General features: G+C 59.1%; 45 protein-coding genes (2 of these 45 only partly in view). 30 read left to right on the forward strand and 15 right to left on the reverse strand.

Annotated elements, in window-relative coordinates; genetic code table 11:
- Nucleotides 1-1,071 carry the 5' portion of a PLP-dependent aminotransferase family protein gene (locus ACIONG_RS04250; protein WP_401296945.1) on the reverse strand. Its footprint begins 363 nt before the window's first position, so only the first 1,071 of its 1,434 coding nucleotides appear in the window; it begins with the start codon at nucleotides 1,069-1,071; the stop codon falls past the left edge of the window.
- 309 nt (nucleotides 1,072-1,380) lie between these two features.
- Here ACIONG_RS04250 and ACIONG_RS04255 point away from each other — a divergent pair, with 309 nt between their 5' ends.
- Nucleotides 1,381-1,821: a carboxymuconolactone decarboxylase family protein gene (locus ACIONG_RS04255; protein ID WP_401296946.1), complete on the forward strand. Its 441-nt coding sequence runs from the start codon at nucleotides 1,381-1,383 to the stop codon at nucleotides 1,819-1,821.
- A gap of 271 nt (nucleotides 1,822-2,092) precedes the next feature.
- On the opposite strand, the gene ACIONG_RS04260 is transcribed toward ACIONG_RS04255, so the two are convergent.
- Nucleotides 2,093-2,407, reverse strand: coding sequence for a hypothetical protein (locus ACIONG_RS04260; RefSeq protein ID WP_401296948.1), 315 nt, complete (start codon nucleotides 2,405-2,407; stop codon nucleotides 2,093-2,095).
- A gap of 207 nt (nucleotides 2,408-2,614) precedes the next feature.
- Here ACIONG_RS04260 and ACIONG_RS04265 point away from each other — a divergent pair, with 207 nt between their 5' ends.
- The 3 genes from ACIONG_RS04265 to ACIONG_RS04275 are packed head-to-tail and all read left to right on the forward strand — an operon-like array spanning nucleotide 2,615 to nucleotide 4,798.
- A complete protein-coding gene (locus ACIONG_RS04265) occupies nucleotides 2,615-3,280 on the forward strand; it encodes a secretin and TonB N-terminal domain-containing protein (protein WP_401296950.1) in 666 nt (221 codons plus the stop codon).
- The gene (locus tag ACIONG_RS04270) at nucleotides 3,277-3,828 is read left to right on the forward strand and encodes an RNA polymerase sigma factor (RefSeq protein WP_401296952.1); all 552 of its coding nucleotides are present in this window, start codon (nucleotides 3,277-3,279) and stop codon (nucleotides 3,826-3,828) included. Before ACIONG_RS04265 ends, ACIONG_RS04270 begins: the two co-directional genes overlap by 4 nt.
- Before the next feature lie 31 nt (nucleotides 3,829-3,859).
- Nucleotides 3,860-4,798, forward strand: coding sequence for a DUF4880 domain-containing protein (locus ACIONG_RS04275; RefSeq protein ID WP_103307403.1), 939 nt, complete (start codon nucleotides 3,860-3,862; stop codon nucleotides 4,796-4,798).
- Between the two features lie 1,088 nt (nucleotides 4,799-5,886).
- Here the strand turns inward: ACIONG_RS04275 and ACIONG_RS04280 are convergent.
- Complete coding sequence (locus ACIONG_RS04280; RefSeq protein WP_007913938.1) at nucleotides 5,887-6,495, reverse strand: prepilin-type N-terminal cleavage/methylation domain-containing protein; 609 nt, start codon at nucleotides 6,493-6,495, stop codon at nucleotides 5,887-5,889.
- Complete coding sequence (gspH, locus tag ACIONG_RS04285) at nucleotides 6,492-6,938, reverse strand: type II secretion system minor pseudopilin GspH (protein WP_401296954.1); 447 nt, start codon at nucleotides 6,936-6,938, stop codon at nucleotides 6,492-6,494. Before gspH ends, ACIONG_RS04280 begins: the two co-directional genes overlap by 4 nt.
- Before the next feature lie 120 nt (nucleotides 6,939-7,058).
- On the opposite strand from gspH, the gene ACIONG_RS04290 reads away from it, so the two are divergent.
- Nucleotides 7,059-7,490, forward strand: coding sequence for a type II secretion system protein N (locus ACIONG_RS04290; RefSeq protein ID WP_401296956.1), 432 nt, complete (start codon nucleotides 7,059-7,061; stop codon nucleotides 7,488-7,490).
- 114 nt (nucleotides 7,491-7,604) lie between these two features.
- Nucleotides 7,605-10,037 (forward strand): DUF4062 domain-containing protein, encoded by a 2,433-nt coding sequence (locus ACIONG_RS04295; RefSeq protein ID WP_401296958.1) that lies wholly within the window; start codon nucleotides 7,605-7,607, stop codon nucleotides 10,035-10,037.
- A gap of 894 nt (nucleotides 10,038-10,931) precedes the next feature.
- Here the strand turns inward: ACIONG_RS04295 and ACIONG_RS04300 are convergent.
- Complete coding sequence (locus tag ACIONG_RS04300; RefSeq protein ID WP_401296960.1) at nucleotides 10,932-11,300, reverse strand: hypothetical protein; 369 nt, start codon at nucleotides 11,298-11,300, stop codon at nucleotides 10,932-10,934.
- Nucleotides 11,301-11,401: 101 nt separating this feature from the next.
- The gene (locus ACIONG_RS04305) at nucleotides 11,402-12,370 is read right to left on the reverse strand and encodes a toll/interleukin-1 receptor domain-containing protein (protein ID WP_401296962.1); all 969 of its coding nucleotides are present in this window, start codon (nucleotides 12,368-12,370) and stop codon (nucleotides 11,402-11,404) included.
- Nucleotides 12,371-12,891: 521 nt separating this feature from the next.
- Here ACIONG_RS04305 and ACIONG_RS04310 point away from each other — a divergent pair.
- Nucleotides 12,892-13,251, forward strand: coding sequence for a DUF6124 family protein (locus ACIONG_RS04310; protein WP_401296964.1), 360 nt, complete (start codon nucleotides 12,892-12,894; stop codon nucleotides 13,249-13,251).
- 160 nt (nucleotides 13,252-13,411) lie between these two features.
- Here the strand turns inward: ACIONG_RS04310 and ACIONG_RS04315 are convergent, their stop codons facing one another.
- From ACIONG_RS04315 to ACIONG_RS04330, 4 genes are all read right to left on the reverse strand, one after another.
- Nucleotides 13,412-13,801 carry a hypothetical protein gene (locus tag ACIONG_RS04315; RefSeq protein ID WP_401296966.1) on the reverse strand — a complete coding sequence of 130 codons (390 nt, stop codon included), beginning with the start codon at nucleotides 13,799-13,801 and terminating at the stop codon, nucleotides 13,412-13,414.
- A gap of 204 nt (nucleotides 13,802-14,005) precedes the next feature.
- The gene (locus ACIONG_RS04320) at nucleotides 14,006-14,479 is read right to left on the reverse strand and encodes a hypothetical protein (protein WP_401296967.1); all 474 of its coding nucleotides are present in this window, start codon (nucleotides 14,477-14,479) and stop codon (nucleotides 14,006-14,008) included.
- 449 nt (nucleotides 14,480-14,928) lie between these two features.
- Nucleotides 14,929-15,411 (reverse strand): GNAT family N-acetyltransferase, encoded by a 483-nt coding sequence (locus ACIONG_RS04325; protein WP_401296969.1) that lies wholly within the window; start codon nucleotides 15,409-15,411, stop codon nucleotides 14,929-14,931.
- 263 nt (nucleotides 15,412-15,674) lie between these two features.
- Nucleotides 15,675-16,016 (reverse strand): hypothetical protein, encoded by a 342-nt coding sequence (locus tag ACIONG_RS04330; protein WP_242487269.1) that lies wholly within the window; start codon nucleotides 16,014-16,016, stop codon nucleotides 15,675-15,677.
- 593 nt (nucleotides 16,017-16,609) lie between these two features.
- On the opposite strand from ACIONG_RS04330, the gene ACIONG_RS04335 reads away from it, so the two are divergent.
- The 3 genes from ACIONG_RS04335 to ACIONG_RS04345 all read left to right on the forward strand — a co-directional run bounded on the left by ACIONG_RS04335 (nucleotide 16,610) and on the right by ACIONG_RS04345 (nucleotide 18,332).
- Complete coding sequence (locus ACIONG_RS04335) at nucleotides 16,610-16,969, forward strand: DUF6124 family protein (protein WP_401296971.1); 360 nt, start codon at nucleotides 16,610-16,612, stop codon at nucleotides 16,967-16,969.
- A gap of 240 nt (nucleotides 16,970-17,209) precedes the next feature.
- Entirely contained in the window at nucleotides 17,210-17,713 is a 504-nt protein-coding gene (locus ACIONG_RS04340) for a hypothetical protein (protein WP_401296973.1), read from the forward strand.
- 100 nt (nucleotides 17,714-17,813) lie between these two features.
- A complete protein-coding gene (locus ACIONG_RS04345; protein WP_401296975.1) occupies nucleotides 17,814-18,332 on the forward strand; it encodes a phospholipase D family protein in 519 nt (172 codons plus the stop codon).
- Between the two features lie 277 nt (nucleotides 18,333-18,609).
- Here ACIONG_RS04345 and gspI read toward each other — a convergent pair whose 3' ends face one another.
- A complete protein-coding gene (gene gspI, locus ACIONG_RS04350; protein WP_401296977.1) occupies nucleotides 18,610-18,984 on the reverse strand; it encodes a type II secretion system minor pseudopilin GspI in 375 nt (124 codons plus the stop codon).
- Between the two features lie 147 nt (nucleotides 18,985-19,131).
- Between gspI and gspG the strand changes: the two genes are divergently transcribed.
- The 9 genes from gspG to ACIONG_RS04395 all read left to right on the forward strand — a co-directional run bounded on the left by gspG (nucleotide 19,132) and on the right by ACIONG_RS04395 (nucleotide 41,762).
- The gene (gene gspG / locus ACIONG_RS04355) at nucleotides 19,132-19,590 is read left to right on the forward strand and encodes a type II secretion system major pseudopilin GspG (protein WP_401296979.1); all 459 of its coding nucleotides are present in this window, start codon (nucleotides 19,132-19,134) and stop codon (nucleotides 19,588-19,590) included.
- An 8-nt stretch (nucleotides 19,591-19,598) separates the two neighbouring features.
- Nucleotides 19,599-20,558, forward strand: coding sequence for a type II secretion system minor pseudopilin GspK (gene gspK / locus ACIONG_RS04360; RefSeq protein ID WP_401296981.1), 960 nt, complete (start codon nucleotides 19,599-19,601; stop codon nucleotides 20,556-20,558).
- Nucleotides 20,555-21,733, forward strand: a complete 1,179-nt coding sequence (gene gspL / locus ACIONG_RS04365; protein ID WP_401296983.1) for a type II secretion system protein GspL — start codon at nucleotides 20,555-20,557, stop codon at nucleotides 21,731-21,733. The genes gspK and gspL overlap by 4 nt, the downstream gene beginning before the upstream one ends.
- Entirely contained in the window at nucleotides 21,726-22,274 is a 549-nt protein-coding gene (gene gspM / locus ACIONG_RS04370; protein WP_401296985.1) for a type II secretion system protein GspM, read from the forward strand. The genes gspL and gspM overlap by 8 nt, the downstream gene beginning before the upstream one ends.
- On the forward strand, nucleotides 22,271-24,652 hold the full coding sequence (gene gspD, locus ACIONG_RS04375; RefSeq protein ID WP_401296986.1) for a type II secretion system secretin GspD: 2,382 nt from the start codon (nucleotides 22,271-22,273) through the stop codon (nucleotides 24,650-24,652). The genes gspM and gspD overlap by 4 nt, the downstream gene beginning before the upstream one ends.
- 229 nt (nucleotides 24,653-24,881) lie before the next feature.
- A complete protein-coding gene (gene gspE / locus ACIONG_RS04380; protein WP_401296988.1) occupies nucleotides 24,882-26,288 on the forward strand; it encodes a type II secretion system ATPase GspE in 1,407 nt (468 codons plus the stop codon).
- Nucleotides 26,288-27,499: a type II secretion system inner membrane protein GspF gene (gene gspF / locus ACIONG_RS04385; protein ID WP_103302419.1), complete on the forward strand. Its 1,212-nt coding sequence runs from the start codon at nucleotides 26,288-26,290 to the stop codon at nucleotides 27,497-27,499. Before gspE ends, gspF begins: the two co-directional genes overlap by 1 nt.
- Nucleotides 27,500-27,995: 496 nt before the next feature.
- Nucleotides 27,996-29,096 (forward strand): substrate-binding domain-containing protein, encoded by a 1,101-nt coding sequence (locus tag ACIONG_RS04390; protein ID WP_315446917.1) that lies wholly within the window; start codon nucleotides 27,996-27,998, stop codon nucleotides 29,094-29,096.
- Between the two features lie 180 nt (nucleotides 29,097-29,276).
- Nucleotides 29,277-41,762, forward strand: a complete 12,486-nt coding sequence (locus ACIONG_RS04395) for a filamentous haemagglutinin family protein (protein ID WP_401296991.1) — start codon at nucleotides 29,277-29,279, stop codon at nucleotides 41,760-41,762.
- A 186-nt stretch (nucleotides 41,763-41,948) separates the two neighbouring features.
- Here ACIONG_RS04395 and ACIONG_RS04400 read toward each other — a convergent pair whose 3' ends face one another.
- Complete coding sequence (locus ACIONG_RS04400; protein ID WP_103302416.1) at nucleotides 41,949-42,896, reverse strand: transporter; 948 nt, start codon at nucleotides 42,894-42,896, stop codon at nucleotides 41,949-41,951.
- Nucleotides 42,897-43,107: 211 nt separating this feature from the next.
- Here ACIONG_RS04400 and ACIONG_RS04405 point away from each other — a divergent pair, with 211 nt between their 5' ends.
- The 11 genes from ACIONG_RS04405 (at nucleotide 43,108) to ACIONG_RS04455 (ending at nucleotide 53,955) form a co-directional block, all read left to right on the forward strand.
- A complete protein-coding gene (locus ACIONG_RS04405) occupies nucleotides 43,108-44,205 on the forward strand; it encodes an AraC family transcriptional regulator (protein WP_401296993.1) in 1,098 nt (365 codons plus the stop codon).
- A 252-nt stretch (nucleotides 44,206-44,457) separates the two neighbouring features.
- Complete coding sequence (locus ACIONG_RS04410) at nucleotides 44,458-45,345, forward strand: Dyp-type peroxidase (RefSeq protein WP_401296995.1); 888 nt, start codon at nucleotides 44,458-44,460, stop codon at nucleotides 45,343-45,345.
- Nucleotides 45,346-45,369: 24 nt separating this feature from the next.
- Entirely contained in the window at nucleotides 45,370-46,338 is a 969-nt protein-coding gene (locus tag ACIONG_RS04415; RefSeq protein WP_401296996.1) for a Gfo/Idh/MocA family protein, read from the forward strand.
- Between the two features lie 222 nt (nucleotides 46,339-46,560).
- Nucleotides 46,561-47,313, forward strand: coding sequence for a GntR family transcriptional regulator (locus ACIONG_RS04420; RefSeq protein WP_401296997.1), 753 nt, complete (start codon nucleotides 46,561-46,563; stop codon nucleotides 47,311-47,313).
- Entirely contained in the window at nucleotides 47,310-49,040 is a 1,731-nt protein-coding gene (locus ACIONG_RS04425; RefSeq protein ID WP_401296999.1) for a fumarate reductase/succinate dehydrogenase flavoprotein subunit, read from the forward strand. The genes ACIONG_RS04420 and ACIONG_RS04425 overlap by 4 nt, the downstream gene beginning before the upstream one ends.
- Before the next feature lie 28 nt (nucleotides 49,041-49,068).
- Nucleotides 49,069-49,314, forward strand: a complete 246-nt coding sequence (locus ACIONG_RS04430) for a ferredoxin family protein (RefSeq protein ID WP_003225615.1) — start codon at nucleotides 49,069-49,071, stop codon at nucleotides 49,312-49,314.
- A gap of 235 nt (nucleotides 49,315-49,549) precedes the next feature.
- Nucleotides 49,550-50,953, forward strand: a complete 1,404-nt coding sequence (locus ACIONG_RS04435) for an ABC transporter substrate-binding protein (RefSeq protein ID WP_401297001.1) — start codon at nucleotides 49,550-49,552, stop codon at nucleotides 50,951-50,953.
- A gap of 137 nt (nucleotides 50,954-51,090) precedes the next feature.
- The gene (locus ACIONG_RS04440) at nucleotides 51,091-51,873 is read left to right on the forward strand and encodes an ABC transporter permease (RefSeq protein ID WP_401297003.1); all 783 of its coding nucleotides are present in this window, start codon (nucleotides 51,091-51,093) and stop codon (nucleotides 51,871-51,873) included.
- Entirely contained in the window at nucleotides 51,873-52,721 is an 849-nt protein-coding gene (locus ACIONG_RS04445; RefSeq protein WP_103302407.1) for an ABC transporter ATP-binding protein, read from the forward strand. The genes ACIONG_RS04440 and ACIONG_RS04445 overlap by 1 nt, the downstream gene beginning before the upstream one ends.
- Nucleotides 52,718-53,680, forward strand: coding sequence for a HEAT repeat domain-containing protein (locus ACIONG_RS04450; protein ID WP_401297006.1), 963 nt, complete (start codon nucleotides 52,718-52,720; stop codon nucleotides 53,678-53,680). The genes ACIONG_RS04445 and ACIONG_RS04450 overlap by 4 nt, the downstream gene beginning before the upstream one ends.
- A complete protein-coding gene (locus ACIONG_RS04455; RefSeq protein WP_212809179.1) occupies nucleotides 53,677-53,955 on the forward strand; it encodes a DUF971 domain-containing protein in 279 nt (92 codons plus the stop codon). The genes ACIONG_RS04450 and ACIONG_RS04455 overlap by 4 nt, the downstream gene beginning before the upstream one ends.
- 125 nt (nucleotides 53,956-54,080) lie before the next feature.
- On the opposite strand, the gene ACIONG_RS04460 is transcribed toward ACIONG_RS04455, so the two are convergent.
- The 3 genes from ACIONG_RS04460 to ACIONG_RS04470 all read right to left on the reverse strand — a co-directional run.
- The gene (locus ACIONG_RS04460; protein WP_401297008.1) at nucleotides 54,081-55,739 is read right to left on the reverse strand and encodes a phosphoethanolamine transferase; all 1,659 of its coding nucleotides are present in this window, start codon (nucleotides 55,737-55,739) and stop codon (nucleotides 54,081-54,083) included.
- Between the two features lie 221 nt (nucleotides 55,740-55,960).
- Nucleotides 55,961-56,698: a TorF family putative porin gene (locus tag ACIONG_RS04465; protein WP_401297010.1), complete on the reverse strand. Its 738-nt coding sequence runs from the start codon at nucleotides 56,696-56,698 to the stop codon at nucleotides 55,961-55,963.
- Nucleotides 56,699-56,883: 185 nt separating this feature from the next.
- Nucleotides 56,884-57,671, reverse strand: the end of a protein-coding gene (locus ACIONG_RS04470) for an amidohydrolase (RefSeq protein ID WP_401297012.1). The gene runs 955 nt beyond the window's last position; only the last 788 of its 1,743 coding nucleotides appear in the window; its start codon lies off the right edge, out of view — the gene reads right to left on this strand; the stop codon is at nucleotides 56,884-56,886.

Genomic DNA, 57,671 nt, shown 5'->3' on the forward strand with positions numbered 1-57,671 from the left:
TTGCGGGAGGGTTGAGGCGTGCAGATCAGTGAGTTGCTTAGCACGGATCACCGCTTCGAGAATGGCCGGCGGCAGAATTGCGTAACCCAGACGCAGCTCTGGCAACAGGGTTTTCGAGAAGGTGCCGACGTAAGCGACGATGCCACGCTGGTCGAGATTGAACAGCGAATCGGTGGGTCGACCCTCGTAGCGAAACTCACTGTCATAGTCGTCCTCGATGATGATTGCGCCCAGTTCATGGGCGCGGACCAGCAAGGCTTCGCGGCGTGCCTGACTCATCGGCATGCCCAGCGGGAACTGGTGCGACGGCGTGACATAAATCAGCCGCGTGCCGTCGGGAATCTGTTCGACGACAATCCCTTCAGCATCCACCGGCACACCGACCACCTCGGCGCCATGGGTACCAAACAACAGGCGTGCCGGCGGATAGCCGGGGTCTTCCATGGCGACCAGACTGCCGGGGCGGATCAACACGCGAGTGATCAAGTCCAGCGCCTGTTGCGCGCCGTTGCACACGACGATGTCTTCATCCTGACAGTTGATCCCACGGGAAAACGCGATGTGCCGGGCAATCGCATTGCGCAGCGCCGGCAGGCCCTCGGCGACACTGTAGAAACCCTTGGACTGGCCCATCTGGCGCATCGCATGGGCGACGCAGCGGCGCCAGTCATCCTGCGGAAACTGGCCTTTGCTGGTGGCGCCACCGATAAAGTCATAGCGCAGCGAACCTTCCAGCGTCGGGTGGCGCAGAAACACCGGCAGATTGCGCCAGCTCTCGATCACGTCGGCACTGGCCAGCTCGGTGTGGCTTTGCTTGCGCTGGACCTGCGCCGGGCGCGCGTTGACGTAGGTGCCTTTGCCGATCACTCCGGTGAGAAAGTTTTCGTAGGTCAGTTGTGCGTAGGTGTCGGAAATGGTCTTGCGCGAGATGCCCAGTTGCTCGGCGAGCAGGCGGCTGGGCGGCAGTTGCGTGCCAGCGGCCAGACGCCCGGACTCGATGGCCCCGCGCAGTTGCTGATACAACTGACCGGCGAGATCCTTGCGGCCGTTGATCACGACGTGAAGTTCCATACCGACGAGGCTCCCCGGGCAATTGAGTGTGCCGGCCAGATTACTCCCGTTTGTTTGCGGGGCAGTAGTTGCGTGGAGTAAAAAACTCGAATTGGTCACGTACCTTGTGGGAGCTGGCTTGCCAGCGATGAGGCCTTCGGATCCAGCATTAGTGTCAGCAGATATACCGCCATCGCTGGCAAGCCAGCTCCCACAGGGTCAGTGTGTGTCCGGGTTCAGTGGTGTAGCGGTTTTCCGTGCAATTGGGGCTGTAATGCATCGCTGTCGGCGGTTACGGTGAAGTCATCATTCCGTCCACCGAGAACCGCCATGTCCCCGCGCCTGGATTACTACAACGCTTCGCCCAAGGCGATGAAAGCGATGATTGCCATGGAGGCGCTGACTGCCAACCTCAGTATCGAACAGCCACTGCTGCAACTGATCCGCATCCGTGCTTCACAGCTCAATGGCTGCGCGTTCTGCACCGACATGCATTCGGTGGATGCACGACGGGCCGGGGAGAGTGATCGGCGTTTGTATGCGATTGCGGTGTGGCGCGATAGCAACTTCTTCAACCCGCGTGAGCGTGCGGCGCTGGCCTGGGCGGAGGCGGTGACGTTGTTGGCGGAAAGTCATGTGCCTGACGATATTTATCAGCAGGCCCGCGAGCAATTCAGCGAAGGGGAACTGGTCGACCTGACCATGGCCGTGACTACCATCAACAGCTGGAATCGTCTGGCCGTCAGCTTCCGCCAAACCCCCAGCGACTAATCAACCCATGATCGTTCCCACGCTCCTGCGTGGTAATGCCTCAACGGACGCTCCGCGTTCGGCTCTGAATGGGACGCGGAGCGTCCCGGGCTGCGTGCCCACGCGGAGCGTGGGAACGATCGGTAAACCCCAAGCGATTGAACACCACATGATCGTTCCCACGCTCTGCGTGGTAATGCCTCAACGGACGCTCCGCGTTCGGCTCTGGATGGTACGCGGAGCGTCCCGGGCTGCGTGCCCACGCGGAGCGTGGGAACGATCAAGATCAAAATCATTGCGGTGGGCGTTGCGGTTTAACCGAGGTGCCGAAGGTGTTGCCCATCCGCGTACTGGTCGCGGCCGGGGTCGCGAGGCCAACCTGATTCGGCGGCCGTTTATTCACCGGCACATTCAGCGCCTCTTGATTCTTTTTCGCCGCCGCAGCGCCTTCCGGGTTGTTGCCCATCTGCTGGCTCAAGCAGTCGTAATTCGGCGCCTTGTAACCGCCGACCGTCACTTCCACACAACCCAACGGCTGCTCGGCATAAGCGCTCGACAGCGCCATCAACAACAGCCCGCCAAGGCTCAATCGCCACAGTGTTTTCATGCTCGCCTCCTGGCCGGCCCGGAAGGGCCGCGCTATGGCTTGAGTCTAGTGCAAGCCATGCGCAATTCCCGTGATGGTTTTTTTGCACCGCCCGTCACACCAGATTCATAAACAGCCCTCAGGATGACGATTTTCAAGGATTCGTCAGCCGTGCAGCGAGGCAGTTCCCGAGACGGTTTTCAGCGTTCAACGAGGCTTGTGCGCCGGATGTGTCTGGGGTGGCTGCTTGGCTGTGCGGCGGGCCACGCGATGGCCGACGCGGTGCCGGCGGACTTGCGCATGACGCTGCATATTCCGGCACAGGATCTGGCCCATGCGCTGGATCAGTACAGCCACGCCACTGGCGTTGCGGTGCTGGTCGACAGTCAGTTGAGTCGCGGTCGTCGCTCGCTCGCGGTGGACGGTGAATACACCGCAGCCGATGCCCTGCGTCGATTGCTCGGCGGCAGTGGTTTGATGGCGCGGTATGCCCGGGACGATGCATTTACCTTGCAAGTGGCGCAGGTCGAAGACGTGCCGGCGCCGCCACAAAAACAGACGCCCGAGAGCGTCGCGGTCAACCGCAGTTACGCCACGGCGGTGCAAGCGGCGATCGAGCGCAACCTGTGCCGCTCGCCGCTGACCCGTCCGGGCAGCTATCGCGCGGTGTTGCAGGTGTGGGTCGGCCGCGACGGCATGGTGCAGCACAACCGGTTGGTCACTTCGACCGGTGATGTAAGGCGCGACAACGCGCTGGTGGAGAGTTTTCGCAATCTCAGGATCGACCGGCCGACGCCCAGCGCCTTGCGTCAGCCGGTCACGTTGCTGTTGTTACCGGAGTCGTCAGGGAAACGCATGGAATGCACCACATGGGAAGGAGTTTCCGGGGGATGAAAGACACCGGAAAAGGTTCGATGGTCCAACTGTTCCTGACGTCCTACGAGGACTTTCGGGTGCGCCTGCGCCGGCGTCTCGGTTCGGAAGATCTGGCCAACGACGTGCTGCACGAAACCTACCTGCGGGTCGACCGCATGGAGACGCCGCCGAACGTCCTGCGACCCAATGCCTACCTCTATCGCATGGCCCTGAACATCGCCGCCGACCGCCGTCAGGCCGATGCGCGGCTGCTCACTGGCGAGGAAGTCGAGGAGCTGCTGCAAATGGGTGACGAAGCGCTGGACCCGGCGCGGGTAGTGGGCGGGCAAAAGGAAATCCAGTCGTTGCTCAGCGCCCTCTACGAACTGCCCGCACGCCGTCGCAAGATCTTCATTGCGGCGCGTCTGGAAGAGGCGCCGCACCTGGAAATTTCCCAGCGTTTCGGCATTTCCACGCGCATGGTCGAGAAGGAAATCAAAGCCGCATTGGGCTTCTGCGCCGCGAAACTGGAAAGAAAAGTGTTTCAGCGGTTCGGTCGCGGGGCCGGAAAACCGTCTTCTGAATAGTGCCCGATCAATTCGTTGAGAATCTGCGCGTTTGAACATCTTTCGACTGACACCTGCCGAGCCATCGGCGGCCGACAATCTGCACAGCGAAGCCCGCGACTGGCTGGTCCTGCTGACCTCCGGCCGCGCCACCGTGGCCGACGCCCGCGCTCTGCGCGAATGGTGCGCGCAGAGCGCCGAGCATGCGCAGGCTTTCGAGCAGGCCAAGGTGTTGTGGCACAACTTGCAACCCGCCGCCGAAGGATTGCAGGCACCGCGTGGGTTTGGCCGCCGCGCCTTTCTCGGCGGCGCGATTGCTGCGTCGGCGGCATTTTTGCTGGTGCGCGGGACGATTCCCGGTGGCTTCGAAGGGCTGGGTGCGGACTTCATCACTGAAGTCGGCCAGCAGCGGCGTTTCGAACCGGCGCAGGGGGTTAGCCTGGAGTTGAACACGCAGACGCGGATCAATCAGCGTGCAGTGTCTGACGGTGTGCAGGGTTTTGAGTTGGTCAGTGGTGAGGTTGAAGTGCAGACGGCGCGGTTGCCGCTGGCGATGCAGGCTGGGGGAGGGTGGTTGCGTGCCAGTCAGGGGCGTTTCAACCTGCGTAATACCGATCAGCAAGTCTGCGTGACTTGCCTCGATGGCGCGGTTGAAGTGGATGTTGAAGGTCGTAGCCTGCGCCTGGAGCCGGGGCAGCAGGTGACTTATGACGCGGGGCAGGTTGGCAGTGTGCAGAGTGTCGATACGGCGGCGGTGATGAACTGGCGGCAGCAAGTGTTGGTGTTTAACGGCGCTACGCTGAGTCAGATGATTGATGAGATCAACCGGTATCGACCGGGGATGTTGTTGCTACTCAACCGTGAGCTTGGGCAGCGGCGGGTGCAGGCGCGGTTCAGCCTTGACCAACTTGCTGGCGTTGCATTGCTGATTCGGGATGCCTACGGGGTCAAATGCACCGAGTTGCCGGGTGGCGTTGTGGTTTTGAGCTAGTGGTTTTGAGCTAGTGGGTTTGACTGGGTACATATCCGTTGCTGCGGTAACGGCTGCTTAGGGTTCCGCCCTTACGGCGGGTCACCTTTTCCAAACGCCGAAAAGGTAACCCAAAAGGCTTGCTCCTACGTGCGGCCCGCTCGCTGAGGCTCGGGGTTCCTTCGCTCCGGGATCCATCCGGGGGCATCGCCTCCGGTTTGCTTCGCTGCACCTCCTCTCGATGTGTTTGGCTGCGCCAAACGGTCGCTGCGCTCCCACCCCCGGATGAATCCCTCCACTCAGCCTTCCGACGTCGCCCGTGGATCAAGATCAAAAGCTGCAGCCGAGCTAACGCTCATCCTTTGAGTGGTGCGGCATTCGCCGCGTGCGGGTGGTACATATCACCCCTGTAGGAGCTGCCGAAGGCTGCGATCTTTTGATCTTGCTGTTGCTTTTGTGTGGGAGCGAGCCTGCTCGCGAAGGCGGCCTGCCAGCCAACCAATCTCTTGCTGATGCACCCGATCCAACTGTAGGAGTGAGCCTGCTCGCGATGACGACCTCACAGCCAACCAATCCCACTGACCTCACCCAATCCCTGTGGGAGCTGGCTTGCCAGCGATGACGGCCCTCCAGCCAACCAATCTCTTGCTGATGTACCCAATCCAACTGTAGGAGCGAGCCTGCTCGCGATGACGACCTCACAGCCAACCAGTCCCCCAACTGACTTCACCCAATCCCTGTGGGAGCTGGCTTGCCAGCGATGACGGCCAGCCAGCCAACCAATCTCTGGCTGATGCACCCGATCCAACTGTAGGAGTGAGCCTGCTCGCGATGAAGACCTCACAGCCAACCAATCCCACTGACCTCACCCAATCCCTGTGGGAGCTGGCTTGCCAGCGATGACGGCCTGCCAGCCAACCAATCTCTTGCTGATGTACCCGATCCAACTGTAGGAGTGAGCCTGCTCGCGATGACGGCCTCACAGCCAACAATCCCCACTGACCTCACCCAATCCCTGTGGGAGCTGGCTCGCCAGCGATGACGGCCTACCAGCCAACCAATCCACAACTGACTCCACCCATTCCCACATTTTATTCATGGCCCGCAAATCACTCCAACGGCCCAATCACCTGCCGATACTTCTCCACCCCCTGCGCCGTCCCCCGACTCAACCGAATCTCCAACCCCAACGGATCCTCCCGCCGATTCCCACTCAACTGCCGCCAGCCCTTATCCACCTCCCAAACCCGCACCTGCACATCACTGACATCACTCAAAACAGCAACCCCATTCCCAGGCGCCGGCAACGGATACCGACTCCGCGCCTCAGCCACCGCCCGATACAACGTGTCGCCCTTGACCCACCACCGCACCCGCTGCAAAGCCCCCGGCTGATCCGCCGCCGTGCGAATAATGTCCAGCCGAAAACCCTTACTGTCGCTACTGCGCACAGTCAGAGCGGGCGGGGCGCTCGGCGGCTCATCATCCACCCCAACCTTCTTCGGCTCAGTCAACTCAATCCCCGCCCGCATCTCCACATCTCGCTGCAACTGATTCAACGCCCGCAACAAACCGTCACTCTGCTCACTGCTCGCCTGCAAATGACTGTCCGCCCGCGTCACACTGTCCAGCCCCCGCCAGGCAATCAAACTCACCACCGCCATCAACAAAATCGCGACCATCACCTCAATCAACGTAAACCCTTGCTGGCGCTTCATTGCAGGCTGATCCTTCCACTGCCATCACGCAGCACACTCAAGCGATTCAAGCCATCCGACAACGTCAATTGCAACGGCGGATTAATCCACTCAGCGTTCAGCACAACCCGCTGTTTCGGCTCCACCCGCACCTCCACCTTCGGACTCTGCCAGGCACGCGGCCGCAACTGCGGATCCTGCGCAAAATGATCAAACCCCTTGCCACTGTCACTGCGCCGACTAAACCGAAACCCCTTGGCATCACTCACCCACACAATCGGCCGGCCATCGGCGCGCGCCTCCGCCTGCGCCACCTGCAGCAACTGCGCCACACGCTCGGCATCCTTGCGCAGCAACTGCAACGGATCGGGCTTGATACTTAGGCTGATCGCCGCGCTGGCGATGCCGATGATCACCAGCACCACCATCAACTCGATCAGGGTAAAGCCCCGTTGCCTGTTCATCGATTGCGCGCTCCTTTGCGTTGAGGATCATCCTGCACGGCCAACATGTAAGGCGTGTGAAATAAAACGGAGAGAATTGCCGCGTAGGCTGGCAGCAGGGATAAAAAGGAGATTCAACCCATGACCTTCACCGCACGCGTTTCCCCACCCCAAATAGTCCAGGCCCTCGCGCTGCTCGCAGCGCTGGTCGGCGTGGCGACATGGTCGTCGCTGCTGCTGACCACCGCCGAATCCCACACCCCGCCGGCAGCCCCGCAATTGCTCGCGGCGCGCAGGGATAGCCCGGCGTTGCAATGGTTTTCCAATCAAACGGCGCCGGTGGATATCAAGGTGAGCGGGGTGATGGCGGGGAGTCGGGGGGCGGTGGCGATACTGAGTCTGAACGATGGGCCGCCGAGGAGTTTTTTGCAGGGGGAGAAGGTTGGGCCTGGGGTGAAGTTGGTGGCCGTGGAGGGGGATGGGGTGGTGATTGAGCAGGGTGGGGAGAGGGTGAGGTTGGGGGTGGAGAGGTTGGGGGAGGGGGTGGAGATGCCTAGGTTGGTTAGGCCGTGATTGTTGACCACTACAGTCAGATGATATGGGCATTGTGATCTGTCGAATAAATCAGAATACTGGAAGCCTTAATTCAGATGGATATGGGGTCGTGCAGTGGCTGGAAATAGGAAGGTGATAAGTTTTTTCTTAGCTTCACCGGGCGATCTATTCCTAGAGCGCAAAGTGGCAAAGCAGGTTGCTGACGAACTGAACTCCATGCTTTCACTAAAGCTAAATGTGCATATCGAATTAGTGGGGTGGGAGGATACGGTCTCAAGTGCGGGTAGGCCGCAGGAAATTATCAACCGTGATTTAGAGCGTTGCGACGTATTTATTGGAATTCTGTGGAAACGCTGGGGGTCGGCCCCTGACAACGAAAGTAAATATGAGTCAGGATTCGAAGAGGAGTTTGCAATCGCGACGACAGGTCACAGGAACTGTAAGAAGCCTCTAATAAGTTTGTTTTTCAAGAAAATTGATACGCTTGCCCTGAGCGATCCCGGTCAGCAGCTTCAGAAAGTTGTAAATTTTAGAAAGAAAATCATCGAGGATAAAGCGTTATTATTTCAAGAGTTTGAAAATGAAAAGGATTTTGAAGGCATAATTAGAAAATGCATTTCTAATTATGTGTTGGAGCATGTTGATTTAATCGATTCTCAACCGCAGGCTGCTCACGCTCCAGATGTCGAGGTCGAATCCAGTAAAAGCGATAAAAATAGAGAAACATTCGACTTCAGTCCTATTCAGGGTGAGAGTGCGAATTTCATTCAGTCTATTCTGCACCGTAGTGGCGATGCCTCCAAAAGAGCGAAATTAGAGCCGTTCGAAGTCGCTAGGTTGAGGCTCATAGCTAATGGATTGGGCGATGGTCAAAATGACAATTCTTATCTAGGTACGCACGATGCTAATCTTATCTATCGAAATAAAGATAGTTGTGAGTTGGACGAGCAGGAATTACTCGGGTTGCTGCATTCAAGTGCCAGAAACCTTAAATATGAGAACATTCCTATATGGTACTGGTTGCAACATCCAATAAACAAGCACTACAGTTTAAGCTTTCTGACTTTAACAATACCGGAGGGAGGGCACTCCATTGTCAGTTCCATCTTGGATTTGATGACAATCACGGGGACGAAATTGACGTCGCATGAGTTTGTCACTAGGAGAGAGTTTGTCGACGCGTGGCTTTCAGATAGGTTTACGTCTTCGGTCAAGAACTCCGCTCTTCGTTATTTGGGTGAAAATGGGGTGGAGGATGATCTTGATGAAATACACAAGGAAATTAACAAAAATGATTCACAGACAATCGCCTCGGCGCAAGAAGCCTACGTGTCTATTAAGCTTCGCGTAGGTTTGAACTCCGGCTTGGAAGCGGTTAATTATCTTCAGCCAGCAGGGCTGGGGGAGGGGTTAATAAATTCAATATTTGAGAATCATAGCCATATCGGAACCGAGATTTTAATTAAAACACTAGAAAACCGGAATAGAGCGGTTCGCACTAAGGCTGCAGAAATATTGATTGTTAGAGATTTGTTCTCCACCAATCTTATTGAAACTATACAACAGGATTCGGAGCCTAGCGTTAGGGCATTGGCCATTCCCGCTTTGTTAAAACAGGGGGCAATCCTGAGCGATGACGAAGCAAAAGCTATTGTGATGAAAGATCCGTCAAAACCGACGTCCGAAGAAACTCTCGCGTGGTCGAAATTCCAGTCGCGAGTTTTGGCCTTAATGGACAGCGCCGAATTAGAGAGGAGAATGCATAGGCTTTTACCGATAAATTCTGATGCTTACATTGAGTTGGCGAGAAGGAGAATTGATGTTCATCGCCCGGAACTCACTAAAAATTTGCTAGATAAATATGAGGGTTTTTATAAAAAGCATATGCGTTTATGGGCTGAAGCAAGAAATGATGATCCAAATACAACTTTGAAACAGTTTGATGATTTAAAGCAATATATAATAAGCAGGTTTATCAGAGAGGCGTTGACGTTGTTGGTAGAAAAGAAGTCAAAAAAAGACTTGGCCGTTATTAGGTTGTCACTAACTGATGCTTCCGTGCTTCCCATCGAAGCCGACTTGGAATACTTTTATTTATTTGGAGAGTGGCAGGACGTTTTGCTGGTTATTGATTTGTTTAAGAGGTTTGGTAAAACTTCTTCAAGCAGTTCATTACTTGGTGGTGGAGAGGTCTCTAAAGCAGTTCAGAGTTTAGCAGTTAGAACGGTTTTGAAACTTGGAAAGAACAGGCTTGCCGATGTTTTGGCGTTGGATTGCCCTAGTGTTATAAGGCGTAATATTATTTCTTCTATTAAAGAAAAAGAGTTTACAAGTCTTGGCGACGATGTGGTTCTGGAAATGCTTAATAATGATGATCCTCAGGTCCGTAAGTATTGTGCGCTTAAATGTGCAAAGGCCTATTCGAGAACTCGACTGGTTGCTATGTTTAATAGATGTAATCGCGCTGATCAAGTGTATTATAATGTGATTCATTGGCTTGATTTTGGACTTTATGGTTCAAAAGAACAAATTAATAATGCTTTTAGAAAAGTGTGTATTTGCTGATGGTGTAAGGGTGAAGTTTTGCATGAAAAGAGAGATAGAGGCTGATTTATCTTCAGGAATAAATCAGTCCCCTTTGAATAATAGCTGTGAAATTATATCGGGCTTTCGAATTGTGAGTGAGAGTTTGCGAGCCGAGGCTGTTCTTGTTTTGGGTTGTATGCTCGAGCTTTCGTATCTATCGAGATGTTACTTCCAAGGATGTCTCGGGCCTCACCTAGCGACCATACCGTTGAAAGGTCGTGAGTCAAATTTCGATAAACGGCGCGAAATCCCCTCGGCTTTCTAAGGTCGTAAATAAAATCTGGAATTTTAACTTTAAAGTTAAAGGCGGGGATTTTGGGCGTCGAGTTAAGCGCTGCTACGGTGTTTTATACGTGTACAAGCTTAGTCACCGGCACCCCTTGCCTTGTCTGAAGCCCATATTTTATCCTTATATCATTAGAAGCTTTCGATATCTCCGAAATCAAGGACGCGACTTTTTTATTTGCAACTGCTAACTCGTCCTCATCAAAAGAACGCCTTGTCTCGCGCATTCTCTCTCAGGCTTCAACGAATATGCGGCCTCTACAATACGACAAGAATCACCAGTTTTTTTTGCCAGCCAAGCCGAAAAAACTGGAAGAGATGTCGCTGTTGCAGTTGCCTTTCCTCGATTTTGTGAGAACGTTTCCTTCGATTCTCTGGGCTGCAGTCAAAGTTGCGTTGTCAATCAATGCGTATGTCAATTCAATCCCTCAAATCGATATTTATAATAATTACGTGTTTCGTTGTTCCGGTTTTGAAAATAAAACTTTCTATTATGTTCGTGAGCCTGATGTGTATAGTGTTTGATATAGTTAAATGAGTAATAGCGCTCATTTCTAATAGCTATACCCCTCATGCGAATTACGTAGCCTACTGAGATGAGACAAACAGTTTGCCACCTCCGATGTCTGCCTCCTGAAGCTCGAAGTACTGCCCGTTGGCTTTCAGCGCATGGATGATGCGACATTGGGCATAAACGGTGCTGTATGAGGTATTCGGGCCTTGGATGTTGAGCACCATTTCCCCTCCGTAGTTTCGCTCGTACCTCAAGTCGTTCAGGACTCCCGCCGCTTCACCATTGGCCTCCGCGATTTCGATCACCAACTCCCGTAAGGCCGATTGATCGGTGTCTGCCACCTCAGCAGAAAATCTAACCTGGCGCTGGCTTCGAAAGCCTCCGCGACCACTGGCTGAGCCTATTCGGTTAAATGTGATGTGGGCAAGCAGGACTACTTCCATGGTCTGAGCCTTCTATGTGGGTCTTATTTCTTGGTAGCAGGGACAGTGTAAACGAGGCGAGTTGCCCCCTGTGCTCTGGTTAAATCGCATCCAGCGATGACTCACCGATTCCGTTGTAGCGGTGCGATGAGAAGGCTCCAAAGCGTCTCGGCCCCGCCTTCTTGGGATAGCTTCTGGTCTTGCCGAGTGTGGAACGCCATCCCAAAAGTCTTCAAGTACAAGGAGTGTTCGTCTATATCTACTGTAAGTGCCTCGTTGAACGAGCCACCGCCAAACGAATCTCCATGTCTGTAATAGATCCCGGCGCCTAGCTGGCCGCCGGTGAACACAGTCGCCTTTGCAACGTCGTGGCCATCCTTGTAGATATTTGCAGAAAAGCGATTGGCATCTATACGTCGAAATACCCCTTCGTACCCTGGGTTGCGTGTCTGCAACTCCGCCAACGAGTTCTCGAAGTAGCGGGCGATGTACTCGAAGCCTTCGAGCAGGAAGCGGTCTTTGTCCAGTTGGGTGAAGCTTTTAGCCATCCGAAGGTTACTCGACCTAGTGCTAGTCGGGGCCGTGGGGGTGGGCACTGAGCCGGCATTGAAATTTTTAAGCTCAGGTCGCGGTGTTGTGCTCGGTTGGCTGCGGCTGCATCGCTCGGCGGCCTTCCGCACCTCTTTCGCGACTTGCAAGAATGCTTCGTCCCGATCAGGCCAAAGTGTCACTGGCTTCCCATCTTGGGGCGTGCCGAGCAGCTTGCCGAACGGTGCGTAGTGCCAATCGCATGGGCGAAGAATCACAGGAATGATGATCGCTTCCCCGGCTGCGTGGCGCTCCATCGCTCGGGCCATCTCGATGTTGTAGCAATAGTCGGAAGCGATGAAGTCAGGACTGACCAGTAACAGGATGATTTCGTCGCTGTTGATGTGATCATCGATTGCTGCATCGATTTCTTGGCCCGCACCAATTCTGCGGTCGTGCCATGTATCAATGACCCCCTGGCGCTTGAGCATAGAAAGCTGCTTTTCCAGCTGGTCGCGCAAGGCTTCGTCCGCATGGCAGTAAGAGAAAAACACGTTCGGCAAAATGGTTACTCCCTCTCAGGTAGATACTGTTCCGATCATATGATCTGCTCGCCGTAGAAGTACAGGTTAGGGGAAAAAGGGAACTGATTTATTTCCAGAAAATAAATCTGAGAATCATCTGGCCGGCCTCCCCACCTCATGGAGGTGCCGCTGTAAGGCTTCGATAAACGCTGACGTTTAAAAAGACATCTCCAGACACTCTCTCAGGCTACACACCCTTGCGCCTTTGCCTACAGCTACGCCAGAATCCGCCGGCTTGTGCGCTTTGTACCTGGTCTTTATCGTCTACGTGTCGCTGGCAACCCAGCGACCGGGTTTAGCGACCTGACCAGGTATAAGTACAACGACGCTCCAGTTTGTCGCAGACGTTTGCGACGACGATATGGTGGCTGTGCGTGGGAGACCTTCGGGTCTGCCGGGTCTTATACCTCTCGGTTCGCTAACCCGCGCACAGCTGCCACCCTTACTTGTTTAGCGACAGGTGTTGGTGGTTCCACCAGGTATAAAAATGGAGCTTCACCATGATCAAACCAACACCCAACCCGCCCGAAACCGACTCGGTTTCCCCCTACGAATCCCTCGACTCAAAAAAACTCCACGAAGCCGCCGACCGTGCGCTCGACCATTACCTCTGTCCACCCGGTTCCACGCCGCCGCCTCGGAAAACCCGTGGGATGTATGCCGTGACTGCGGACAACAAAAACGAAGAATTGCTGATCGATGCCAGTGAAACACTCGCTTCGGCCAAAACCATCGCGCAGGACTGCGCCAGTCTGTTGCCGGCGGCGCAGCGCCGGGCGTTGTTGGGGATTGCGCAGTTGATCATGCTCGGGGAGCTGGCGGTGAATCGGGCGTTGGATAATTTGCAGTTGCCGGGGTGATGCGCGTATCGGGATCACCTGCTGATTGATTGGGTGTCCGTTCTGGCGCCTTCGCGGGCAAGCCCGCTCCCACAGGGTTTTGTGTTGATTGCAGATGTTGTGTACGACGCTGAAAGCTGTGGGAGCGGGTCGGTTACTGTCCTGCGCCGTTTTCGTGTGGTTATTGAGGCGCCTCGGAACATTCACGGGTCCATCGCGTCACCGTCATGTCATCGAATTGCTCACCGATGGTATCGACGCGTAGGCAAGTTCCTGTCTTCGCGTAGTACAAGATGCAGCGCGAGCTATCAAACGAGCAGGTGTCCAGTTCGAAGAACTTGTGTGCAGCCAGCTCTTTCTCCGCGCCACTGTATTCATAGCCGTCGTTGGTATGCATCCGCGTCGGCTTCCAGCCTTGTTTGACTAGCTTGGATCTGGCCGCAGCCAAACGCTCACCGACGATGATGCCTGCTGGCCCGCTCTTGTCGTTTGGCGCCTGTGAGGCATCGGCAAGCGTTGCGCTGATACCCATGCAATAAAGTGCGGCTAGTACGAGGGTCGAAGCCTTCATTTGACAGTTCCTATAGCCGATCTTTAGCTCGACAAAAGCTTCTGACATTCGGTGTGAGGTTGTGGGGGATGGTGGTTCTTTTGCCAAGCCCTTCGGGAAGTGCTGTCTCCCTTGTTGCTGCTTTAGGCCTAGTGCTGAGCCATTGAAAATTGGAAGCTGCTATGAATGCAGCCTAGTAAAAGTGACTTAGGTAATTGCCTGCTTTTATTTAGTCGTTCCTGTGATTTTTCTTCCGGTGCAATGAAGGGCTGCCACCAGAAAATCCTTGAGTGACCACGCCCAAAGACCCAGAAGCATGCAGATCACCAAAAAAGTGAAATATTGATGAAAGTCCGTACGGGGCACTTTTTGGCTGGTTATTCCAACCAGCCCGAGACTTATCACGCTGACGCAAAAAAAACTCAGGCATCGAATAGCGAGATAGCAAAGGTCTCTGAAGTTAATCGTAGATACCCAGTTTTTTGCAGATTCAGAAAATAAAGCCGACCACACCAGATGAAACAGGCTTGCGTACATAAAGCTCAGGCTCAGGCGTTCCGCTACATCAGCGCCGGAACCCAGGAAAATTTGTGAATAGAAATGGTCGAGAAAAACACCTACGGGACGCATGAGGTCAAGGAAAGGAAACAGGGCAACCCCACCTGCGAGGTAAATGGCTAAAAAAGCGATGACTTTCATCTCGCACTCCGTTGCTTTATTTGCCAGGTCGATTTGATATCAGATCGGTGAATTGCATTCTAAATATCAACCTCGACATTGGCGTTGCCTGACTATTTTTTCAGCTAGGTAAGTCAACAGCATAGTCATCCTGACCACTTCCGGTAATTCAGTCGCTGGCTATCAGAAGGGTAGAGGGCCAGACGGCAGAGAAGCACGGTTTACCGGCGAGCGGGGTTTCGATGGGCTGCGAGGTTGAGCATTTCGCTAGGGATAAGTGAACGGATCTATTCAGAGAGGCATTACGGAATTCGTTCCCGATAAGAAGGAAAAGGGTGCGGATTTATTTTTGAAAAATAGATCCGACCCTTTGAATGATCTGCAGGCGAATAAGATTACCGAGCTACTGCCGCACAGGTGGATGCCCATCCAACGGTGCAACCTCTGACGGTGCACCGTATCAAGATTACCTAGTCGCCAAAATCAACGGCATTACTGCTAGCCCGGACATAATAATTATCGAATTCACCGCTTTCGACGAACACGAAGCCATGGCGAGTGTAAAAACGATTTGAAGCGCTTTCCTTGAGAGCACCCACCTTGATGGGACGCCCGATCTCATCAGCCTCTCTGAAAATCCGAGTAAGAACTTCAGAGCCGATTCCTGCTCCTTGCGCACTGGGTATCACATACAAGTGGTCAAGCAGAAGCTCGCTCTGATGGTCTTTGATTACGACAAAACCGACCAGATCACCTGAGACTTCTATGCGGCGTGTGCTGTTAGCGTCGAACCCAGCAATAAATCGTTCGCGCGCACGATCCGGGTTAAATCGTCCAAGCCGTTCAAGGCTCTCGCGCATGGCCTCAATCCTGATGGCTACCAGATCTTCCAGGTCGTTACTGGAAGCTGCGCATAAAACGACAGCGGAGTTTTGATCAGCGGAGGCTGGCATAACAAGCACCCTAAACATGGCCGGTCAGTCATTATGCAGAGAACAGAATCCGCATAACCACTATTGCCTCGGTGCAATGGAGGCGATGGCTCCATGTCAGCTTCAGGGGGATGTGTTCCGCGGACGCTTACGTCTGTTGGGACAAGGGGACGGAGCTGTTGTGGGATCCGAGACGCAATGAGGATTTCAAAAAAAGGGGACTGATTTCTTTCTATAAAATAAATCAGCCCCCTTTGTTATCACTTTGTTGTTGACGTCTGGTTTCAATCCTTTTCCGGGCATTTGAAGTTCCAGGAATAAACTTTCATGTCTTTCACTTCTTCGCCAACAGTTCCTACACCTAAACAATCTCCGTTCTTGATGTAGTTGAAGCTGCAGAAACGGACGCCCTCCGTGCAAGACTCGATTTCAATGAAGCCTTTTCTTTGGATGACGTTTTCGACCCCGAACTCACCTGAGTAGGACGGATTCGGCTTCCAGCCATTTTTGATCAAAGCTTTTCGGGCTTTCGAAAATGGCATTCCCTCTTTGATGGGAACGTCTGCTGCGCTAGAAAATAAACTGACGCTACATAAAAGGCTGATGACTAATATTTTTAGTTTCATTTAACAGTACCGCCAAAAATCTACCGTCCATGTACATTTGCGTCGCACAGAATGCCTGAGGCAAAAGTTGCGTTCAACATTTCTTACAGTCCTTTGATTGACTGTTGGTGAGTGGCTTCTGTCGAGTCGCTCGCAATGCCTTTACGCCCCGACTGGGTTTACGTTTTGTGCGCGGGAAAAATTGCCGGTAATTGGGGCAGATTCGTTTAAGTAGGGGAGGTGCCGCATTAAGGTCTCGATAAACACTAGCGTTTAAAAAGACATCTCCAAACACTCTCCCAGGCTACATATCCTTGCGCCTTTGCCTACAGCTACGCCAGAATCCGCCGGCTTGTGCGCCTTGGGGGCGGGTTCTATTGTGGTGCGGTCGCTGACACATCAGCGATCGGATTTGACCGTCCGCCCAATATCAAGGCGCGCCAGCGTTCTGCACGTGTTCACGCATTGTCTGAGATCATGTCGCGGTGGCTGTGCGTGGGACACCTTCGGGTGTGCCGGATTCCTTGATGTCCGGTCGGTCAACCCGCGTACAGCTGCCACCCTGTTTGTTTGACCGCGAACGGTGGCAGCTCCAGTCATCAAGGAGCTTCACCATGATCAAACCAACACCCAATCCGCCCGAAACCGCCTCGGTTTCCCCCTACGAATCCATCGATTCCAAAAAACTCCACGAAGCCGCCGACCGCGCCCTAGACCATTACCTCTGTCCGCCCGGTTCCACGCCGCCCCGACGTAAAAACCGTGGGATGTACGCCGTGACTGCGGACAACAAAACCGAAGAACTGCTGGTCGATGCCAGTGCAACACTCGCTTCGGCCAAAACCATTGCGCAGGACTGCGCCAGTCTGTTGCCGGCGGCGCAGCGTCGGGCGTTGTTGGGGATTGCGCAGTTGATCATGCTTGGTGAGCTGGCGGTGAATCGGGCGCTGGATAATCTGCAATTGGCGGATTGATGCGGGTGTCGGGTACATCTGGTGATTGATTGGGTGTCCGTTCTGGCGCCTTCGCGAGCAGGCTCACTCCTACAGGGTTTTGGGGTGGTCACGGATAGTGTGTCCGGTGCTGAAACCTGTGGGAGTTGGCTTGAGCGCGATGTCGGCCCGACAGCCTGGATTTTTGTCTGCAGGCGCAGGGAGCGCTTGCCCATGCTAAATTTCGCGAAATCAAATAGTTGAAAATAGAGTTCGAACGCTATGTTGACCCTTCTCAAGGGAGAGAATCAGGGCTTGAAGGTCAAGCCTCGCTGGCCATCCTCTGAAGTACTGATTGAACAAAATGTCTTTCTTAAATTGATTGAAGCCCAGTCGAGGCTTCCCCCGTCAGTTCAACTCCTGCTCGTTCGGGGATATGAAAATAAAACCAGTCAACTTGGGTTATTCAGGGTCCTGTCGAGGTGGCTGGGCATCCGGTTGTTTTGCGCTTGCTACCCAGGCCGAAAAGACGAGGTGAGCGATATATTCGGCTCCAATGGGCATGACGTGGATGGCTCTCATGTGGATGTTTCAATCATTCTGAATGGCAGGAGACTGCGATTTTTGCCGTTGGGCGTATTTACATCGCCGAGCCTTCAACACAGCAGGGCGGCTGAACATCTCAGCGTTCTCAACGAGGTCAAGGCTGCGCTGATGCAGTGCGGTTTCAAGATTCACTGCAACCCGACAGAGAGCATGCAGATACATTGCGACTTCGCAGGATAGTTGGCTGGTGCTGCAGATCTTTTCTGGGAAGAGTTGGCTCAGATGGACTGGCATCGAGCAAGTAAAGCGTCCCGGCTGTTTAAACTGAAGGTCTTCAAGCATGACTAAATTGCAATGCGCGGCGCTGGCGATGTTGTTCAGTATTGCGGCCATAGCCCAGGCCGAACCAAGCGTGCAGGTCGGTTTTTCCCCGGAAGGTTCGGCGCGAAAGCTGGTTTTGCAAACCATTGGGTCTGCGCAGCACAGCATTCAAATGCTCGCCTATGCGTTTCAGGCTCCCGATATCGTGCAGGCTTTGATTGATGCGGAGAAGCGTGGGGTGGAGGTGCGGATAGTGGTCGATAAAAAGCGAAATCTGGGCAAGTCCAGTAAGGCGGCGATGGACCTTGTGGTTTTGAACGGCGTGGAACTGCGTACCAATGAACATTTCCATCTTCATCACGACAAAACCATCATCGTCGACGGTAATACGATCGAAACAGGTTCGTTCAATTTCGCTCCGTCCGCCGAAAAGGCTAACTCGGAAAATGTGGTTGTGATTCGAGATATGGCGGAGGTTTCGCGTCAATACATTGCGCATTGGCAATCACGCTGGGAGCTTGGTGTGCCTTATCCGTAACGCTGACGGGCATATGAATGTCTGGCTGGGATGGCAGGTTAGTCAGTCATCGGGCGGAAGCCGATGTTCGACCGATTGCCGTGTTCGGTTATAGGGAGTGCTGGCGGTGAATCGGGTGTTAGATAATTTGTAATTGACGGGGTGATGCGCGTGTCGGGGTCGGGGTCACCTGGTGATTGATGGGTGTCTGTTCTGGCGCCTTCGCGGGCAAGCCCGCTCCCACAGGGTTCTGTGGTGAGTGCAAAATCTGCAAACACCACAAAACCTGCGGCAGGTCCTACAGGGGGCGGTTTAGTAGGGTTTCGAGTTTTGCTAGCGGCGGCGCATCCTGGTTTCGGTCGAAGACTTGAATGCCGATCTTCAGCAATCGACCATTCTCTGCCGCTGCGATTACCTGTTCACAGCGCAGCATTAGCCGGCCCTGATCGCAATCCTGCGCTTTCATGCCGATCGGCAACTTGCCTTCCAGTCGCAACTCCGCCATCCGACTCTGCGCTGCAATCAGCGCCACCGACCGATCCCTTAAAACCCCACTGCTCTGCGTCATCAACCCCGCCACGCGCACAGCCGCCGACATCGCCACAGCAATAATCGCCAGCGCCACCAGCACCTCAATCAACGTGAAACCTTCTTCCCGCGAACGCGCACGCATAACTGGCCCAAAACCCAAACCCAGCCCTCGACGCTAACCCCCGTCCTTGACGGCTTGACGACGAAAACACCCGAGGATTTTCAACATCACTGACATATCTTCTTGCAACACTGCGCGTCGAATCGAATCAAGCCAGGGAATGTCGAGATGGATATCGCACCTTTCAAATCGCTTCAGCAACCGATGCGCACGCCCCGTGGGCAGCAGGGTTTTACCCTGATCGAGATCATGGTGGTCGTGGTGATTCTGGGTATTCTGGCGGCGATGGTGGTGCCCAAGGTGCTCGACCGGCCGGATCAGGCGCGGGCGACGGCGGCGAAGCAGGATATTAGTGGGTTGATGCAGGCGTTGAAGTTGTATCGCCTCGATCATGGCACTTACCCGAGCATGAACCAGGGGCTGAAGGTGTTGGTGGAGCGGCCGGCGGATGCGAAGAACAGCAATTGGCGCTCGTACCTGGAGCGCTTGCCGAACGATCCGTGGGGGCGTCCTTATCAATACCTCAACCCCGGCGCCAATGGCGAGATCGACATCTTTTCCCTCGGTGCCGACGGTCAGCCGGACGGCGACGGCGTGAATGCCGATATCGGTTCCTGGCAGTTGTAAGGCCGGCCATGAACAGCCGCTCGCCTGAGGGGGCGAAGCAACAGGGCATGGCGATTATCAGCGCGTTGTTGATTGCGGCTGTGGTGGCGGTGATTGCGGCGGGCATGTTGACGCGCCAGAGCGTGTCGACCCGTGCGCTGGAGGCGGATCAGCAGCGTGTGCAGGGGCGTTGGGTGGTGCAGGGCGGGTTGGAGATCAGCCGGCAATTGCTCTGGGATGCACGTCAGCGCGACCCGTTGACCCGGCTCGATCAGCCGTGGGCGCAGCGTCTCTCCGCGCAAGGTTTTGAGGGGCGACTGGAGGATGAGCAGGGCAAGTTCAACCTGCGCAATCTGGTGGCCAACGAGCGGGTCGATGAGGCGCAGGTGGCGGCGTTTCAGCGCTTGTGCGAGTTGATCGGGGTCAGTGCCGGGTTGAGCCAGCGCATCAGTCAGCGGGTGATTGCTTCGTACCCGAGATTGCTGAATCCGCAGATTGCCGAGACGCCGAAAACAGGTTTCGACAGTGGTCGCGCGACCTCGCCAAACGCTTCCCGCAAACCGCAGAATCCGACGTTGCCAATGCTGCGCAGCATCGATGATCTGCGCAGTGTCGACGGCGTTAATGAGGCGCTGATCGGCAAACTGGCGCCGTACCTGACGGTGATTCCCGCGACGACTTGGCTCAATGGCAACACGGCTACTGCGCCGGTGTTAGCCGCTTATGTGCCGGGGCTGTCGTTGGAGCGCGCCAATGCGCTGATCGCCGAGCGCGATGCCGGGCGCTGGTTTATCAATCGTGGCGATTTCGTTAACCGCTTGCGCATGCCGCAACTGGAGCTGACCAGCGTCAAAGTCGGCATCACCAGTGACTGGTTTCGCCTGCGTGGCGAGGCGCGGCGCGATCAGCGGCGGGTCAGTCTTGAGGCGTTGCTGCATCGCAGCCAGGACCGCTTGCCGCAAGTGATCTGGTCGCGGGTGGGCGTATGAGCCAGTTGAAAGTGGCGTTGCCGCCCTTGGTGGAACTGGATCTGCACAGTCAATTGCACTGCGCCTGGCTGGATCGTCAAGGGCAGGTCACGCGGGAAGAGCGCCACAGTCTGAGCCAGTTGAGTCAGCAGGCGAAACTGCCGCCGCTGGTGTGTTTTCTGCACCCGGCTGACAGCCTGTTGGCGAGTCTCGATTTACCGCCGTTGCCTGCCAACAAGATTGACGCGGCGGTGCAGTGTGCGGCGCAGGCGTTGATGCTGGGCGACAGCAGCGAGATGCACATCGCGCACAGTTCGCGGGATGAGGCCGGGCAGGTGCAGATTGCTTGGGCGCCTCGGCAGCACTTGTTGCGTTTTGGCCAGTTGCTCAAAAGCGCTGGGCTGAACCTGCGCGGTCTCTACCCGGCGCCGTACAGTTTGCCGGTGCTGCCCGGCACTGTCGCTTGCGTGCAGGACGGTCATCTGTTGCTGCGCGATAGCGTGCAAGTGGCGCGGGTGCAGCCGTTGTTCGATGACGGCCTCGATAGTGTCGTGTGGGAACCGGGAAGCACGTTGCACTGGGTCGGCGATCAACCGCCGCCGGGTGCCGAATTGCCGATGGCGGATGCGCAGCGCTGGACCGGGCCGCTACCGGGTTGGGAGCTGCATGGCGCAGTCCAGCAACAAAAAACCGAGCATCGCGGCTGGGGCAGGGCGATCGCGATCTCAGCATTAGCCGTGGCGGTTTGGGTGATCGGTTTGAACCTGTATGCCGCTCGCGAAGCCGGGCAGGGTCAGCAGTTGAAAAGCCAGATGAACCTGCGGGTAAAGCAGGCGTTCCCTGAGTTGCCGGTGATCCTCAACCCGTTGCAACAGGCCCGTCAGCAACTGGCGGCGCGGCAGAAGAGCACGGCGGATGATCCGGCGCAGACTTTCAATCGTCTGGTGTTGCAGGCCGGCAGCGGCATGCCGTCGATGGCGGGCAGTGTCGAGCGGCTGACATTTGTCGACGGCACCTTGCAACTGAGTCTGCTCAGTGAAGCCCGTCGTGGCGGCAATGATCAGGACTGGCAAAGCACCTTGGCCCAGGCCGGTATCAGCGTGACGGCAGATGAGGACGGTTGGACCTTGCGTCCGTCCACTGAAGCCACCCCAAGCGAGAGCGATGACAGCGGCGGAGCAGAAGAAGATGAATAAGGCCTCGCTCGCGTTGTACCGCGCCAAGTTGCAGCGCGTTAACGCTCAGGTGCAGGCGCGTTGGCAGCCGTTGGCGCTGCGCGAAAAACGCATGGTCGGCGGGATGGCCGTTGCGCTGATCGGCCTGCTGCTGTGGGTCGCGCTGATCCAGCCGCCGCTGAAGAAAATCGCTTATTGGGAAACCGAAACGCCAAAGCTGCGCGCCCAGACCGAAGCGCTGGAAGTGCTGCTGCGCGAAGTCAGCGTGCGCCCGGACGGGCAAACCGTGGCGCAGTCGCTGGAGCAGACCCTGCAGGCCAGCGGCCTCGCCGGGCACTATCAATTGCAGGCCGGGGAGGCCGGTGCCTGGCTGCTGACCTTCGACGCGGCACCGGCCGACGCCCTGCTCGACTGGCTGTTGAGCAACCCGGCACAACTTTCTCTGCAAGTGGTCGAGGCCCGTTTGCAACGCGCAGACAACCCCTCGACCGAAGTCACTGCCGGCACTTTGTCAGGCACCGTTCGCATGGATCAGGCGCTGGGCGCTAAGGAAGCTTCATGAAGGGGTCAGGATCCAAACCGGCACGTCTGGCGTTGCCGATGCTGCTGATGGCGTTGAGCGCGTGCAGCAACACCACTACACCACAGAATCAGCCGCCGTTGCTGGTCGACAGTGAGCTGGGCCGGCCGCTGGCCAACACCCAACGCAGCGGCGACGCGGTGCTCGACCGCGAGCGCGCACAGGCGCAGGCGCGACCTGTGCCGAAGCAATTGCACAACATCAGCAAGCGTGCGCGCAGCGGCGCGGCGGCGTCGGGTATTGCGTTGCCGAGCAATCCTTTGGGCGATCAACCGGTGACGCTGAATTTTGTCGACGCCGATATTCAAGCGGTTGTGCGGGCGCTGTCGCGTTCGACCGGGCAGCAGTTTCTGGTCGACCCTCGGGTCAAGGGCACGTTGACGCTGGTCTCGGAAGGTCAGGTGCCGGCGCGGCAGGCTTACGACATGCTGCTCGCGGCGTTGCGTATGCAGGGTTTCAGCGTCGTTGATGTCGGCGGCGTGGCGCAGGTGGTGCCGGAGGCGGATGCGAAGTTGTTGGGTGGGCCAATTTACAGCGCTGACAAACCGGCCGGTAACGGCATGCTCACCCGTACGTTTCGTTTGCAATACGAGAACGCGGTGAACCTTATTCCGGTGCTGCGCCCGATTGTTTCGCCGAACAATCCGATCAACGCCTATCCGGGCAATAACACCATCGTCATCACCGATTACGCGGAGAACCTGACCCGCGTGGCGCAGTTGATTGCGAGCATTGATTCGCCGAGTGCGATTGACACGGATGTGGTGCAGATCCAGAACGGTATCGCTGCCGACATTGCGCCGATGGTGGCGGATTTGCTCGATGCGCCAGGCAATGATCCGACGCAGAAAATCGCAGTGATCGGTGATCCGCGCTCCAACACCATCATCATTCGCGCCGGCAGTCCGGAGCGCACGGAGCTGGCGCGTAATCTGATCTACAAACTCGACAACGCGCAGAGCAATCCGAGCAATTTGCATGTGGTTTATTTGCGCAACGCGCAAGCGGCGAAACTGGCGCAGGCATTGCGCGGTTTGCTCACGGGCGAGAGCGACAGCGGCACCAGCGACAGTGCGCGTTCGGTGCTCAGTGCGATGGGTGCGAGCACTGGCGGCAACGCTGGGCAGAACGGCCAGAGTGGTGCGCAAAGCAGCGGCACGACATCGACCAGCAATAGCAGCGGAAGTACCGGTGGCAGTTACGCCCAAGGCAGTGGCGGCACCAGCAGCGGCGCTAATCAGGCCAGCGAGCAGAACGTTGCCTTCAGTGCCGGTGGCGTGACCATTCAGGCCGACGCCACCACCAATACTTTGCTGATTTCTGCGCCGGAACCGCTGTATCGCAACCTGCGCGAAGTCATCGATCTGCTTGACCAACGGCGTGCGCAAGTGGTGATCGAAAGCCTGATTGTCGAAGTCGGCGAGGACGATGCCAGTGAGTTCGGCGTGCAATGGCAGACCGGCAACCTCGGCGGTAATGGCGTGATCGGTGGCGCGAATCTGGGTGGTTCGGGGATCAACCTCAACGGCAAAACCAGCCTCGACGTGCTGCCGCAAGGCTTGAACCTCGGTTACGTCAACGGCACGGTGGACATCCCTGGCATCGGCAAGATTCTTGACCTGAAAGTGCTGGCCCGGGCTTTGAAGAGCAAGGGCGGCACCAACGTGTTGTCGACGCCGAACCTGCTGACGCTGGACAACGAAGCGGCGAGTATTTTTGTGGGCCAGACCATTCCGTTTGTCAGCGGCAGTTATGTTACGGGCGGCGGGGGCACCAGCAATAACCCGTTCCAGACGGTGACCCGTGAAGAGGTTGGCTTGAAGCTTAACGTGCGCCCGCAGATTTCCGAGGGTGGCACGGTCAAGCTCGATATCTATCAGGAGGTGAGCAGCATTGATGAGCGTGCCTCCAGCAGTGCAAAAGCTGCGGGCATCGTCACCAACAAACGCGCAATCGATACCAGCATCCTGCTTGATGACGGCCAGATCATGGTGCTCGGCGGTTTGCTGCAGGACGGTTACAGCCAGAGCAATGACGCGGTGCCATGGTTATCGACGATCCCCGGCCTCGGCGCATTGTTTCGCAATGAACGCCGGGCGATCACCAAGACCAACCTGATGGTGTTCCTGCGCCCGTACATCATTCGTGATAGCGAAGCGGGGCGCAGCATTACGCTGAACCGCTATGACTTCATGCGCCGGGCGCAGGGTGGATTGCAGCCGGAGCGTAGCTGGGCAATGCCGGATATGCAGGCGCCGCAGTTGCCTTCGGCGGCGCAGGGTGTGCCGGCGGTGGCGCCAACCTCAGGCCCACGCGCAACCATTAAAGCGGTGCCGATTGAAGGGAGCACACGCTTTTGAAACCTGCCCTCAATGTGAGTGATGCCTTTGTGGTGAGGGGATTTATCCCCGATGGGTTGCGCAGCAGCCCCAAAGCCAGTCACCCGGATTTTACTGATGAACCGCGTGTGCAGGATTTACGACTGCTGCGCAGCCGATCGGGGATAAATCCCCTCGCCACAGGGGATCCCAGTGCTCCAAGGGATTGCATTGCCACCGGGGAGATCATTCGGGTTGCGGAGGGGCGGCGATGAGTGTGTTGCCTTACGCCTGGGCCAAGGCGCAGCGGGTTTTGTTGTGTGATGGGGTGTTGACGGTGTGCCCGTCGACGCCGGGTTGGTCGATCAGCGAGGCGCGGCGGCAGTTTGGTGCGACCACGATTCAGCGTGTGCGCGATGACGAACTGGATGGCTTGCTTGCCACTGCCTATGCCGACACGGGTAGTGCGGCAGCGGTGGTCGGCGCAGCAGAAAACGAAGTCGACCTCGACCGCTTGATGCAAGACATGCCGGAAATCACCGACCTGCTCGACACCCAGGACGGCGCACCGGTGATTCGCATGATCAACGCTTTGCTCACCCAAGCCGCGCGCGATGAGGCCAGTGACATTCACATTGAGCCGTTTGAAACCCATTCGGTGGTGCGCTATCGCGTCGACGGCACGCTGCGTGACGTGGTCTCGCCGCGCAAGGCGTTGCACGGCGCATTGGTGTCGCGGATCAAGATCATGGCCCAGCTCGACATCGCCGAAAAACGCCTGCCGCAGGACGGTCGCATCGCTTTGCGCGTGGCCGGGCGGCCGATTGATATTCGTGTTTCAACGGTGCCGACCGGGCATGGCGAAAGGGTGGTGATGCGCTTGCTCGACAAACAGGCCGGGCGTCTGCACCTGGAAACCCTCGGCATGGACGCGCAAGTGCTGGCCAAACTCGATCACCTGATCCGCCAGCCCCACGGCATCGTGCTGGTCACCGGGCCGACCGGCAGCGGCAAGACCACCAGTCTTTACGCGGCACTGGCGCGACTCGATGCGAGTACCAGCAATATCCTCACCGTTGAAGACCCGGTGGAATACGACCTGCCGGGCATCAGCCAGATTCAGGTCAACGCCAAGATCGACATGACCTTCGCGCTGGCGCTGCGAGCGATCCTGCGCCAGGACCCGGACATCATCATGATCGGCGAGATCCGCGATCTGGAAACCGCACAAATCGCCGTGCAGGCCTCACTGACCGGGCATTTGGTATTGGCGACATTGCACACCAACGACGCGGTGTCGGCGGTCAACCGCTTGATCGACATGGGCGTCGAGCCGTTTCTGCTGGCCTCGTCGATGCTCGGCGTACTCGCGCAACGCTTGGTGCGACGCTTGTGCAATCAGTGCAAACAGGAAGACCCGGCGACACCGGGGACGTGGCGCCCGGTCGGCTGCGCGGCTTGCAATCAAACCGGCTACAGCGGCCGCACCGGCATTCACGAATTGTTCTGCATCGACGACGACATCCGCACCCTGATTCACCAAGGTGCAGGGGAGCAGGCTCTGCGTGCATCGGCGGCCAAGGCCGGGATGTTCAGCCTGCGCGAGGACGGTGAGCGCTGGATCCGCAGCGGCGCCACCGCCCCTGAAGAAATCCTTCGTGTGACACGGGACGCCTGATGAATCGCTATCGTTTTGAAGCCGCCGATGCGACCGGCAAGATCGAATCCGGGCACCTTGAGGCGGACAGTCAGGGCGCCGCTTTCAGTGTGTTACGCGGGCGCGGGTTGACCGCGTTGTCGGTACACAAGGAAAGCAATGTCGCCAGCCATGGCGGTGGCGGATTGTTCAGCGCCAAGCTCTCGGACAACGATCTGGCCTGGGCCACGCGGCAATTGGCGAGTCTGTTGGGCGCCAGTCTGCCGCTGGAAGCGGCGCTGAGTGCCACGGTCGAGCAGGCCGAGAAAAAACACATCGCCCACACCCTCAGCGCCGTGCGCGCCGATGTGCGTAGCGGCATGCGTCTGGCGGAATCCCTCGCGGCGCGGCCACGGGATTTTCCGGAGATTTATCGCGCGCTGATTGCGGCGGGGGAAGAGTCCGGGGATCTGGCGCAAGTCATGGAGCGCCTGGCGGATTACATCGAGGAGCGCAACAACCTGCGCGGCAAGATTCTCACCGCGTTTATCTATCCGGGCGTGGTCGGGCTGGTGTCGATCGGCATTGTGATTTTCCTGCTCAGTTACGTCGTGCCGCAGGTAGTCAGCGCGTTTTCCCAGGCGCGGCAGGATTTGCCGGGGCTGACCCTGGCGATGCTCAATGCGAGTGATTTCATCCGCAGTTGGGGCTGGCTGTGTGCAGGGATCATGGGCGCAAGCTTCTGGAGTTGGCGCTTGTATCTGCGCAATCCGGCGGCGCGTTTGAGTTGGCATCATCGGGTGTTGAAGTTGCCGCTTTTCGGGCGTTTTATCCTGGGCCTGAACACCGCACGTTTCGCCTCGACCCTGGCGATTCTCGGCGGCGCCGGGGTGCCGTTGTTGCGCGCATTGGAAGCAGCGCGGCAGACACTGTCCAACGATCGCTTGAGCCTAAGTGTCACTGAGGCGACGGCCAAGGTGCGCGAAGGCGTCAACCTCGCCGCAGCATTGCGAGTGGAAAACGTCTTCCCGCCGGTGCTGATTCACCTGATCGCCAGTGGTGAGAAAACCGGTTCGCTGCCGCCTATGCTGGAGCGGGCGGCGCAGACGTTGTCCCGCGATATCGAGCGGCGGGCGATGGGCATGACGGCGTTGCTCGAACCGCTGATGATTGTGGTGATGGGCGGGGTGGTGCTGGTGATTGTGATGGCGGTGTTGTTGCCGATCATTGAGATCAACCAACTGGTCCAGTAGTGGTGTGTCTGAAATATTGATGGTGACTGGGCCGGCCTCATCGCTGGCAAGCCAGCTCCCACAGGGAACAGTGTTGTTAATGCGATTTGCGGCACAACATAAAAAACTGTGGGAGCTGGCTTGCCAGCGATGGGGCCAGTCAGGGCAATAAATAATCCAGATTTTTTCCCAGGACTCCAGCATCACCCGATCCTTGATTCCCCCATCCTCGGGTTCTCCTTTCTGTCATCTGCAACCACCCGCCAACGGCTCCAGCCCGATTCAGCCAAACCCGCGATCCAGACGCTGCGCAGCATCCGACAAACACCCGAGAAAATCCCTTCAGAAACACCCCGCAGCTCCCGAGGTTTTTTCCTTTATCTGTCACCGGAAACTGCGAATTTCTCAGTGCGACTCAACCCAGGCCAGCGCTAGCGAGGGCCCGGTGAGTCCTCCCAGTGTCATGCAAGCCATCCGAAACCCTGTGTTCACAACCCAGTTGAAAAGGAGATTCTTCATGTTCAAGCGCACTCTGATCGCAGCCTCACTGACTGTCGCCGCATTGGCCTCTGCCCAGGCCATGGCCGTAACCGGTGGTGGCGCTTCACTGCCTGCCGCTCTGTACAAAGGCTCTGCCAACAGCATCCTGCCTGCCAACTTCAGCTACGCCGTGACCGGTAGCGGCGTTGGCAAAAGTGCTTTCCTGACCAACAACTCTGCACAGTTCAGCACCACCGGCACTGTGCACTTCGCCGGTAGCGATTCGATTCTCAGCGCTTCGGAACTCAGCACCTACACCACCAACTTCGGTACTTCATACGGCCCGCTGATCCAGTTGCCATCGGTGGCCACTTCGGTTGCCATTCCGTACAAAAAAGCCGGCCAGACCGCGCTTAACCTGACCAGCACTCAGCTGTGCAACGCGCTTTCGGGCAGCGTGACCGATTGGGGTACCCTGTTGGGCACTTCCGACACCACCCCGATCCGTGTGGTTTACCGCAACGTTTCCAGTGGCACCACTGAAATCCTCAGCCGCCACTTGAATGCTGTTTGCCCAGGCAAATTCGCCGTCAACTCCACCTTCAGCAACGCTCGTCTGCCAGCCGGTTCTGCTCTGCCTTCGACTTGGGTCGGCGTAGCCAACACCGCTGACGTGGCGACTGCCGTGAACGCCGTAGACGGTTCCATCGGTTACGTCGGTCCGGACGGCGTGAACGCAACCAGCAACGCCGTGGTTGCCCGCGTCAATGGCGTACAGCCAACCAACGCCAACGTGACCCTGGCACTCAGCACTGCTGCCTTGCCAACCGCGCCGGCCAACCCGGCACAGTGGGCGCCAGTCGTGCCTAACCCGGCCACCGGTTATCCGATCGTGGCTTACACCAACTTCATCTTCGGCCAGTGCTACAAGGACGCAGCCGTGGCCGCTGATGTCAAAGCCTTCCTGACCACTCACTACAGCAACCCGGGCAACAACGTTGCCACCGTTGCCCACAGCTTCACGCCGGTTCCAAACAACTGGAAAACCGCTGTGACCGCCAACTTCATCACCAACAGCTCGGGCAACAACCTGAACATCAACAACGCCAACGCCTGCAACGGTGTCGGTCGTCCTTAAGCAAGCCTCGTTTCACGCGCAATGAAATGGCAGCTGCCTTCGGGCTGCTGCCATTTTTTTTGCCGATTTACACCTCGAACATGAAATTTGTGTGACATCCGTTCGGTCGTGATGCTCGCCAACTGCCTATGTCGTAACAGCAGGGCTGAACCGGCCTGCAATCAAAAAGGATCTGTAGTGATGCTTGCTCGCACCTCCCGTCGCAGTACCCGTGTCCAGCCTGCAAACCGTGGCGCTGGCGATCCGGCCCAGTGGTTGCTCAAGCCGCTGGCCCAGGCGATGGCGTTGTGTCTGGTAGCGGGCAGTGCCGAGGCCGCAACCGCGTTCAGCTCGAGCTGGTTTGCCGCTAAAGGTGTTGCGCAGCAAGCAGCGGCGGCGAGACCTGGCGTGGGTGGTTTGCCGGGGATGACGCCACCGCTGGCCCAGCAGCAGCGGGCCAATCAGCAGTTACAGCGTTCGTTGCAGACACTCAACAACACCGTGGCGGCGATCGCCGCCCAGCAGGCGGCACAAGCGGCCGGACGCGCCGCCGCACTGGGCAGCGTGCAAGTGGTGCCCGATGGACTGGGCGAGGGCGGTCTGAAAGTCGACAACAGCCTGGCCCAGGGCTGGATGAATGCCAAAGGCCCGCAACAAACCCAGGCCGACGGCAAGACCTCGGTGAAGATCGAGCAGACTGCCGACAAGGCGATTCTCAATTGGGAAACCTTCAACGTCGGGCGCAATACCACGGTGGAATTTGCCCAGCAGTCCAACTGGGCGGTGCTCAACCGGGTCAATGATCCGAGCGCGCGGCCCAGCCAGATTCAAGGACAGATCAAGGCGGACGGTACCGTCATGCTGATTAACCGCAACGGCATCGTGTTCAGCGGCAGCAGTCAGGTCAATGTGCGTAACCTGGTGGCGGCAGCGGCGGATATCAGCGATGTGCAGTTCCGCGACCGTGGTCTGTATTTCGACAGCAAGGGCAGCCAGCCAACCTTCACCGACGCTGCCGGCAAAGTCCTTGTGGAACGTGGTGCCGCGATTGAAACACGCAAACCTGCGCTTTCCACTGATTCCGGCGGCTACACCCTGTTGCTCGGCAAGGAAGTGCAGAACGACGGCTCTATCAGCACGGCCAAAGGTCAGACTGTCCTCGGCGCGGGTGACCGCTTCTACATTCGTAAAGGTTCGGGCACCGAGGGTAATGGTTATTCCACGACCTTTGGCAGCGAGGTCATTCCCGGTTTCAAGGCTGACAGCACCGGCAAGGTCAGCAACACCGGCCTGATTCAGGCCGCGACGGGCGACATCACTCTGACTGGCCACGACGTCGTGCAAAACGGCGTGCTGTTGGCGAGCACTTCGGTCGCGACGCGTGGCACCGTGCACTTGCTCAATCCGGCCACTGACACTCGGGGCCGTGTGACATTGGGCGAAGGCAGCGTCAGTGCAATCCTGCTCGACAGCAGCGACCTGACCGCCCTCGACAGTCAGCGCGAGTCGGCGCTGATCGGTGTGAATGCCGACAACCGGATTCGCAGTGACCAGTCACGCATCGTTATCGGCAGCGGGGGTACCGTCGAGTTTCAACGAGGCTCGATCACCCTCGCTACTGGCGGTCAGGTCGCCGTGGCTGCCGGCCAGCGCAGTCTGGTGCGCGACGGGGCGGTGATTGATGTCTCCGGCGCCCTGGGCGTGAAAGTGGCCATGGAAGCCAACAACATCAAGATCAACGTGCAGGGTAACGAGCAGCGCGATGCCTCGGTCAATCGCCAGAGCGGTGCGCTGAACAGTAACGATGTCTGGGTCGATGTTCGCGAATTGGTCTTCGTGCCGGTGGGCACCAACGGTTACGCCACTGACCGCTGGTACACCGCCGGCGGGCTGCTGGAAGTGGGCGGTTACCTTGGCACCCAGGGCCACGGTATCGGTGAATGGATGGCTCAGGGCGGTGAAGTGAGATTTTCCGGCAATGATGTGATCAGCGAAAAAGGTTCGCTGATCAATTTGTCCGGCGGCACGCTCGATGTGCAAAGCGGCGAGATTCGCCAGAGCTGGCTGCGCGGTGCCGACGGGCGCTTATACGAAGTCTCCCGTGCGCCGGGCGACATTCTCTACAGCGGTCTTTACAAAGGTTACGAAAGTAGCAGTGAGCGCTGGGGGCAGACTGAATATTTCTATAGCCCATTGATCGCGCCGACGCGTCGTCTGGAAGCCGGGTATACCGTGGGTCGTGACGCCGGGCAATTGGTGATTGCCACGGGCAACGCCGTGCTGGACGGTCAACTGTTGGGCGAGGTGTTTCAGGGCGAACGGCAAACCCGGACCCCCCGGGCCGGTCTCGACGGATATGAGGAGGCGCAGACCGCCCGGGCACGGCGTGGGCAGTTGATCGTGGGTGGCTACGATGCCGCCTATGTCGCTGCCAGTTCGGGCTTGCTTTATCAGCTCAGCCCGCTGCTGGATCAAGTGCAGGTCGGGGGCGTGCGTGACACCGGTACTGATTCAGGATTGGCTGGCGCGGTCGCTGAAGAGCGTCGGGGCAAACTGTTTCTCGATGCCGGGCTGCTTAATGGATTCAAGCTGGGGGCGCTGAAGATTTCCGCCAAAAACAGCATTGAGGTCAATGACCGCGTGGCGCTGGACAATGGCGGTGACATCACGTTGTTCAGCCCTGAGGTACAGGTCAACGCTGACCTGGTAGCGCAAGGTGGCAGCCTGCGTCTTGGCAACGTGTTGAACCAGCTCGCCACGAATCGACGCGACGACGTCAGCCTCCCGGTGCCAGCGGCTAAACAGGCGCGGGTGGCCGTTGCACAGGGTGTGCATTTGCAGACTCAAGGTCTCTGGAGCAACCTGTCGAGCAACCCGGACGACGCTGGCGGACTGGCGTACATCGACGGCGGGACGGTGTCGATCCGCAGCAGCGGCGACATCCTTCTGGCCAGTGGCAGTCAAGTCGATGTCTCGTCGGGCGGCGCGATACTGGCCAACGGCAAGACCCGTGGCGGCAAGGGGGGCGACGTGACCCTTGAATCCAGCACCAACAGCGCGCCCGGCCAGTCACACATGGTGCTTGATGGTGACATTCAGGGTTACGGCGTGAGCGGCGGCGGTACGCTGACCCTGCAGGCCAATAAGGTGCTGATCGGCTCTGCCAGCGAGGGCCTCGATGGACAGACGTTGCGTCTGGCGCCGGGACTGTTCCGCTCGGGCTTCAGCGCCTACAACATCATCGGTTTGAAGGGCCTGGAACTGGCCGATGACACCGCCCTCGATGTGCTGATGCCGGTCTATCGTTTCGCCGAATCAGCCTCGAACGTGCCGTCCGGTACGACACCAGGCAATGCCCTTGAGCTTTGGACGCCGACGCTGTTCCAGGAAAATCCGCTCAAGGGCGTACTGACGCAAAGAGCTGGTGCCTCCGTTGCATTGCAGGCCGGCGCAACGTTCCCCGGTTTGATTGACCCCGCCGACAGCCCGTTGTCCATCGGCCAGGGCTCACGGATCAACGTCGATCCCGGTCAGCGCATCAGCTTGCGCGGGGCAGGTCAGATCACGGTGGACGGTGAGCTCAACGCGTGGGGCGGCAGCATTGATATCCGTCAGCAGCAATTCGGCTCGATTGATGTGGCAACGTCGTTGCAAGAGGCGGATCCGACGGCGCACAACCGTTCGATCTGGATCGGTGAGCATGCCGTGCTCGATGTCGCCGGTCGGGCCGCGACAGCAGTGGATGCGTTGGGCAGAGTCTACGGTCAGGTCGGCAAGGGCGGCTCGATCATCCTCGGTGGCGAAATTGATGCGAAGAAGGCCACCGCGACCGCCGCCGACGCTTACGTCATCGTCCGTCAAGGTGCGCGTCTGGAGGCTTCCGGCACGCAAGCGGTGCTGGACAATACCGGGCAAGGACCGGTTCGCGTGGCCACCGATGGCGGACGCATTGCCTTGAGCTCCTACAATGGCCTGTTTATCGAAGGCAGTCTGCAGGCCGGCGCCGGTGGTGCAGGCGCGGCGGGCGGACGTCTGGAAATCGCGCTGGACACGCCGGCCTACGGTGCCGCGGTCATGACCAATGCGGTGCGGGTGCCACGGGAATTGATCATCGGCCAAGGGCCGACGGAGGCACTGCCGCAGACGCTGCAAGCGGGCGAAGCCGCGGCACTTTTACGTTATGGACGGACGCGTCTGAGTGCTGATCAATTAACCAGTGGCGGTTTCGATAACGTCAGTCTGCTGAGCAACGGCCTGATGCCGTTCGAGGGCGATGTCGACCTGAACATGGGGCAGAGTCTGAGTCTGTTCGCCGGTTCCATTTCCCTGGCCGAGTCGGCGAAGGACAGCACTCGGGTCAACCTCAGTGCGCCTTATCTGCGCCTGTCCGGGGTGGGCACTTACCTGAGTTCGGACAGCAAGATTCGTCCACGGGTCATGAGCAACCCGACCGCGCTGTTGTCCACTGCGCAGTTCAACGCCTCTGCGAACCTGCTGGACCTTGGGAGTTCGCTGTCTTTTGGCACCGAAGGGACTGTTTTGCAAGCAGGAGCACCGGAGCTCAAGGTCAGTCGGCGTGGCTTTGCTGAGGTGACGCTCGACAGCGCAGGCGACATGAGATTTCTCGCGCCGAGCGATGAGCAACAGCGAAGCCGTCTGTGGACACCCGGTGACATGCACTTGCGTGCAGCGCAAATCTATCCGGCCAGTGGTGTCCAGGCTGAAGTGCGCGTGGGGTATCAGAGCCAGGCCGGATCGGTGCCGGAGCATACGTTGCGTATCAGCAGTCACGGGGCGGCGCCGACGACACTGCCTTACTCGGTGTTCGGCAGCCTCACATTGAGCGCTGGCCACATTGAGCAGGGGGGCGTGATTCGGGCGCCGTTGGGTCTCATTGCGCTGGGTGAGGACGTTTTTGTCAAAACCCGTGAATTGCACCTGCTGCCCGGGAGCGTGACGTCTGTCAGTGCCGCCGGACTGGTCATGCCTTATGGCGGAACCACCGACGGGATCGACTATCGATACAACGGCAAGTCGGTGATCCTCAATGGCATTGCCGGTGCGACATCCGGGGTGATACTCGACGCGCAATACACCGATGTACAGGCCGGCGCGCTGATCGATATTGCGGGGGGCGGCGATTTGCGCGGGGCCGGTTTTGTTTCCGGGCGAGGCGGCTCTACCGACGCACGTTTCAATCCGCTGGCACGCAATGCCACCGATGGCACCTTCAGTCTGCCGGGACTGGCCAGCAACCCCGTTTATGCCATTGTCGCGGGTGACCAGAGCCGTTATGCGCCGATGCTCGCCGAGGCCGGCGCCGTCGATCCGCGTATCGGCCAGCAGATCACGCTCCAGGCCGGTATTCCCGGGCTGGCGCCGGGCACCTACACTTTGCTGCCGTCAACCTTCGCCTTGTTACCGGGTGCCTTCCGGGTCGAAATCAATGGTCAGGCGATGGCCGGCCCGATGGGCAGCGCGTTGCCGTTGCGCAACGGTTCCTGGACCAGTTCCGGGCAGATGTCGATTGCCAATACCGGCATTCGTGACAGCCTGCCCAGCCAGGTGATTGTGACGTCTGCCGATGTCCTGCGGCGTTATTCGCAGTACAACGAAACCGGCTACACCCAATTTGTTCTCAACGATGCCGCACGGCGCGGCCTGCCACGTGCTCGCACGCCGCTGGACGGCAACACGCTGCACCTGCGCATGGTCAGCGGCGGCGAACATGACAACGCTCTCGACTTCAATGGGCGGGTGCTGTTCAAGCCCGCCGATGGCGGGGTGATGGGCACCACTGTCGTCCAGGGCGGTTATACCGGCGGTGAGTTCGAGATTCTCGGCGCCGGGCGGACGCGCACGGCGGGGTTTACCGGTGTATCGCTGTATGCCGACACCCTCAATGCGCTGAATGCCGGACGACTGACCATCGGTGGCACCCCGACCGTGTATTACGGCGCGGAAGGCAGCTCCATAAAAATGATCGGCAGCACCTCCGCCATCACGCTGAGAGAGGGAGCCATCCTCTCGGCGCCGGAGGTCGTGCTAAGCACCACCAGCGCCAATGGCGGCATCACGATTGATGCGGGAGCGGGCATCAATACCTTGGGGCGCGGCGCCGTTGCGTACGATGCGGCGGCCGGTTTCATCTATGTACCGGAGCGCAACAGCCTGCTGGTGGTCTCCAATGGCTGGACGCCAGTGCTTGCGCCTTCTCCGGGCGGAGGCGGGAGCATTCGTATTGGCGCCTGTCCGACCGCCGAGTGCACGGCGCCGGCGTTGCTGTACTCCAATGGCAGCATCATCGCCGCCACCGACAAAGACTTCGAAATGGGCGAGAGCGTTCGTTTCGGCACCCGCCAGTTGGGACTGTCGGTCGGCGTGGTGAATGCCGGCAGTGCGCAAGCACTGGCAGCGGCCACCGGTCGTCTGCCCGCAGGCCTGACGCTGAACCAGAACGTGCTTGATCGTTTGTTGCAGGGCGACACGCAATTCGGCGCGCCAGCCCTGGAAACCCTGAGTCTGGTGGCCCGCGATGCATTCAACTTTTTCGGCGATGTCACCCTCGACACGCTCGACCCACAGACCGGCGAGAGCCGATTGCAGAATCTGGCGCTGGGCACCCCGGCCATCTATGGCTCGGGAGGTGTCCGCGACGTGGCGACGATTCGCACCCGGAATCTGATCTGGAACGGTGCCACGCAAGCGCCGGGCACGGTGGTCAAGGATGGCGCTGGCAACGGCCACGGCACGCTGGATATTCAGGCGCAACGGATCGAACTGGGTTATGGCCCGAATCCACAACCCAATGGTCTGGACCTCAACAACCGACTCACTCTGGGTTTTGCCAACGTCAACCTCAATGCCAGCGAACGCATCACCGCCAACCACAAGGGCAGCCTGGCGGTGTACGAATCGCAAGGGGCTTACGACGCGGTCACGGGGTTCAGCTACAGCGGTGGCAATCTCAACCTGCGCACGCCATTGTTGACCGGCGAAGCCGCCTCGGTCAGCGAGCTCAAGGCCGGCAACAACCTGAGCCTGAGCGGCACCGCCACCACGGCGGTGGCGGATGCCCTCGGCGCGCAACTGAGTCTGTCGGCACGCAGCGTTGTGCTCGACAGTCGCATCGTGCTTGCCAGCGGCAAACTGCTGGTCAATGCCGAGGACGATCTGACGCTTGGCAGCGGCGCGCAGGTGGACATGGCAGGTCGCGTCCTGCCGTTCAACGATGTGAAGAAATACAGCTGGGGCGGCGATCTGTCGTTGCACAGCAGCGCAGGCAATATTCATCAGGCGGCGGGTTCGCGGATCGATCTGTCGGCAGTCAACAATCAGGCCGGCCAACTCAGTGTCGTGGCCCTGGCCGTCGACGCCGGACAGGTTGACCTGCAAGGGCAGATCGTCGGCAGCAGCAGCGGCTACTACGATGCGGGCGGCACCTGGGTGCCGTACAAGGCCGCCGGTGTGGACATTCGCGCTCAGCGTCTGCAGGGTGATTTGAGCCAGGCCTTCGCCAGCCTCAACCAGCGCCTGAATGAGGGCGCAGTGACTGGAAGCCGCAGCTTCCAGTTCAAGCAGGGTGATCTGGTCATCGGTGACGGGCTCAAGGCCGGCGAGGTCAATGTCTCGGTGGACAGCGGCAGCCTCACCGTGGCCGGGCTGATCGATGCCAGTGGCGAACGGGTCGGCAGCATTCGTCTGGCCGGCAAAAACGGCTTGAGCCTGACCGGTGACGCGGTGCTGGATGCTCATGGCCGCGTGCTGCGAGTCGACAGCTACGGCCAGATCATCGACGCGCCGAACCGCGCCATGGTCGAGCTCAATTCCGCTGACGGTGTACTGACGTTGGCCGCCGGTGCACGGATCGATCTGCGTCACGGCACCGATGCAGTGGCTGGAAACCTGGCGGGACAACGCGATGGTCTGGCGCGTGGGACGCTGGAGCTGAATGCACCGCGCCTGGGCGGCAATGACATTGCGATTGATGCCAGCGGCGCGGTGAATATTCAAGGTGCCCGCTCCATTGGGCTGAACGCCGTGCGCCGCTACAGCGATGCCGTCGACGGCACCGATCCGGCGGCCAGCGGTCGCCCGTATCAGGTGATCGATCAGGGCTACCTGGACCGCATTCACACTGACAGCGACGGCTTTATCAACGCGGCACTGAACAACAGTGATCTGCTGCAACGTAAACTGGCCGGCCTCAACAATGCGACCTACGCGGATGTATTTCACCTGCGCCCGGGTGTCGAAATCGTCAGTAAATCTGCCGACGGTGATCTGGTTGTACAGGGCGATCTCGATCTGTCCGGCTACCGTTATGCAAGCCTCAACCCGAACACTCGCCGAACCTCGGTGTATGGCAGCGGTGAGGCGGGCAGCCTGTTGATCCGGGCGGGTGGCAATCTCGATATCTACGGCAGCATCAACGACGGTTTTGCGCCGCCGCCGGAAACTGCCGACGATGCTGGCTGGAAACTGGTACCGGGCATTCAGCCGTACGGTGGCGACCTGATTGTGCCGGGCGCCGGGGTGAGCCTTGCCGAAGGTACGCTTTTCCCGGTCGGTGCAACATTGAACTACGACTTGCCGATTCAGGCCGCCACGCTGGCAGCGGGTACTGTGTTGCCGGTTCAGGGCACGCTGGCCGCACCCTATACGCTTGAGGCCGGAACCGTGCTGGCTGGCGATGTGCATGACTCGGTGGGCAATCTGCTGTATGCCGCCGGCACATTGCTCGAAAACGCTGTGACCCTGCCGGCAGGCAGTTGTTTGGGCGCAGGCATTCGTTTGAACAACGCCACTGCGTTACAGACCCTGCTCTGGCCCAAAGGTGTGCCGCTGCCGGGTGCTGTCGATGGCGACAATAAAACGGTCGGCGTCTTGCTGAGCACTACGCTGGAGCTGTTACGTGGTTCGCTGATTCCATCCATGACCAATGTGAAGCTGGCGGACGGCACCGTGTTCCTCGATCTGCGTCCGTCCAATGGCACACAACAAGGTCGCAACTGGGCGATTGCCAGCATGCTGCCGGCAGGCAGTGCGTCGTGGTCGATGCGCATGGTGGCAGGCGCCGATCTGGCCGCAGCCGACAGCCGTGCAGTGAAACCTCAGGCCAGCGCCGGCAACTTGCAGCTGGCGGACACCCACTATGGTGTGACCATGATCGAGGTGGCCGGCAAACTGGTCTGGGCCGTAGGTAACGAGTATGGCTTTACTCCGTACGAACCGGTTCCAGAGGAATACCTGCTGCTTTGCGAGATCGCGCCCGACGCCTGTGCGCCGATGGCGCGCACGGTGTGGGCGCCGGGTAACTGGATGGGCATGCCGGATTACACGCCGATGAACGATGACGAATTGTTCTGGTGCAGCATCGATCCGGCGCTGTGCATCGAAAACAATCCCCGCAAGAGCGCCGAAGCCCATTCGCAAATGTTCAGCGTGTTGCGCACCGGCACCGGTGACCTGGACCTGATGGCTGCCGGTAACGTGAGCATGGCTTCACCGTTTGGCGTGTACACCGCCGGCACTCAATCGAGCAACGTCGATGCGCGTTACAACCAGGCACGAGGGCGTCTGTCGGCCGATGGTTCGGTGTTGGGCAGCGCGGGCAGCGATGTCGAAAAATGGGTCGATGGCGGCAGTGCCAGTCTTTATCAGGCCTGGTATCCGCAGATGGGCGGTAACCTGACGATCAATGCCGGCGGGTCGGTGTCGGGTGACGTGCTCGGCCGTCGTACCACTGCCGTTGCCGACGGCACGCGTGAGCAGCTTCCAAGTGTCGCGGTGGGCAATTGGCTGTGGCGCCAGGGGACGGGAAACGACGATGTGCCGACGGCCTGGTGGATCAACTTTGGCAGCTACGCTGCGCAGCCTCTACCAATGCAGGGTGTGGAAAGCAAACCCTATCTGGTGGGCTTCACCGGTTTCGGTACGTTGGGCGGCGGCAACATCAGTTTGAGCGCCACCGGGGATGCCGGCATGCTCAAGGCCATGGGCGATGAAAAGTATGCGGCTTACCCACGCAGTCAGGGCCTGATCGTGGCGGTCGGCAGCACCGGCCGCGTCGGTAGCGACGGCAACCTGCAACTGACCGGGGGCGGAGACCTGGATATTCGTCTCGGTGGCACCCTCAATCCGTCTCTGCAAGCACGCGCGGGCCTGTCGGGTACAGGCACGCCGACGCACGATTTGCAGGGCGCGATCATCAACCTGCGTGGTGCTGCGCAACTGACGGGCGCCGCGTTGGGCGGGGTCAATCTGCAGTACGGCGCGTCTTCGCTGTTTCACGACCCAAGGGAAACGCGCGCCTTCGATCCGTTCAATTCGACGGCCAGCAATGCCAGCGGCGGGGTGGTGCTGATTCCCGGCGACTCGGGTATGCGCCTCAATACCCGAGGCGATCTGGTACTCGGTGGCGCTGCGGACCCAGGCCGCGTGCGTCTGCAGAACTCGACACCGTTTACCACGGCCGATGGCGTTTACCACGCCGGTGGCGGTTTGACGGGGTTTTCGCTGTGGACCGATCACACGGCCATCGATTTATTCTCGGCAGGCGGCAATCTGACGCCGAACACCCAACTGATGGAAACCGCCGTCCAAGGGAAAATCGACGGGCTCAATACGTCGCCCACCGATGATCGCTACGTGATCCCGTCGATACTGCGCGCCGTCGCGGGCCAGGGTTCGATTTATGTCGGGCCGTCAGCGGCTTACGGTGTAGGCAACGCTGCACCGGCCCTGAACTATTCGCTGCTGCTGGCGCCTTCGAACGCGGGGCAGCTTGAGCTGATCGCAGGCGATTCGATCTATGCCGGTGGCTACGCCATCAACCAGTCAGGTGCCAGCCCATCGGCCATCGCGACACCCTTTGCACCTGCATTCAATGGCTACGGCAACAACGTCTACAGCCGACCGATCATGAGCAACGCCGGCAGCGACGGTGTGCTGGCGGAGACCAATACGCGCTACCCACTCTTTGCTTTTGGTCCTGATAGTTACTCGGGGTTGAGCCGTGTCCAGGGGCCGGCGCGTTTCTATGCATTGACCGGTGATCTGGTGGGGATTCGTACGGGCGAGACATTGTTCTTCGAGACCACGAAACGCACTTGGTATGAAGCCGCGGGTCCGGTGTGGATGGTGGCGGGGCGCGACATCGTCGCTTCCGGTACGAACCTGGGACAACAGACGTATTCGGCCAGCGAGGGCAGGGGCCGCAGTAACGAGCAGATCGCCTCTACCGGCAATCTGTTCGTGCACAGCCAGCCTGGCGATGTCTCTCGGGTCTCGGCCGGGCGCGACATCCTCTATAGCAGTTTCGACATCGCCGGGCCGGGTGTTCTGGACGTGAATGCCGGGCGCAACATCCTCATGGAGGATCGCGCCAGCATCAACAGCATAGGGCCGTTGGTGGCCGGGGATAACCAGCCTGGCGCGAGCGTGGTGTTGCAGGCTGGCGCAGGGGCACAGGGGCCGGATTATTTGCGGTTCATCGCGCGGTATCTGAACACGCTGAATGTTGCCAATCCGGATACCTCGCTCAGCGCGCAACCGGGCAAGGTGGTCAAAACCTATCTCGACGAACTACAGAGCTGGTTGACCCTCGGTTACGGCTTCAGCGGCAGCGCCGAACAGGCGCAAGCGTTCTACGCCGCGTTGCCGAGTGCCGAGCAGGCGATCTTCGCCCGTCAGGTGTACTTCGCCGAACTGCGTGCCGGTGGCCTGGAATACAACGATGTCGACGGCCCGCGCAAAGGCAGTTACCTGCGCGGTCGCAATGCCATTGCCGCGCTGTTCCCGACCACCGATGTGGCCGGCAATCCGATCCGCTACGACGGCGACATCACGCTGTACGGCGGCGCCGGGGTCAAGACGCTGTTTGGCGGCGACATCCAGATGCTCACACCGGGCGGTGGTCAGGTGTTCGGCATCGAGGGCGCGGCACCGCCATCCACGGCGGGGATCATCACCCAGGGCTCGGGCAACATTCAGCTCTATTCGCAGGGCAGCATCCTGCTCGGTCAGAGCCGGATCATGACCACCTTCGGCGGCTCGATTCTCGGCTGGTCGGCCGAGGGCGATATCAACGCCGGTCGTGGCTCGAAAACCACTGTGGTCTACACCCCGCCGAAACGCGTCTACGACACCTGGGGCAACGTGACCCTGTCGCCATCGGTACCGAGCACCGGCGCCGGTATCGCCACGCTCAATCCGATTGCCGAAGTGAAGCCCGGCGACATCGACCTGATCGCACCGCTGGGCACCATTGATGCGGGCGAGGCGGGGATTCGCGTGTCGGGCAACGTCAACATCGCCGCGCTGACGGTGGTCAACGCCGCCAACATTTCGGTGCAGGGCAAGTCGACGGGTGTGCCGGTGGTGTCGGCGGTGAATACCGGGGCGATCACTTCGGCCAGTTCCGCCGCGTCCTCGGCCACGCAAGCGGCGGAAGATGTTGCGCGTCAGCAGCAGGCGGCAGCGCGGCAGAATCAGGCGTCGGTGTTCACCGTGCAGGTGCTGAGTTTCGGCAACGAACAACTGGCGCCGTCGCGTGATGGCGCCAGCCGTGCGCCGGCTCCGGGTTACAACCCGAACAGCCCGGTGCAGGTGTTGGGCGCGGGGGCGCTGGATGAACAGGCGAAACAGCAGTTGACCGAGGAGGAACGTGGGCAACTGACGTTGTAAAAGACTCTCGTGTAGTACGTTTGGGCGGCCATTTGGCCGCCCTTTTTTTCTGCTAAAAACTTCGGAACTGGCCACAACCCTTGTAGGAGTGAGCCTGCTCGCGATAGCGGTGTGTCAGAGAGCACATCAGTAACTGATACACCGCTATCGCGAGCAGGCTCACTCCCACAGGGGATTGCGGTGGGGTCAGAAAGCGTAAGGAATGCTGACTTTCGCCCACAACATTTCCCCTTCCGGCCGGTTCTCCACATCAAATTCCTTGGCCCAGCGAATCTCCGCACTGGCGTACTTGAGGAAGGTGAAGTGCAGCGCCGGACCAATCGCGAAGACCTTGCCACGCACGCCGTCATCGACGTCCTGCCCGGCAAACTGCACGGTGTGGCCGAACTGTTTGTCGTCGGTGGTCTGCTTGAGGTAGTAGCCGTTGATGCCGAGCATCAGATCGTCGGTGATCTTGTAGCTGGCGGAATAATCGAAGTGGAAGATCTGCCCCGATTTGTAATCGGTGTCCTTGTTCTTCTCGTTGAAGCTGTAAGTGGTCTTCATCGAGACTTCGGTCTTGTCCGTCGGCAGCCAAGTGAAGGAGAACAGCGGTTTGTAGGTGTAAAAATTGTTGCTGGTGTTGGCCAGCCGATCGACGCTGTATTCGCCGGTCGGCACGGTGATTTCCACGGCGGCACCGAGGGTCAGGTTCTTGCCCATGTCCCACAGAATGATCGGCGCGATGGTGGTGTCGCCCATGCCTTCGCGGGTGTCGCTGAGGCCGAACACCGAGACTTCCTGCTTCAACCACGGCTGGGCAATGTAGCCGGCCAGACGTCCGCCGAATATCCGCACGGGGCTCAGATAATCGAGGCGTGGAATGACGGCGGTGGATTCGATCTCGACATTCGGCACTTTGCCGCCAAACGAGCTGATGTTGAGTTTTCGCGCCTTGTAATGGTTGTAGTAGAGGTTGAACGCGACCATGTTCTCCGGAAGGCTGTCGACTTCCAGCGGCAGCATGAAGAAGCCGTCGGTGCCGGTGCCGATGTTGTCGACGCCGGCTTCGGTGGCCAGGGCCGGCAGGGTCGCGGTGCCGGCCAGTAATGTCAGGGCCAGGCGGCAACGGTAAGTCGCGCGGTTCGGGTTCATATCCGTCCTCATTATTATTGTGATTGGGCGCAACGCCGGCACGCAGAACGCCCGGCACTATAGAAATAAGCGCTTGGCGCCCGACAGGGCAGGGTATTGGCGGACAGTTAGGGGGACTTCTGCGGACAGTGCGCCAACCCTGTGCTAACTTCTTTCGACATAACCGGTTACAAAAATAACAATCAAGCGTGCTCCGGAATGTCTCGCCCTCATGAACGTAAAAGTCCAAGACCCGACCTTTGAACTGGCGTTGGTATCGCCATTTCTCCTGCAAACCCTCGCCGAAGTCGCGCAGAACAAGGGCGTCGACCCCGAAAGCCTGTGCCGTGGGCTGGGTTTTACCCTCGAAGATTTGCAGGATCCGGCGCAGCGGATTTCCTATCGTCAGGCCGTGGCGATGATTCAGCGCGCGCTCAAGGTGCTGCCCAATCAGGGCCTGGGTTTGTGGGTCGGGGCACAGAATGTACTCGGCACGCTGGGGCTGCTCGGCCACGTTTTGTCGCTGTGCAAGACCTTGCGCGATGCCTTTGCGCTGGGAATTCGCCATCAGCACACGTCGGGCGGAATTGTGGTGTCCAGCGTCGATGTGGTCGGTGAGCAGGTGCATCTCGATGCCGAATGCCGCTTACCGTTCGCCGATGTGCAGGTGTTCGCGGTCGAGGAGTTTTTCGCCAGTCTGCTGGTGTACGGTCGGGCGCTGGCGGGGGCCGATTTCCAGGCAATTGCCGTGGAGTTCATGCATGCCGCCCCGGATTACCTGAGCGAATATCACCGCCTGCTCGGGCCGCAGGTGCGCTTCGGTTGCCTGCACAATCGCATGTTGATCGACGTGCAATGGCTTGATGTGAATCTACCCAATCACCACTCACTGGCATTGCGTCAGGCAGTGGCGTTACTGGAGCTGGAAGCGGCGCAGGTGCATCAGAAACTCGATTTGATTCAGGCCGTGGAAAGGGCGATTGCCCGGGACTTGAGCCGGGGCAGCCATATCGAAAAGATTGCCGGTGATCTGAACATGAGCAGCCGTACTTTGCGTCGGCGCCTGACCGAACATTCGCTGACTTTTGAAGCACTGCTGGAGCAAGTACGGCAGGCGCGGACGATGAGTCTGCTGGCCAATCCGGACATGCCCATCGAGCGGATTACCGAGGAGGTGGGCTACAGCGATGTGCGCAGTTTTCGCCGGGCGTTCAAGCGCTGGACGGGGATGAGCCCGAGTGCATGGCGCAATGACGCAAACCCTCACCCCAGCCCTCTCCCGGAGGGAGAGGGGGCCGACCGAGGTGTCTTAAGAGTTACATCGACCTGAAAGATTGTGTCGATTATGGACTTGAGAGATTGAGGCCGACCGAGGTGTCTTGAGTCATGCATCGACATGAACGATCCTGGTCGATAACGGATTCACCGATGAACGCTCACGTCGGTGTAGATCTTGAATATCCCGCAATCAGTTCCCTCTCCCTCCGGGAGAGGGCTAGGGTGAGGGGCTTTTGGCGTCATCCAAACCCCCACAAACCCTCCGGCCACAGGTAAACTCCCGCGCACTTTCCAAGGAGTTCACATGAGTTACTACCAGCCGGGCATTCTCGCCACCCCTGTTCCTGCGCAAGCACGTCATCTGTTTTTCGCCCTCGAATCGGTTGAAGCACTGCCGCAGGCGATCGACAACCTGATGAACCTGGTGGACGGCAAATCGGCAGTGGTCGGTTTCGGCGAGTCCCTGGCCAAGGCCCTCAACGTGGAAATCGACGGCCTGCGCAGCTTTCCGGCCATGACTGGCGTCGGCGTGGAAAACCCGTCGACCCAGCACGCGCTGTGGGTCTGGTTGCACGGCGTCGACCGTGGCGAGTTGCTCAACCGCTGCAATGCCTTCGAAGCCGCACTGGCGCCGGCACTGCGTCTGGCAGATGTGCAGGAAGCCTTCCGCTACAAGGACGGCCACGACCTGACTGGCTACGAGGACGGCACGGAAAACCCGCACGATGACGCAGCCATCGCCGCTGCATTGCTGAGTGAAGGCGCCGATGGCCTGGTCGGCGGCAGCTTCGCTGCGATCCAGCAATGGCAGCACGATCTCAAGGGTTTCCATAAGCTGTCCGCCGAAGACAAGGACAACATCATGGGCCGTCGCCTGAGCGACAACGAAGAGATCGACGACGCGCCGGTCTCCGCCCACGTCAAACGCACCGCGCAGGAAAGCTTTGCGCCGGAAGCGTTCGTCGTACGCTGCTCGATGCCGTGGATTGAAGGTGATCGCGCCGGCCTGATGTTCCTCGCGTTCGGTTTTTCGCTGGATGCGTTCGAAGCGCAACTGCGCCGCATGAGCGGTCTGGAAGACGGCATCACCGACGGTCTGTATCGCATCAGCCGTCCGATCACCGGCGGCTATTACTGGTGCCCGCCACTCAAGGACGGGCATCTGGATCTGCGCGCTTTGCGCATCGGCTAAGGCCTTCAAATACAGGGAGTAGACATGAACGTGGTGCGTTGGGGCATGATCGGTTGCGGCAGCGTCGCTGAACGCAAAAGCGGACCGGCCTTCTACAAGGCCCCCGGTTCGGCGCTGGTGGCGGTGATGGGGCGACGCCTTGAAGCGGTGAGCGATTACGCCACGCGCCACGGCATCGCCCGGGTCTACACCGATGTCGATGCGCTGATCAACGACCCCGAGGTGGATGCGGTGTACATCGCCACGCCCCCCGACAGTCACCACGCCTACAGCCTCAAAGTCGCTGCCGCCGGCAAACATTGCTGTGTGGAAAAGCCCATGGCGCTCAACGCCGGGCAAAGCCGCGAGATGCAGCAGACGTTTGCCGACGCAGGCCTGCACCTGTTCGTTTCCTACTATCGCCGTTCGTTGCCGCGTTTTGCGCAGGTGCGTCAGTGGCTGGAGCTGGGGCGTATTGGTGACGTGCGGCATTTGAGCTGGACGCTGACCAAGGCGCCATCAGCAGCGGATCTGGAAGGTCGCGATAACTGGCGCACCGATCCGGCGGTGGCCGGCGGCGGTTACTTCGCCGATCTGGCCAGCCATGGTTTTGATCTGTTCCAGTATCTGCTTGGCGACATTGTTGAAGTCGCCGGATTCACCGCACGGCAAGCCGGGTTGTATGCGGCCGAGGACGCCGTCAGCGCCAGTTGGCGGTTCGCCTCCGGGGCGCTGGGCATGGGCTGCTGGAGCTTTGTCGCGGATCGGCGCGAGGATCGCGTCGAGATCATCGGCAGTCGTGGGCGGATCGGTTTTTCTGTGTTTGATGAGCATCCGGTCCAGCTATTTGCCGACGAACAGATCAGTCTGGAAATCCCCCATCACGAACACATTCAGTGGCATCACGTCCTCGGCATGAACGCGCACATCCGTGGCGAATCACAGCATCCCGCCATGGCCGCACAAGCGCTCAAGACTGACTGGGTCATGGACCAGATCCTCAAGCGCCACTGACTACCAGTCTTACACCATCCCCCTGTGGGAGCTGGCTTGCCAGCGATAGCGGTGCTTCAGATAGCCAATCCGTTGGCTGACAGGACGCCATCGCTGGCAAGCCAGCTCCCACAGGTGACAGCGTGTGCCATGCATCTAAGGTTATGCCCATTCGGTATTTCTCAACCTTGTCATAACATCTCTAAGATCACGTCATAACTCGTTATAACAAGTGATCCCGCGATGACCGATATCGTTCTATCTCTTTCCAGCGTGCCGCTGCACACCCAACTGCGCGATGTCCTCCGTGCGCGCATTCTCGACGGCGAATACCCGCAAGACAGCCAGATGCCTTCCGAAAGCGAACTCGGTGCGCTGTTCAAAGTCAGCCGCATCACCGTGCGCCAAGCCTTGGGCGATCTGCAGAAGGAAGGGCTGATCTTCAAGATCCACGGCAAAGGTACCTTCGTCGCCAAGCCGAAAACCTTTCAGAACGTCAGCAGCCTGCAAGGCCTCGCCGAGTCCATGACCGGGCGCGGTTATGAGGTGATCAACCGCCTGCGCAGTTTCAAATTCATCCCGGCCGACAAACGCGTCGCCGAGCGTTTGCAAGTCGCAGAAGGCGAGACCGTCGCGCAGATCAAACGTGTACGGCTGATCAACCGCGAGCCGATCTCGCTGGAAATCACCTACCTGCCCAAAGGCGTCGGCGAGCGTCTGGAGAAGGCTGATCTGGTCACCCGCGACATCTTCCTGATTCTCGAAAACGACTGCGGCATCGCCCTCGGCCACGCCGATCTGGCCATCGACGCGGTGCTCGCTGACAGCGATCTGACCCAGGCACTCAATGTCGAGGCCGGCTCGCCAATCATGCGCATCGAACGCCTGACCCACGACGCCAACGGCCAGCCGCTGGACTTCGAACACCTTTACTACCGTGGCGATGCGTTCCAGTACCGCCTGCGGATCGACCGGCAAAAAGGGGAGCAGGCATGACCCGCAACGTTCTCGAACAGGAATACGACATCGTCGTGATCGGCGGTGGCACCGCAGGCCCGATGGCGGCCATCAAGGCCAAAGAAAAGAACCGTGACTTGCGTGTGCTGCTGGTCGACAAGGCCAACGTCAAACGCAGCGGCGCGATCAGCATGGGCATGGATGGCCTGAACAACGCGATCATCCCCGGCCACTCGACGCCCGAGCAGTACACCAAGGAAATCACCATCGCCAACGACGGCATCGTCAATCAGGCGGCGGTGTACGCCTACGCGACGCACAGTTTCGAAACCATCGAGCAGCTCGACCGCTGGGGCGTGAAGTTCGAGAAGGACGAAACCGGCGATTACGCGGTGAAAAAAGTCCATCACATGGGCGCCTATGTGCTGCCGATGCCGGAAGGGCACGACATCAAGAAAGTCCTTTATCGCCAGTTGAAACGCGCACGGGTGAGCATCACCAATCGCCTGGTGTGCACGCGTTTGCTGACCGACGAGGAGGGCACCGTCAATGGCGTGATGGGCTTCGATTGCCGCACCGCCGACTTCCATGTGATCAAGGCCAAAGCAGTGATCCTCGCGTGCGGCGCGGCGGGGCGCCTCGGCTTGCCTTCATCGGGTTACCTGATGGGCACCTACGAAAACCCGACCAACGCCGGCGATGGTTACGCGATGGCCTATCACGCCGGCGCCGAACTGGCCAACCTCGAGTGCTTCCAGATCAACCCGCTGATCAAGGATTACAACGGCCCGGCCTGCGCTTATGTCACCGGCCCGCTGGGCGGCTACACCGCCAACAACAAGGGTGAACGCTTCATCGAGTGCGACTACTGGAGCGGGCAGATGATGTGGGAGTTTCACCAGGAGCTGGAAAGCGGCAACGGCCCGGTGTTCCTCAAGCTCGATCACCTGGCCGAGGAAACCATCCAGAACATCGAAGAAATCCTGCACAGCAACGAGCGTCCGAGCCGGGGCCAGTTCCACGCCAATCGCGGCACTGACTACCGTGCGCAGATGGTCGAGATGCACATCTCGGAAATCGGCTTTTGCAGCGGCCATTCGGCGTCGGGCGTGTGGGTCAACGAACGCGCCGAGACGTCGGTGAAAGGCTTGTACTCGGCCGGTGACATGGCCGCGGTGCCGCACAACTACATGCTCGGTGCGTTCACCTACGGCTGGTTCGCCGGGCACAACGCGGCGGATTTCGTCGCCGGTCGCGAGTTTTCGGCGCTGGATACCGAGCAGATCGAGAAAGAGAAAGCCCGAGTTTACGCGCCACTGGATCGCGAACACGGTCTGCCGCCGGCACAGGTCGAATACAAGCTGCGACGCTTCGTCAACGATTACCTGCAACCGCCGAAAGTGACCAAGAAGATGCAGATTGGTCTGCAACGCTTCAGCGATATCGAGCGCGATCTCGAGCAGATGAAGGCCAACAACGCCCATGAACTGATGCGCGCGATGGAAACCAGCGTGATCCGTGACTGCGCCGAAATGGCCGCGCGCGCCTCGTTGTTCCGCGCCGAAAGCCGTTGGGGCCTGTACCACTATCGCGTCGATCACCCGCAGCGCAATGACGCTGAGTGGTTCTGCCATTGCCATCTGAAGAAGGGCGAGGACGGGCAGATGACCAGCTTCAAGAAAGCCGTCGAGCCCTACATCATCCCCCTCGATGCCGAAGAAATGCAGGCTTACGACCGCTTGCGGGTGGGCGCTTTTGCCGCTTGATACATCAATACATCAAAGAGTCCGAACCATGGCCTATCAAGCTCAGGAAATCTTCTTCCGCTCCAACGCCCCCGTCACCGTGGACGAGGACAAATGCATCGCCGAAAAGGGCTGCACCGTGTGCGTGGATGTCTGCCCGATGGACTTGCTGGCGATCAACCCGGCCACGCAAAAGGCCTATATGGCGTTCGACGAATGCTGGTACTGCATGCCGTGTGAAAAGGACTGCCCGACCGGGGCCGTGAAAGTCGACATTCCCTATTTATTGCGTTGACTGATAGGGCCTCATCGCTGGCAAGCCAGCTCCCACAGGGATTTTTGTTCGGACATAGATCTTGCAAACACCCGAAAACCCTGTGGGAGCTGGCTTGCCAGCGATGAGGCCGGCCCAGACAACAATAGCCATCCGGAAACACCGGACGCTGGATTCAAAAACACCCCTCGTTTCCCACCGCGCCCTGATCGCGGCGGAGACGAACATCCAATAAATGATTCGAGGGGAAACAACCATGTTGCGTGCAGCAATCGCCGGTCTGGTACTGGCTTCGTTCACCTTGTCGGCCTCGGCCGAAACCATCCGCATTGCCATCGGCACCCAGGACACCACCATCAACTGCGCCGCCGGCGGCCTGTTGATTCGTGAGCTCGGTCTGCTCGACAAATACCTGCCCCACGACGGCGCCTACAAAGACGCCAAGTACGAGGTGCAGTGGAAAAACTTCACCAGCGGCGCACCGCTGACCAACGAAATGGTCGCCGGCAAACTCGACTTCGGCGCCATGGCCGATTTCCCTGGTGCGTTCAACGGTGTCGCGTTCGAAACCGCCGGCAAACACAGCCTGTTCATCAGCGTGCTGTCGGGCAGTATCAAGGGCAGCGGCAACGGCATCGTCGTGCCGAGCGCGTCGGGCGTGCAGTCGCTGAGCGAACTCAAGGGCAAGACCATTTCCGTGCCATTCGCCTCGACCGCCCACGGCATGTTGTTGCGTGCGGTGGCGGAGCAGGGTTGGGATCCGCTCAAGGATGTGAACATCATCGCTCAGCCGCCGGAAGTCGCCGGCTCCGCGTTGCAGGCCGGCAAGATCGACGCCCACGCCGATTTCGTGCCGTTCGCCGAACTGTTCCCGAGCCGTGGTTTCGCCCGCAAGATCTACGACGGCGCCCAGGCCAATGCGCCGACTTTCCACGGCGCATTGGTGGATCAGGCCTACGCGAAACAGTACCCGGAGATCGTCGTCGCTTACCTGCGTGCGAGCATTGAGGCCAATCAACTGCTCGCGGCTGAACCTGAAAAGTACAGCGAGCTGATCGCCAAAGTCACCGGCGTCGATGCCGAGGTCAATTACCTGTTCCACGGCCCGCTCGGCGTGCAGACCCGCGACCTGAGCTGGAAGCCGGAATATCGCCAGGCTGTCGGTACCGCCATTGAAACGTTGAAGTTGCTGAAGAAGGCCGATCGTGGCCTCGATCTCAACACCTTCATCGATGATCAATACATCCGTGCGGCGTTCAAGGCATCGAATCTCGATTACACCGCGCAGTTGGCCAACTACGCGCAGACGCCGCTGAAGGCCACGGATGCGGCGACCGGTAAAGCGATCACCGACTTCAGCCACGTCGCCGAAATCTGGGTGCGCGGTGAAGACAAGGTGCGCCAATACGCCTCCGCCGAATCAGCGTTCACCGCGCTCGCTGCACTGAAGCAGGAAGGCAAAAACATCCGTGCGGTGTATGCGCAGGCCAGCGACAGCGGGATCAAATTGCTCGCCGATCAGGCGTGGTTTGCCAGTGATGCGAAAGGGCGTCTTAGCGCGTTCCTGCTCAAAGGCCAGGCGCAGCAATATGCGGCGGCGCAGGGCGGCAAAGTCCTCGACTTCACCGACGCCACGACCCAAGCCGTTGCCATCCGCTGATTTCATGCAAACCACATTCCCCTGTGGGAGCGGGCTTGCCCGCGATGAGGCCGGTACAGCCAACATATTTGTTGAATGTAAGTCCGCCATCGCGGGCAAGCCCGCTCCCACAGGGTGCGTTGTACTGAGGAAGAGCTATGTTCATATCCATCACACGCTGGGTTCCGAGGGCCGCCTCACTGCTGCTCTGCCTTCTATTCTGGCAACTCGCCGCCAGCCACCACTGGAACCTCGGCCTGGTCACCTTCGCCAACGTGCCAACTCCCTTGGCCGTGATCGAAGCCGCACTCGGCCTCGGCGATTCCGGCAAGCTCCTGCAACACCTGACCGCCAGCCTTAGCCGCGTCTTCGCCGGTTACCTCGCCGCATTGCTCATCGGCATCGCCCTGGGCCTGGCCATCGGCCGCTCGAAATGGGCCGAAGACTTGTTACTGCCGCCACTCGAAGTCCTGCGCCCGATCCCCGCCGTGGCATGGATCCCACTGGCGATTCTGATGTTCCCATCCTCCGAACTGTCGATGGTCTTCATCACCTTCACCGGCGCCCTGTTCCCGATTCTGCTCAACACCGTGCACGGCGTCGAAGGCGTCGATCCACGCCTGATTGCTTCAGCGAAAAGTCTTGGGGCAGGACGCCGGGCGATCCTGCTGGAAGTGATCCTGCCCGGCGCTGCCCCAAGCATCATCACCGGCCTCGCCATCGGCATGGGCACGTCGTGGTTCTGCCTGGTGACAGCGGAAATGATCTCCGGCCAGTTCGGTATCGGCTACTACACCTGGGAGTCCTACACCATTCAGAACTACGCCGATATCGTCGTCGGCATGCTCTTGATTGGCGTATTGGGCATGGGCAGCAGTCTGCTGATCAAACGCCTCGGCGGGTTGTTCACGCCCTGGCATCGACCGCGAGGAAAAACCTGATGAGCGTGATGCAAACCCCGGAAGGGCGGATCGATATTCGCCAATTGTCGATTGTCCTTGGCGAAGGCCGTGAAGCGTTCGAAGCGGTACAGGGCCTCGATTGCCAGATCGAACCGGGCCAGTTCGTGTGCATTCTCGGCCCGTCCGGTTGCGGCAAATCGACCTTGCTCGGCGCGCTGGCCGGGCATCTGAGCGCTCATGCCGGCAGCCTGAAAGTCGATGGCGGCGAAGTGTCCGGGCCGTCGCCGCAGCGCGGCATGGTGTTCCAGCATCACACGCTGTTCCCGTGGCGCACGGTGCGCGACAACGTCGCCTTCGGTTTGAAAATGCGTGGCATCGGCAAGGCTGAGCGCCATCGCGCGGCGGACGAAATTCTCAACCTGGTCGGCCTCGACGGCTTTGCCGAACGCTGGCCCGATCAACTCTCCGGCGGCATGCAGCAACGCGTCGAGATTGCCCGAGTGCTGGTCAACCGCCCGCGCCTGTTGCTGATGGACGAACCGTTCGGCGCACTGGATGCACTGACGCGGTTGAACATGCAGGAACTGTTGCTGGACATCTGGACGCGCATCCGCACCACCGTGGTCTTCGTCACCCATGACATCGACGAGGCGCTGTTTCTCGCCGACCGCTTGCTGGTAATGAGCGCACGGCCGGGGCGCATCATCGAAGACTTGCGTCTCGACTTCGCCCGGCCACGCACCAGCGAACTGGTCACCAGCCCCGAGTTCTCCCGACTCAAGCGCCACTGCCTCGACCTGCTGCGTCACGACGACAACCGACCGCTGCCGCGCCTCAATCCGCTCGGCCTGCCTCCCGAAAACCCTTTGCCGCGATTTGCCTTATGACCTCTATTTTTGCTGTGACCGATAACGAAGACATCCTCGCCCTGCAACCGCGCCTGACCGCCGACGACGCCGCTGTGCGGCGCATTGCCCTGATTGATCTGGCCGATCTGGAGGAGCCGGATGGCTTGCTCTGGCTGGTTGATCGCCTCGCTCAGGATCCCGCCGAAGAAGTCCGCGCTGAAGCCGCGCGGTTGCTGGAGGCCTGGGAAGAGCAACCGGTCGTTCAAGCCTTGTGCGAGGCGTTGACCGACCCGTCGCCTGCCGTGCAAGCCGCCGCAGCCCAAAGCTTGAGTCTGCTCAAGACCGAGGCGGCGGGGCGGGTGATTCTGCCGTGGACCGATCATGCCGACGTCAGCGTGCGCATCGCTGCCTTTCGCGCCCTGCGTGAATTGCGTTGCGCCGATGCCGCGCCGGCAGCTCTCGCGGCACTTAATGATGCCGACGCCAATGTGCGCCGCGAAGCCGTAGGCGTACTTGGCTGGCTCAAGCAACTCGATGCATTACCGGCATTGGCACGACTGGCCAGCGACGATCCGGACACCGAAGTCCGCCGCGCTGCCACCGGTGCCCTTGGTCTGGCCTCTGGTGCTGAAGTCCTTCCGGCCCTGCGTCAGGCCTTGCAGGACAACGCCTGGCAGGTGCGCGAAGAAGCTGCGACGACTTTGGGCAAGGTCGGCCACAGCGACGCCGGCCCGGCACTGGTCGACGCCTTGGGTGACGATTATTGGCAAGTGCGTTTACGCGCCACTCGCAGCCTCGGCCGCTTGCGTTTCGCTCCGGCGCTGGACGCGCTGATCGAAACCCTCGGCCATCGCATCAGCAACCTGCGCAAGGAAGCCGCACTGGCCTTGGGTGAACTGAATGATCGCGGCGCCGTGGCCGCATTGCAGGCGGCGCAGGATGATGGCGACCCGGAAGTGCGCAAAGCCGTGCGCATTGCCTTGAGTCAGTTGCAATGAACCCGCTGTCAGTGGGGAACTCGCAGAGCCAGCAGATGCTGCGGTTGAGCTGGCCGGACGGCCGCGAACAGCATCTCAACCACGCCGAATTGCGCCGCCAGTGCCCGTGCTCGCAATGCCGCGCGTTTCGCCTCAAAGGCATGGTGCCGCTGGTCGATGACCGTGTGCGCCTGATCGAACTCAATCCCCAGGGCTACGGCGTGCAACTGGTGTTCAGCGACGGCCACCAACGCGGGATCTATCCGTGGGCCTACCTCGCAAACCTCACCCCCTGAGAACACTGAAGATCCCTGTGGGAGCTGGCTTGCCAGCGATGAGGTCGGCACATCCGGCATCTGTAGTGACTGACAAACCGCCATCGCTGGCAAGCCAGCTCCCACAGGGATCTTCAGTGCCTGAACTATTGCGCAGCCGTCATGGAAGGCCGGCATCCGTGGAATATGTCCAGCCCCGGTTGATACAGCGAAGTCTTGACTTCAAACAGACCCAACACCGAATGAAACAGGTTGTCATGGCTCAAATCAGCCTGCCCGGTCTTGCCTTGCAGGCAACCGCGGTCAATGCCTTCATGGGCCAGGGTGTTGTCGCCAAACCACATCACCATCGGCACATGGGTCTGTGCCTCCGGTGCGAGCGCATACGGCGCCGCGTGCAGGTACAAGCCGTTCTCGCCCAGCGACTCGCCGTGATCGGAGACATAAATCATCGATGTATCCAGGGTCTGCTGATTGCGCTTGAGCAACTCAATCACCTTGGCGAGGAAATGGTCGGTGTACAAAATCGTGTTGTCGTACACGTTGACCAGTTCATCGCGGCTGCAACTGCCCAACTGGTTGGTGTGGCAGATCGGTTTGAAACGCTCCATCTCTTTCGGATAGCGCTCGTAATACTCGGGGCCGTGGCTGCCATCGGCGTGCAGGACGATGATCGCGTGGCCCTTGAGGCTGTCGATGTAGCTTTGCAGATCCGCCAGCAAGGCCTCATCCAGGCAGTTGTTGCCGTCGCAGAACGGCCCTGGCTGGTTCTTCGAAATATCGCGATTGGGCACGCGCAGGCAGGTGCCTTTGCAATCGCTGTTGTTGTCCAGCCACAGCACTTGCACGCCGACCCGTTGCAGGATATCCAGCAGGCCCTCGTAGGTTTTGCCTTTCTTGTCGCTGTAATCCTCACGCGGGAACATCGAAAACATGCACGGCACCGACACCGCAGTGGACGTGCCGCAGGAATGCACTTGGGTGAAGTTGAGGATGTCCAGCTTGCTCAGCTCGGGGTTGGTCTCGCGCTCGTAACCGTTCAGGGAAAAATGATCGGCGCGGGCGGTTTCGCCGACCACGAAGACCATCAGCGATTTCCTCTCGCGGCTGGCAGCCTTGGCGCTCATCACCGCGTCTTCGCCGATGGCCTGCACCACGAAGTGTTTTTTGATCCCCAGACGCTGCTTGGTGTATTTGCTGATCGCGTAGATGTAGTTGGTCGGGTTGATGAAGTGAGTGAGCTTGTCTTCTTCACGAAAGATCGGCGCATAGGTCGAATAGAACGCACCCACCGAGACGGCGATGACCAGTACGCAGGCGACGATCACCAGGATCTTGTTGAGCAAACCGCGAAAGAACGGCCGGTAACTCACCGGCCAACGCCAGATCAACGCCGCCGGCAGCACGCCGAGCAGCAGCACATAGGTCAGCAGTTTGCCGTTGAACAGTGCAGTGGCTTCGGCGGGATTGGTTTCGAAGACGTTCTGGATCATCACCGTGTCGATGGTGATTCCGTATTCGTTCATGAAATACGCGGCGCAGGCCGAGAGCAGGGCGACCACCGTGAGCACCGGTTTCAGCGTCCAGCGAAACGACACCAGGGTCAGCAGCAGGGTGATGGCCGCCCACAGGAACACCCCGAAAGAGGCGAAGAACGCCAGTTTGTGCGCGCCCTGCAGGGTAATCAGCGTGCCCAGCGCCTTCCAGGTCGCCAGGTTGTACAACGCCACCAGCGCCAGGGAAAACAGCAGCACCAGTCGGGTAGGAGTGATGGACGGTAAACGCAGTCCGTTGCCCAAAGCCATGTCAAACATTCCTCTACATGAATAGAAAACCCACGCGGTTGCGCGGGTAACTGTAGAAGAACATTAGTAAAAAATTCGTAAACATCCCGTAACAAATGCCGAACGCACAGCGAAACCCTGTAGGCGTGAGCCTGCTCGCGATAGCGATGTGTCAGATGTCGATGTGTTATCTGACACAGCGCTATCGCGAGCAGGCTCACTCCAACAGGTGATTTCGCTGGTCAGAAGGATTTACTGACGCTGGCGACGACGGTGGCCGTGCACACATCCTTGAAGCCCCAATTACTCAGGCATTGCGCCTGCGACAGATCGGTGTCGATATAGCTCAAGCCCAGTACCACACCGGCCAGATTGTGAGTGACTTTGACTTCCCATTCCCGGTACGACTCTTCGCCATGCCCCGACGCCGAGTACAGGTGCGGGTCCTTGAAGTCCATATTGCCGTAACGCAATTTCAGGCCTGAATCGAATGGCAACCCGGTTTCATAACTGACATAGCTGTAAAGCGAACTCTGCTTGCTGTCGATCCCCGGCGCATCGCTGGAGTAATACGCCGCCACTTTCACCCCGTAAGCGCCGAAAATCCCGTAGACCTCACTCTGATTGAACTGACTTTCCTTGGGATAGGCGTACTTGAGGTAGCCCAGATCGAGGCTGACATCTTCGGTGGCCTGCCACAGCCAACCGGCGTAGTAATCGACTTCCTGACGGGTTTTCAGATCACCACCGAAATCGACGTTTGAACTCCAGGCGCCGAGGTACAAGCCACTGCTGTGGGCGAGGGTCAGACCGGCCTGAAGCGCCGGGTCATTCTGGGTCTGCGAGATGCCGCGGGTGCGGTAATCGCTGGCCAGGGTCAGATCCACCAGCACGGCGAAGTCGTCGTTCAAGGGGATCGCAAAGCTGCTCAAGGGCAGCACGCTCAAGAAACTCAGGGCGAACAGAGGCAAGGCTTTCATGTGAAGTCCCGATGTTGTGATTTTTATTGGGCAGTACGAAAACTGTGGGGGGATGCAATCTCAGCCACCCTCACAGACCTTGTGGGAGCGAGCCTGCTCGCGAAAGCGGTGGTTCATTCAGCGTTGATGTTGACTGACACACCGCTATCGCGAGCAGGCCCACTCCTACAGGGGGATTTTTGGTGTTATTGGGCGGCGGTGTAGACCTGGCGGCCGCCGAACCAGGTTTGCAAAACCTGGGTGTCATGCAGGGCTTTGGCGTCGACGCTGAACACATCGCGGTCGAGCACGATGAAATCGGCCTGTTTGCCCGGTGTCAGCGAACCGATCTGCTGGTCCAGGCCGATGGTGCGCGCCGCGTTGGCGGTGTAGGCGTAGAACATGGTTTCGCGGTCCAGACGCTCGTCGGCGTTGAGCACGCCCAGCGGGCCGACACGGGTGATCGCCTGGGCCATGGCGTTGAACGGGTTCGGCGATGACACCGGCCAGTCACTGGCGCCGGCAATCGTCGCGCCCTGTTTCAGCAGCGAATGCGCCGGGTATTGATAGCGAAAGGCGAGGGCGCTGACGTAGGGCTTGATCATGTCGGTGGTGTAATCGTCGGCGCTGGCCCAGAGCAATTGCATCGAGGCGATCACGTTCAGCGGCTTGAAGCGGGCGAACTCTTTTGGATTGACCATTTGCAGGTGGGTGATCGAGTGCGTCACGCCACTCTGGCGATCCTTGCGCGCCTGGGCGATGCCGTTCAGCGATTCGCGCACCGCGCGGTCGCCGATGGCATGAATGTGCACTAGCCAGCCGCGTTGGTCGATGGCGCTGACCAGTTCGCCGAAATGCTGCGGATCGATCAGTAGTTCGCCCTGTTTGTGCGAGTTGCTGTAGGGATCGATCATCGCTGCGCTTTGCGCCGGGTATTCGATCACGCCGTCGGCGAAGATCTTGACGCCGGGCAGGGTCAGGTTGGGGATGCCCT

The organism is Pseudomonas sp. NPDC087817, from assembly GCF_044742875.1.
Lineage (GTDB): Bacteria > Pseudomonadota > Gammaproteobacteria > Pseudomonadales > Pseudomonadaceae > Aquipseudomonas.

What these genes read in the sequence shown, in the direction of transcription:
- ACIONG_RS04255 (WP_401296946.1), top strand. Translation starts at nt 1,381, where the DNA reads ATGTCCCCGCGCCTGGATTACTACAACGCTTCGCCCAAGGCGATGAAA.
- ACIONG_RS04260 (WP_401296948.1), bottom strand. Translation starts at nt 2,407, where the DNA reads ATGAAAACACTGTGGCGATTGAGCCTTGGCGGGCTGTTGTTGATGGCG.
- ACIONG_RS04265 (WP_401296950.1), top strand. Translation starts at nt 2,615, where the DNA reads ATGTGTCTGGGGTGGCTGCTTGGCTGTGCGGCGGGCCACGCGATGGCC.
- ACIONG_RS04270 (WP_401296952.1), top strand. Translation starts at nt 3,277, where the DNA reads ATGAAAGACACCGGAAAAGGTTCGATGGTCCAACTGTTCCTGACGTCC.
- ACIONG_RS04280 (WP_007913938.1), bottom strand. Translation starts at nt 6,495, where the DNA reads ATGAAGCGCCAGCAAGGGTTTACGTTGATTGAGGTGATGGTCGCGATT.
- gspH (WP_401296954.1), bottom strand. Translation starts at nt 6,938, where the DNA reads ATGAACAGGCAACGGGGCTTTACCCTGATCGAGTTGATGGTGGTGCTG.
- ACIONG_RS04290 (WP_401296956.1), top strand. Translation starts at nt 7,059, where the DNA reads ATGACCTTCACCGCACGCGTTTCCCCACCCCAAATAGTCCAGGCCCTC.
- ACIONG_RS04300 (WP_401296960.1), bottom strand. Translation starts at nt 11,300, where the DNA reads ATGGAAGTAGTCCTGCTTGCCCACATCACATTTAACCGAATAGGCTCA.
- ACIONG_RS04310 (WP_401296964.1), top strand. Translation starts at nt 12,892, where the DNA reads ATGATCAAACCAACACCCAACCCGCCCGAAACCGACTCGGTTTCCCCC.
- ACIONG_RS04315 (WP_401296966.1), bottom strand. Translation starts at nt 13,801, where the DNA reads ATGAAGGCTTCGACCCTCGTACTAGCCGCACTTTATTGCATGGGTATC.
- ACIONG_RS04320 (WP_401296967.1), bottom strand. Translation starts at nt 14,479, where the DNA reads ATGAAAGTCATCGCTTTTTTAGCCATTTACCTCGCAGGTGGGGTTGCC.
- ACIONG_RS04325 (WP_401296969.1), bottom strand. Translation starts at nt 15,411, where the DNA reads ATGCCAGCCTCCGCTGATCAAAACTCCGCTGTCGTTTTATGCGCAGCT.
- ACIONG_RS04330 (WP_242487269.1), bottom strand. Translation starts at nt 16,016, where the DNA reads ATGAAACTAAAAATATTAGTCATCAGCCTTTTATGTAGCGTCAGTTTA.
- ACIONG_RS04335 (WP_401296971.1), top strand. Translation starts at nt 16,610, where the DNA reads ATGATCAAACCAACACCCAATCCGCCCGAAACCGCCTCGGTTTCCCCC.
- ACIONG_RS04340 (WP_401296973.1), top strand. Translation starts at nt 17,210, where the DNA reads ATGTTGACCCTTCTCAAGGGAGAGAATCAGGGCTTGAAGGTCAAGCCT.
- ACIONG_RS04345 (WP_401296975.1), top strand. Translation starts at nt 17,814, where the DNA reads ATGACTAAATTGCAATGCGCGGCGCTGGCGATGTTGTTCAGTATTGCG.
- gspI (WP_401296977.1), bottom strand. Translation starts at nt 18,984, where the DNA reads ATGCGTGCGCGTTCGCGGGAAGAAGGTTTCACGTTGATTGAGGTGCTG.
- gspG (WP_401296979.1), top strand. Translation starts at nt 19,132, where the DNA reads ATGGATATCGCACCTTTCAAATCGCTTCAGCAACCGATGCGCACGCCC.
- gspK (WP_401296981.1), top strand. Translation starts at nt 19,599, where the DNA reads ATGAACAGCCGCTCGCCTGAGGGGGCGAAGCAACAGGGCATGGCGATT.
- gspL (WP_401296983.1), top strand. Translation starts at nt 20,555, where the DNA reads ATGAGCCAGTTGAAAGTGGCGTTGCCGCCCTTGGTGGAACTGGATCTG.
- gspM (WP_401296985.1), top strand. Translation starts at nt 21,726, where the DNA reads ATGAATAAGGCCTCGCTCGCGTTGTACCGCGCCAAGTTGCAGCGCGTT.
- gspD (WP_401296986.1), top strand. Translation starts at nt 22,271, where the DNA reads ATGAAGGGGTCAGGATCCAAACCGGCACGTCTGGCGTTGCCGATGCTG.
- gspE (WP_401296988.1), top strand. Translation starts at nt 24,882, where the DNA reads ATGAGTGTGTTGCCTTACGCCTGGGCCAAGGCGCAGCGGGTTTTGTTG.
- gspF (WP_103302419.1), top strand. Translation starts at nt 26,288, where the DNA reads ATGAATCGCTATCGTTTTGAAGCCGCCGATGCGACCGGCAAGATCGAA.
- ACIONG_RS04390 (WP_315446917.1), top strand. Translation starts at nt 27,996, where the DNA reads ATGTTCAAGCGCACTCTGATCGCAGCCTCACTGACTGTCGCCGCATTG.
- ACIONG_RS04395 (WP_401296991.1), top strand. Translation starts at nt 29,277, where the DNA reads ATGCTTGCTCGCACCTCCCGTCGCAGTACCCGTGTCCAGCCTGCAAAC.
- ACIONG_RS04400 (WP_103302416.1), bottom strand. Translation starts at nt 42,896, where the DNA reads ATGAACCCGAACCGCGCGACTTACCGTTGCCGCCTGGCCCTGACATTA.
- ACIONG_RS04405 (WP_401296993.1), top strand. Translation starts at nt 43,108, where the DNA reads ATGAACGTAAAAGTCCAAGACCCGACCTTTGAACTGGCGTTGGTATCG.
- ACIONG_RS04410 (WP_401296995.1), top strand. Translation starts at nt 44,458, where the DNA reads ATGAGTTACTACCAGCCGGGCATTCTCGCCACCCCTGTTCCTGCGCAA.
- ACIONG_RS04415 (WP_401296996.1), top strand. Translation starts at nt 45,370, where the DNA reads ATGAACGTGGTGCGTTGGGGCATGATCGGTTGCGGCAGCGTCGCTGAA.
- ACIONG_RS04420 (WP_401296997.1), top strand. Translation starts at nt 46,561, where the DNA reads ATGACCGATATCGTTCTATCTCTTTCCAGCGTGCCGCTGCACACCCAA.
- ACIONG_RS04425 (WP_401296999.1), top strand. Translation starts at nt 47,310, where the DNA reads ATGACCCGCAACGTTCTCGAACAGGAATACGACATCGTCGTGATCGGC.
- ACIONG_RS04430 (WP_003225615.1), top strand. Translation starts at nt 49,069, where the DNA reads ATGGCCTATCAAGCTCAGGAAATCTTCTTCCGCTCCAACGCCCCCGTC.
- ACIONG_RS04435 (WP_401297001.1), top strand. Translation starts at nt 49,550, where the DNA reads ATGTTGCGTGCAGCAATCGCCGGTCTGGTACTGGCTTCGTTCACCTTG.
- ACIONG_RS04440 (WP_401297003.1), top strand. Translation starts at nt 51,091, where the DNA reads ATGTTCATATCCATCACACGCTGGGTTCCGAGGGCCGCCTCACTGCTG.
- ACIONG_RS04445 (WP_103302407.1), top strand. Translation starts at nt 51,873, where the DNA reads ATGAGCGTGATGCAAACCCCGGAAGGGCGGATCGATATTCGCCAATTG.
- ACIONG_RS04450 (WP_401297006.1), top strand. Translation starts at nt 52,718, where the DNA reads ATGACCTCTATTTTTGCTGTGACCGATAACGAAGACATCCTCGCCCTG.
- ACIONG_RS04455 (WP_212809179.1), top strand. Translation starts at nt 53,677, where the DNA reads ATGAACCCGCTGTCAGTGGGGAACTCGCAGAGCCAGCAGATGCTGCGG.
- ACIONG_RS04460 (WP_401297008.1), bottom strand. Translation starts at nt 55,739, where the DNA reads ATGGCTTTGGGCAACGGACTGCGTTTACCGTCCATCACTCCTACCCGA.
- ACIONG_RS04465 (WP_401297010.1), bottom strand. Translation starts at nt 56,698, where the DNA reads ATGAAAGCCTTGCCTCTGTTCGCCCTGAGTTTCTTGAGCGTGCTGCCC.